General features: G+C 47.7%; 51 protein-coding genes and 1 other annotated feature (2 of these 52 cut by a window edge). Of the genes, 1 reads left to right on the forward strand and 50 read right to left on the reverse strand.

Translation table 11 applies throughout. From position 1 onward, the window contains the following. From FS628_RS15155 to lspA, 20 genes are all read right to left on the reverse strand, one after another. Positions 1–118: the start of an ABC transporter substrate-binding protein gene (locus FS628_RS15155; RefSeq protein ID WP_145323110.1), read on the reverse strand. It extends 1334 nt beyond the left edge of the window; 118 of the gene's 1452 nt are visible here — the first part of the coding sequence; the start codon lies at positions 116–118; the stop codon falls past the left edge of the window. Between the two features lie 21 nt (positions 119–139). Beyond that, positions 140–1003 (reverse strand): ABC transporter ATP-binding protein, encoded by an 864-nt coding sequence (locus FS628_RS15160; RefSeq protein WP_145323112.1) that lies wholly within the window; start codon positions 1001–1003, stop codon positions 140–142. Positions 1004–1005: 2 nt separating this feature from the next. Then, positions 1006–3927 carry an ABC transporter permease gene (locus FS628_RS15165; RefSeq protein ID WP_145323114.1) on the reverse strand — a complete coding sequence of 974 codons (2922 nt, stop codon included), beginning with the start codon at positions 3925–3927 and terminating at the stop codon, positions 1006–1008. Then, entirely contained in the window at positions 3927–5036 is a 1110-nt protein-coding gene (locus tag FS628_RS15170; RefSeq protein WP_145323115.1) for an efflux RND transporter periplasmic adaptor subunit, read from the reverse strand. Before FS628_RS15170 ends, FS628_RS15165 begins: the two co-directional genes overlap by 1 nt. Continuing rightward, on the reverse strand, positions 4999–5946 hold the full coding sequence (locus FS628_RS15175) for an ABC transporter ATP-binding protein (protein ID WP_145323131.1): 948 nt from the start codon (positions 5944–5946) through the stop codon (positions 4999–5001). The genes FS628_RS15170 and FS628_RS15175 overlap by 38 nt, the downstream gene beginning before the upstream one ends. A 271-nt stretch (positions 5947–6217) precedes the next feature. Then, positions 6218–6859 (reverse strand): orotate phosphoribosyltransferase, encoded by a 642-nt coding sequence (gene pyrE / locus FS628_RS15180; protein ID WP_145323133.1) that lies wholly within the window; start codon positions 6857–6859, stop codon positions 6218–6220. Next, a complete protein-coding gene (gene pyrF, locus FS628_RS15185) occupies positions 6856–7623 on the reverse strand; it encodes an orotidine-5'-phosphate decarboxylase (protein WP_440131280.1) in 768 nt (255 codons plus the stop codon). Before pyrF ends, pyrE begins: the two co-directional genes overlap by 4 nt. A 75-nt stretch (positions 7624–7698) precedes the next feature. Further along, on the reverse strand, positions 7699–10917 hold the full coding sequence (carB, locus tag FS628_RS15190; protein WP_145323137.1) for a carbamoyl-phosphate synthase large subunit: 3219 nt from the start codon (positions 10915–10917) through the stop codon (positions 7699–7701). Between the two features lies 1 nt (position 10918). Beyond that, positions 10919–12061, reverse strand: a complete 1143-nt coding sequence (gene carA / locus FS628_RS15195) for a glutamine-hydrolyzing carbamoyl-phosphate synthase small subunit (protein WP_047843735.1) — start codon at positions 12059–12061, stop codon at positions 10919–10921. 397 nt (positions 12062–12458) lie between these two features. Further along, positions 12459–13763: a dihydroorotase gene (locus tag FS628_RS15200; RefSeq protein WP_145323139.1), complete on the reverse strand. Its 1305-nt coding sequence runs from the start codon at positions 13761–13763 to the stop codon at positions 12459–12461. Positions 13764–13889: 126 nt separating this feature from the next. After that, positions 13890–14801: an aspartate carbamoyltransferase catalytic subunit gene (locus FS628_RS15205; RefSeq protein WP_145324174.1), complete on the reverse strand. Its 912-nt coding sequence runs from the start codon at positions 14799–14801 to the stop codon at positions 13890–13892. After that, complete coding sequence (pyrR, locus tag FS628_RS15210; RefSeq protein WP_145323141.1) at positions 14801–15364, reverse strand: bifunctional pyr operon transcriptional regulator/uracil phosphoribosyltransferase PyrR; 564 nt, start codon at positions 15362–15364, stop codon at positions 14801–14803. Before pyrR ends, FS628_RS15205 begins: the two co-directional genes overlap by 1 nt. Positions 15365–15888: 524 nt before the next feature. Continuing rightward, positions 15889–17214, reverse strand: coding sequence for a DUF6080 domain-containing protein (locus FS628_RS15215; protein WP_145323143.1), 1326 nt, complete (start codon positions 17212–17214; stop codon positions 15889–15891). Between the two features lie 31 nt (positions 17215–17245). Further along, positions 17246–17566 (reverse strand): EamA family transporter, encoded by a 321-nt coding sequence (locus tag FS628_RS15220; protein WP_260871045.1) that lies wholly within the window; start codon positions 17564–17566, stop codon positions 17246–17248. Next, positions 17553–17843, reverse strand: coding sequence for an EamA family transporter (locus FS628_RS15225; RefSeq protein ID WP_197997836.1), 291 nt, complete (start codon positions 17841–17843; stop codon positions 17553–17555). Before FS628_RS15225 ends, FS628_RS15220 begins: the two co-directional genes overlap by 14 nt. Before the next feature lie 26 nt (positions 17844–17869). Continuing rightward, positions 17870–18502: an HAD family hydrolase gene (locus FS628_RS15230; protein ID WP_145323145.1), complete on the reverse strand. Its 633-nt coding sequence runs from the start codon at positions 18500–18502 to the stop codon at positions 17870–17872. Between the two features lie 18 nt (positions 18503–18520). Then, entirely contained in the window at positions 18521–19411 is an 891-nt protein-coding gene (locus tag FS628_RS15235; protein WP_145324178.1) for a decaprenyl-phosphate phosphoribosyltransferase, read from the reverse strand. A gap of 203 nt (positions 19412–19614) precedes the next feature. After that, complete coding sequence (locus FS628_RS15240; protein WP_145323147.1) at positions 19615–20868, reverse strand: LL-diaminopimelate aminotransferase; 1254 nt, start codon at positions 20866–20868, stop codon at positions 19615–19617. Positions 20869–20978: 110 nt separating this feature from the next. Further along, the gene (locus tag FS628_RS15245; protein ID WP_440131281.1) at positions 20979–21941 is read right to left on the reverse strand and encodes an RluA family pseudouridine synthase; all 963 of its coding nucleotides are present in this window, start codon (positions 21939–21941) and stop codon (positions 20979–20981) included. Then, positions 21934–22428 carry a signal peptidase II gene (lspA, locus tag FS628_RS15250; RefSeq protein ID WP_062835441.1) on the reverse strand — a complete coding sequence of 165 codons (495 nt, stop codon included), beginning with the start codon at positions 22426–22428 and terminating at the stop codon, positions 21934–21936. Before lspA ends, FS628_RS15245 begins: the two co-directional genes overlap by 8 nt. Before the next feature lie 219 nt (positions 22429–22647). On the opposite strand from lspA, the gene FS628_RS15255 reads away from it, so the two are divergent. Next, positions 22648–23385: a TraR/DksA C4-type zinc finger protein gene (locus tag FS628_RS15255; protein WP_145323151.1), complete on the forward strand. Its 738-nt coding sequence runs from the start codon at positions 22648–22650 to the stop codon at positions 23383–23385. 29 nt (positions 23386–23414) lie between these two features. Here the strand turns inward: FS628_RS15255 and FS628_RS15260 are convergent, their stop codons facing one another. From FS628_RS15260 to bshC, 30 genes are all read right to left on the reverse strand, one after another. Continuing rightward, positions 23415–23774, reverse strand: coding sequence for a DUF5665 domain-containing protein (locus tag FS628_RS15260; protein ID WP_145323152.1), 360 nt, complete (start codon positions 23772–23774; stop codon positions 23415–23417). Positions 23775–23938: 164 nt separating this feature from the next. Continuing rightward, the gene (gene ileS, locus FS628_RS15265) at positions 23939–27037 is read right to left on the reverse strand and encodes an isoleucine--tRNA ligase (RefSeq protein WP_145323154.1); all 3099 of its coding nucleotides are present in this window, start codon (positions 27035–27037) and stop codon (positions 23939–23941) included. 601 nt (positions 27038–27638) lie between these two features. After that, positions 27639–27931: a binding site (T-box leader), on the reverse strand. Positions 27932–27988: 57 nt separating this feature from the next. Next, the gene (locus FS628_RS15270; RefSeq protein ID WP_145323156.1) at positions 27989–28498 is read right to left on the reverse strand and encodes a DivIVA domain-containing protein; all 510 of its coding nucleotides are present in this window, start codon (positions 28496–28498) and stop codon (positions 27989–27991) included. Positions 28499–28737: 239 nt separating this feature from the next. Next, positions 28738–29520 carry an RNA-binding protein gene (locus FS628_RS15275; protein WP_145323158.1) on the reverse strand — a complete coding sequence of 261 codons (783 nt, stop codon included), beginning with the start codon at positions 29518–29520 and terminating at the stop codon, positions 28738–28740. A 20-nt stretch (positions 29521–29540) separates the two neighbouring features. Continuing rightward, positions 29541–29807, reverse strand: a complete 267-nt coding sequence (locus FS628_RS15280; protein ID WP_440131282.1) for a YggT family protein — start codon at positions 29805–29807, stop codon at positions 29541–29543. Positions 29808–29814: 7 nt separating this feature from the next. Beyond that, on the reverse strand, positions 29815–30282 hold the full coding sequence (locus tag FS628_RS15285; RefSeq protein ID WP_062835447.1) for a cell division protein SepF: 468 nt from the start codon (positions 30280–30282) through the stop codon (positions 29815–29817). After that, positions 30273–30974 carry a YggS family pyridoxal phosphate-dependent enzyme gene (locus FS628_RS15290; protein WP_145323160.1) on the reverse strand — a complete coding sequence of 234 codons (702 nt, stop codon included), beginning with the start codon at positions 30972–30974 and terminating at the stop codon, positions 30273–30275. Before FS628_RS15290 ends, FS628_RS15285 begins: the two co-directional genes overlap by 10 nt. 6 nt (positions 30975–30980) lie before the next feature. Then, positions 30981–31880: a peptidoglycan editing factor PgeF gene (gene pgeF, locus FS628_RS15295; RefSeq protein ID WP_145323162.1), complete on the reverse strand. Its 900-nt coding sequence runs from the start codon at positions 31878–31880 to the stop codon at positions 30981–30983. A 51-nt stretch (positions 31881–31931) separates the two neighbouring features. Next, positions 31932–32324 (reverse strand): YlmC/YmxH family sporulation protein, encoded by a 393-nt coding sequence (locus FS628_RS15300; RefSeq protein ID WP_260871046.1) that lies wholly within the window; start codon positions 32322–32324, stop codon positions 31932–31934. A 174-nt stretch (positions 32325–32498) separates the two neighbouring features. Then, positions 32499–33281, reverse strand: a complete 783-nt coding sequence (gene sigG, locus FS628_RS15305; protein ID WP_017687309.1) for an RNA polymerase sporulation sigma factor SigG — start codon at positions 33279–33281, stop codon at positions 32499–32501. Between the two features lie 111 nt (positions 33282–33392). After that, positions 33393–34115 (reverse strand): RNA polymerase sporulation sigma factor SigE, encoded by a 723-nt coding sequence (sigE, locus tag FS628_RS15310; protein ID WP_017687308.1) that lies wholly within the window; start codon positions 34113–34115, stop codon positions 33393–33395. 11 nt (positions 34116–34126) lie between these two features. After that, positions 34127–35107, reverse strand: a complete 981-nt coding sequence (gene spoIIGA, locus FS628_RS15315; RefSeq protein ID WP_145324184.1) for a sigma-E processing peptidase SpoIIGA — start codon at positions 35105–35107, stop codon at positions 34127–34129. A 253-nt stretch (positions 35108–35360) separates the two neighbouring features. Then, positions 35361–36476 carry a cell division protein FtsZ gene (gene ftsZ / locus FS628_RS15320; RefSeq protein ID WP_145323164.1) on the reverse strand — a complete coding sequence of 372 codons (1116 nt, stop codon included), beginning with the start codon at positions 36474–36476 and terminating at the stop codon, positions 35361–35363. Between the two features lie 150 nt (positions 36477–36626). Then, on the reverse strand, positions 36627–37910 hold the full coding sequence (gene ftsA, locus FS628_RS15325) for a cell division protein FtsA (protein ID WP_145323166.1): 1284 nt from the start codon (positions 37908–37910) through the stop codon (positions 36627–36629). A 293-nt stretch (positions 37911–38203) separates the two neighbouring features. Then, positions 38204–38971 carry a cell division protein FtsQ/DivIB gene (locus FS628_RS15330; protein WP_145323168.1) on the reverse strand — a complete coding sequence of 256 codons (768 nt, stop codon included), beginning with the start codon at positions 38969–38971 and terminating at the stop codon, positions 38204–38206. A gap of 58 nt (positions 38972–39029) precedes the next feature. Continuing rightward, entirely contained in the window at positions 39030–40313 is a 1284-nt protein-coding gene (gene murA / locus FS628_RS15335) for a UDP-N-acetylglucosamine 1-carboxyvinyltransferase (protein ID WP_145323170.1), read from the reverse strand. Between the two features lie 17 nt (positions 40314–40330). Further along, the gene (gene murB / locus FS628_RS15340; RefSeq protein ID WP_145323172.1) at positions 40331–41236 is read right to left on the reverse strand and encodes a UDP-N-acetylmuramate dehydrogenase; all 906 of its coding nucleotides are present in this window, start codon (positions 41234–41236) and stop codon (positions 40331–40333) included. A 149-nt stretch (positions 41237–41385) separates the two neighbouring features. Beyond that, complete coding sequence (murG, locus tag FS628_RS15345; protein ID WP_145323174.1) at positions 41386–42495, reverse strand: undecaprenyldiphospho-muramoylpentapeptide beta-N-acetylglucosaminyltransferase; 1110 nt, start codon at positions 42493–42495, stop codon at positions 41386–41388. Positions 42496–42502: 7 nt separating this feature from the next. After that, positions 42503–43600 carry a stage V sporulation protein E gene (spoVE, locus tag FS628_RS15350; protein WP_062835457.1) on the reverse strand — a complete coding sequence of 366 codons (1098 nt, stop codon included), beginning with the start codon at positions 43598–43600 and terminating at the stop codon, positions 42503–42505. Between the two features lie 48 nt (positions 43601–43648). Next, a complete protein-coding gene (murD, locus tag FS628_RS15355; RefSeq protein WP_145323176.1) occupies positions 43649–45070 on the reverse strand; it encodes a UDP-N-acetylmuramoyl-L-alanine--D-glutamate ligase in 1422 nt (473 codons plus the stop codon). A gap of 3 nt (positions 45071–45073) precedes the next feature. Further along, positions 45074–46042, reverse strand: coding sequence for a phospho-N-acetylmuramoyl-pentapeptide-transferase (gene mraY / locus FS628_RS15360; protein WP_047843751.1), 969 nt, complete (start codon positions 46040–46042; stop codon positions 45074–45076). 12 nt (positions 46043–46054) lie between these two features. After that, positions 46055–47467, reverse strand: coding sequence for a UDP-N-acetylmuramoyl-tripeptide--D-alanyl-D-alanine ligase (locus tag FS628_RS15365; protein ID WP_145324185.1), 1413 nt, complete (start codon positions 47465–47467; stop codon positions 46055–46057). After that, positions 47467–48954, reverse strand: coding sequence for a UDP-N-acetylmuramoyl-L-alanyl-D-glutamate--2,6-diaminopimelate ligase (locus tag FS628_RS15370; protein ID WP_145323178.1), 1488 nt, complete (start codon positions 48952–48954; stop codon positions 47467–47469). The genes FS628_RS15365 and FS628_RS15370 overlap by 1 nt, the downstream gene beginning before the upstream one ends. 140 nt (positions 48955–49094) lie before the next feature. Then, positions 49095–50999 carry a stage V sporulation protein D gene (locus FS628_RS15375; protein WP_440131295.1) on the reverse strand — a complete coding sequence of 635 codons (1905 nt, stop codon included), beginning with the start codon at positions 50997–50999 and terminating at the stop codon, positions 49095–49097. 141 nt (positions 51000–51140) lie between these two features. After that, positions 51141–53474 carry a penicillin-binding transpeptidase domain-containing protein gene (locus FS628_RS15380; RefSeq protein WP_145323182.1) on the reverse strand — a complete coding sequence of 778 codons (2334 nt, stop codon included), beginning with the start codon at positions 53472–53474 and terminating at the stop codon, positions 51141–51143. 12 nt (positions 53475–53486) lie between these two features. Continuing rightward, positions 53487–53915: a hypothetical protein gene (locus FS628_RS15385; RefSeq protein ID WP_145323184.1), complete on the reverse strand. Its 429-nt coding sequence runs from the start codon at positions 53913–53915 to the stop codon at positions 53487–53489. 27 nt (positions 53916–53942) lie between these two features. Then, positions 53943–54893, reverse strand: a complete 951-nt coding sequence (gene rsmH / locus FS628_RS15390; protein ID WP_145323186.1) for a 16S rRNA (cytosine(1402)-N(4))-methyltransferase RsmH — start codon at positions 54891–54893, stop codon at positions 53943–53945. 18 nt (positions 54894–54911) lie between these two features. After that, the gene (gene mraZ, locus FS628_RS15395) at positions 54912–55349 is read right to left on the reverse strand and encodes a division/cell wall cluster transcriptional repressor MraZ (protein ID WP_017687291.1); all 438 of its coding nucleotides are present in this window, start codon (positions 55347–55349) and stop codon (positions 54912–54914) included. Positions 55350–55624: 275 nt separating this feature from the next. Further along, a complete protein-coding gene (locus tag FS628_RS15400) occupies positions 55625–56890 on the reverse strand; it encodes an adenosylhomocysteinase (RefSeq protein WP_145323188.1) in 1266 nt (421 codons plus the stop codon). 44 nt (positions 56891–56934) lie between these two features. After that, positions 56935–57671: the 3' portion of a bacillithiol biosynthesis cysteine-adding enzyme BshC gene (bshC, locus tag FS628_RS15405; RefSeq protein ID WP_145323190.1), read on the reverse strand. The gene runs 895 nt beyond the window's last position; 737 of the gene's 1632 nt are visible here — the last part of the coding sequence; the start codon falls outside the window, past its right edge; it ends in the stop codon at positions 56935–56937.

Consider the following 57671-nt stretch of genomic DNA (forward strand, 5'->3'; position numbering starts at 1 on the left):
ATACACGTTGCTCTGTATCCTTGGCCTCGCTTGCAGTACAACCAGCAATCAGCGGCAGTGCCAGTGTTGCTGTAGCCATGACAGCCAGCACACGTTTTCCCCACATACTGTTCTTCATCTCCCAGTTCCCCCTCTAATATTATCTTGGCGGTGTAATGACAATGCGTTCACCGTCAAATTCCAATGTAGCCCGGTTATCAATGGATAAGGCCTCCAGATACTCTTTCGGCACCTGAAGTCGTCCTGCACGGTCTATAATGACGAATGCTTCATGGATGTCTGGCATACCCGCCTCGGACAAGCTATGCTCATCATCCAGATTTGGGTTACGCTTCACAAACTCGGTACTCGTCAAGCCATCCCGAATCGCAACGATCCGGTCTACCTTACCAGCAAGCGTTAAGTCATGGGTAACGATGACAATCGTAACACCGAGCTCCTTGTTCATTCTTCGGAAAATGCCCATGATCGTGTCACACGTCTCGGAATCGACCGAACCTGTTGGTTCATCTGCAAGCAGAATTTTGGGACGATTGGATAATGAGATCGCAATCGCTACCCGTTGCTGTTCTCCTCCTGACAATTGATGCAATTTGTTATGCATCCGATCCTTAAGGCCTACCCATTCGAGCAATTGTTTTGCATAAGCACGATCACGTTTGCCGCCCAAAATCATGGGTGTCTCCACATTTTCCAGTGCCGTGAGATAAGGCAGCAGGTTACGACCGTTATTTTGCCAAATAAACCCTACCGTATGCCGTTTGTACTCGACCAATTGGGCATCCGTCATCTTGAGCAGATCCCAGTCTCCCACAACAGCCGTACCGGCAGTAGGACGATCAAGTCCACCCAGAATATTCAGCAGTGTGGATTTACCGCTACCACTGTTACCGATAATCGCCATCATTTCACCTTGATTGACAGTCAGGTTGAGGCCCTGAAGGGCAACGACTTCCACATCGCTGGATTTAAAAATTTTGACAAGTCCTTCGCATTGGATCACGTTTACCTCTCCTCTCCCATTTTGACCGCCTGGTGAACCCGCAGCCTGCGAATCTGCCAGAGCAACATCGTTGCACCGATGACCAACATCACCACGGTAACGCCATACAGTTGCAACATATCCTGCTGTTCAAAGACAATCCGGAACGGAGGTACCTGAGCAGATACATTATCCGTCGTTTGCAGGAATGGCAGGAATAAACGACTGGATACCTGACCAATCCCAATACCTAGCAGGATCGACAGTCCCGCTGTGAACACCTGTTCCAGCAGCAGCATGCCGCTCAGTTGTGCCCGGGATAAGCCCATGGCTCGTAATACACCAAACTGCACAACACGTCCGGACAGGTTGAAGAACCAGTACAGCACGTATCCAATCAATGAGATAATAACGGATACCAGGAAACCAAGGCTCAGAATCCCGAATACGCCGCCCCGTGACGGATGTTTGCCCTGAGATACCAATTCGGTGCGTACGTCACGCACAGACGATAACTCAATACCTTCTGCTGCGAGCTTCTCCATTAATGGAGCCACTTTGGCATCCGGTTCCATTTTCAGCCACACCTCATAAGGAATCAGAGGCACCTGATCATAGATATAATCCAGATTAGCCACGAAAAATGGCATCTGATCCGGATACTGGGCTGGCCAGTAAGGAATGATCCCGAACACGACGAATTCAATCGCCTGTCCCTGCACACCCATCGAGACGAGGTCTCCGGTTTTCAGCTTGAACTTGTCAGCAAATTTGGAAGAGATCAATACAGCCCCTTCATATTTACCAAGCAAGTCAAGGTACTTGTAGGGATGTGCCGGGAACAGATCGTTGCGGAACCACGCCACTTGAGCAAAGTCCACATTATCAATTCCGACCAGCATCCCCTGTCCGCCTGATTTACCAGAGACGATAATATTGCCTTTGGTCTGCAGCACTCGTGCTGCATGTTCAACCCCGTCTAATCTGCGGAACACCTCGAATGGAGGTTCAGAGTAGATGACTTTGGATGGCTGCGAAGAACCGCCGCCACCACCTGGAGCACCTCCACCGCCATTGCCTCCGCCGGAACCACCACCAGCAGAACCTCCGCCTCCATTGCCACCACCTTGTTGACCTCCACCCGTACCGCCATTCTGTCCGGAACCACCGGGTTTAACCTCAGGTGTTCCTTCCCACACAGTCTGCATAATCACATCAGAACCATAACGATACAGGGTACGCTCGGTAGAATTCAGATCAATGGTCCGAGCCGCAGCCGAGTTGTACACCCCAAGTCCCAGTGTCAATACAAGAAGGATCATCAACGGATAATAAGAAGAAGACGAACGTGATAACTGCGTTAATGTCAGATACAGCGGGACCGGGAGAAATTTGCGTCCGATCAGCTGGATGAGCTTTAAAATCCACGGGAACAAGCGCAGGAAGAATAGTCCGAGCGCAAAGATCGCGAGTGCGGGTACAAAGAACAGAAACGGCTGTACCTGCAGCTGATCGGTTGTCATTCCGGTCTGGAAGGTCAACATCTGACGTTCATAGAACAGATAGTATCCGTATCCAGCCAGACCCAGCAATACAACATCCAGGAACCAGCGCTGCCATACTGGAGCACGGTCTGTCCGTGCTTGCCGCCGCTTGGCCGATACAATGGTTGCTCGTGCGTAGGTTATCGCCGGAATCAGGGACGCAATGATGGCAACAAGTACTGCTGCCACGCCTAAAAGAATGGCTTCTTTGGATACGCCAATCGGAATCGACTTCCGATCAACGAAGGATAGAAATCCACTCGCTGAACCGATACTTTTAGCCATAAACCAACCGAGTAACGGTCCGATAATTAGCGCAATTACGCCCAGAAATATGCCTTCAAGCAGATAGAGAGAAAATATTTGCCGAGCTGAAGCTCCGCGGCTGCGCAATACCGCAATATCACTTTCTTGCTTCTGTAATGACTGTCTGGCATTCATCGCAATAAAATAAAAGACCATTGCAATCATCGGTGCTGCCAAGGTAAACAGCATGGTCTGCAGTTGCAGACTCTGACTGCGGAACTGCTTGAGCAGATCACCGAAGGTGATGTCCACTTTCGTATCTTTCAACCGCTGATACAGATCGATGTCCAGCCTTTCCAGCATGGAAGTCAGACCTGACAATTGGCTGGTTTGAATTTCTTTCAGATCAAAGGCATAATACCAACGTGAATTCTGAAGTGGAATTCCTTTTTCCTTCAGTAATACATCATTAAAGACCGATTCATCCACATAAAGTCCATTCATCATGCCGTCAAATCCCTGTACCCAGTAAGGACTGTTTGGATCATCTGCCTTGAAGGACCCCGTAATCTTCACACGTAAAGTGATATCAAGGCCGCTATACACCGGATATTCCAGAATATCGCCGATATGCAGATCGTTACGGTACATGCCTTCTTCCAACATGACTGCCTCGATGATATCGTCCTTAACCTGGTTGCCAGGTTTCACTCCGGCAGAATAATTCACCTGCGCATCCAGTCCACTCATCGTGCCCATACTCATACTGCGCACCCGGCTGGCGTCCACTTTGGTTGGATCTTCCGGGCTCACCTCTGTGCTGCGAATGGATCTGGAATTCACATACGTATGAAAAGGAAACCCGATATCCCGAGGAACATCCTCACGAATATAACGATCTACTTCATCCAGACCCCGTGTATCTGTCTTCACGCCACCGGGTGCCTGATAACTCATAAGCAACGAACCGGCTGGCAATCCTTCACTATTATCCTGCAGTGTCTGCGCGACGACCCGTTTCAGCGCACCATCGGCATACATTGGAATACTGACGGTGAACGCTACCGCCACAATCAATCCGATCAGTGTGCTGAAGGTCATCCAGCGTGTGTTCCACATTTTGCGGAACAGCAGCCGAAGCAATGGCAGCCCCATTAGCGTCCCACTACTTTCTGGCCTACGGTCAGACCTTTCAGAATCTCAACATCTGTCGACGTCTGCTGACCCACTTCAACGTCCACTTCACGCTTGCTGCCATCACTCTCCACCACTTGCACATACGTTCTTGAACCGATGGAGCGTAAAGCGGATACAGGAATCACAATCGCGTTCTCGGTACGCTGCGTTACGATGGAGACCGATAGTGGTGTCCCACGTTCCACACCTTTTGGCATTTTTGCAAGTGTAACGATAACATACTTATCCAGTGTTTCTTTCGTAGGAGGTGTACCGCCTTCACCAGTTCCTTCGCCACTACCGCTTCCCGATGCTTCCGCGATAGGCATGACTTTAATTTTGCCAGCAACTTTACCTGCTCCATTAATATCTACTTCTGCCTTCATACCAGCTGAGAACTTCTCCAGATCTTCTTTGGCAAAGGTAGCTGCCACAACCAGATTCGATGTATCCGCAATCGTAGCAATCGGATCATACGCTTTCACGGCTGCGCCTTTCTCTACCTGCACTGCAATAATGGTGCCACCAAACGGAGCAGTCAACGTGGCTTTGCCCAGTTGTTCCTCCAGATCAGCGAGTTCCTGGCGCAGTTCTTCAAACGCAATCGTTGCTTCTTCGAACTCCACCGGGTCCATCTCATCCTTCTTGCGAAGGGTTTCCTTCATTTGAACTTCGGATTTGCGAATCTGAAGTTTCTTGCCACGGATTTCCTTCTCTACACTCTCCACATCGAGTACAGCGAGAAGTTGACCCTTTTTCACTTTATCCCCCGGTTTAACATTTAACTCTTTGACATGCATGCCATCAAGCGTAAAGTACACCTTCTCTTCCCGCTGACTCATCATCTTGCCGCTACCACTTACTTTTTTCTCCAACGTTTCCGTCCGGACTTCATATTCCGGTTTCTTGGAGATGGTTGGCGGCGTAATTGGTGGCAGCACTTCTTCCTCTGTTTCTGACGGCAGCAATGAGCAGCCGGACATCGTTGCAACCATTATCGCACCAAGTACAATAATTGCTGCGCGTTTCCCCCTCTTCGGAGCGGCCCCTTTACTTGATAAATCTGCCGTCCGCCATTTCATAAACATGGTCCGCAACCTCCAAAATAGTAGGATCGTGTGTTGTCATACATATCGTTACTTGTTCTACTTCAATAATATTGCGGAATACCGCCATAACCTGTGCGCCCATCTTGGAATCCAGTTCCGCTGTAGGCTCATCCGCAAGCAACAATCTGGGTCTGTGGGCAATCGCCTTGGCTATAGCCACCCGCTGCTGCTCTCCCCCGGACATCTCAAAAGGACGGTGCTTCACCCGTTTGGATAGTCCAACCAGATCCAGACAATGACCAACCCTGTCCTTCCATTCCGCTCGTGGCACATCCGCCATTCGCAGCGACAACTCTACATTTTCCCAAGCAGACAATAAGGGCATTAGTGCATACGCCTGAAAAATAAAACCAATCTCCTTGCGCCGCAAAGCGGTTCGCCGCCGGTCTCCCCAATCCTGAAGAGGCTGACCGGAGAACAGAATGTCTCCACTTGAAGGCTGATCCAATCCACCGAGCATATTCAGCAACGTTGTTTTGCCTGAACCTGAACGCCCCTTCAGCATGACCAGTTGTTGCGGATTCACTTCCATATCAATGCCTTTGAGCACATGGATGATGCGACTGCCTGTCTGGAAACTGCGATGTACATTACGAACCTCCAGTACAGGTCCATCATATGGAGGCAGCATATCCTTCTTTGGTTTGATCTTCTTCTGGGGTTCATCAACGGTAGTGACAGCCGTTGCAGCCACTTCATCCGAACCAATTTCATTTTCAGATAAAGATGCTTCACTTGTCGGGTACGCAGGTTCACTTATGTATGTATTTTCCCCCGACTCCGTCGATGCCTCCAACGGTGTTTCCCCCTGTTGATGTTCATCGCCTGACTGGCTCTTGGCAGATCTCTTTCTGGAAAATAAATTCTTCATGCCAGCAATCACGCTCATCCTTTCTTAAAATCCCGTTCATTTCTTCAAAAAACCTAAAATTAGAAATCTGTTCCATCCTACACTGAATTATAAACGACCGATCCCAACTAAAAGTTACAAGCTTTTTACAACGGTAGCGGGAAAAAGTTAATATTTTGATGAACAAACGAAAAAAGCATCCCAAAGTGCGGGATGCCTCTTGATATTCGATGGTTTTGCCGTTATGACAGCAAGTATTACAATTTTGATACTGTTCAGTCATGAACATTTTTTTGAGCTATCAATGATATTATTTACCAAATGAAGAAGGATCTTCACGCCAGGATTTGAGCAATTCAAAGTCACTCTCCTGAATCGTTCCCTGAGCCAAAGCCACATCCATCAGAGCCGTGTAATTGGACAACGTCTGAAGTGGAATTCCTGCGCCTTCGAATGCTTTAACACCCTTATCCAGCTGGTAGCTGAAGATAGCAAGCACGGCGAGAGGTGTTGCACCTGCTACGCGTACGGCTTCTGCCGCTTTGATCGAACTGCCGCCTGTAGAGATCAGGTCTTCGATGACAACCACTTTCTGCCCTTCGGCAATCAGACCTTCAATCAAGTTCTCCTTACCGTGTCCTTTGGCTTTATCACGAATGTAGGCCATCGGCAGATTCAGCTTCTGGGCCACCCAGGCAGCATGCGGGATACCTGCGGTTGCCGTACCTGCAATAACTTCTGCATCCGGATATTGGTTACGAATGATCGTTGCAAAGGCTTCAGCAATATCGTTACGAATCTCGGGATAGGACATCGTTAACCGGTTATCGCAGTATATCGGTGATTTGATGCCGGATGTCCATGTAAATGGCTGCTGCGGACGCAATGCCACAGCTTTGATTTTCAACAGTTGGGAAGCAATATGATTTGGAATCTCATTTAGTTCGATCATGCGTTCAACATCTCCTTCAAAATGGTTTCTGCCGCTTCTCGCGGATTGGGAGCGCCTGTAATCGGTCTGCCTACGACAATGTAATGACTGCCTCTGGCGATGGCTTCACCCGGCGTCAAGACGCGTGTCTGATCCCCCAGACCACTACCCGCTGGACGAATTCCTGGTGTAACGGTGTGAAAAGAACTGCCACACGCTGCCCGTATTGCGGGCACTTCCAGTGGGGAAGCAACAACTCCATCCAGTCCGGCTTCTTGGGCCAGACCTGCATAACGAACCACAGCAGCTTCCACACTTCCCGGGATGCCGATCTCGTTATTCATCGTTTCCAGACTCGTACTGGTCAGTTGGGTGACTGCAATGATCTCAGGTCTTTGTAAAGATGGATCAGCAGCAATCGCCGCCTCAGCGCCTTCACGTGCAGCACGCATCATAATGGTTCCGCCCGCTGCATGCACATTGAACATGTCTACACCCAGACGTGTGATACTCTCAGCTCCGCCACGAACCGTGTTGGGAATGTCATGCATTTTCACATCCAGAAAAACGGAGTAGCCTTTCGATTTCAACTCCCGAATAAAATCAGGTCCTGCTGCGTAGAACAGCTGCATGCCCACCTTGAGATAACAGGGAATGCCCTCAAGAGCTTGTACCAATTCTTGAGCTTCTTCCGCTCCAGGATAATCGAGTGCCACCATCAGACGGCCAGCCATTTCATTAAAATTCGTGTGATTCATCACCAGCGCTCCCTTCCACTTGCTCATTTTTCCGTTTTTGCCCGATATAAAGGACATCCCGCCAGCCCACAGGCTGACTGATGTCCTTCATCAGAGACTTATTTATTTAACAAAGACAGGCATTGCTTCCGAAGAGAAGTTGATCGTTTGCAGCATGATCAGCAGCGCACGAATCGTATCCAATGAAGTCATACATACAATGCCGTTCTCTACCGCTTCACGACGGATACGGAATCCATCACGCTGCGGTGTTTTGCCTTTGGTCAGTGTGTTGAAGACAAAGTTCGCTTCGCCGCTACGAATCATATCCAGAATGTTCGGCGAACCTTCACTCAATTTGTTCACAGTCGTTACCGGAATGTTCGCTGCTTCAAGCGCAGCTGCTGTTCCGCCGGTAGCCATGATTTTGTAACCCAGTCTGTAGAAACCTTCGAGCAAAGGTACCGCTTCGTCCTTGTCTTTGTCTGCTACAGTCACGACAATCGCTCCGGTTGCCGGAATTTTCATTCCTGCTCCGATGAGACCTTTGAACAACGCTTTAGCGTAATTCGGGTCACGACCCATAACCTCACCTGTCGATTTCATCTCTGGTCCCAGGGTTGGTTCAACACGACGCAGCTTCGCGAAGGAGAAGACCGGAACTTTGACAGATACATGATCCGACTCAGGCCACAGCCCGTCGACATAACCAAGATCTTTCAGTTTCACACCCAGAATGGCTTGTGTTGCCAAGTTCGCCATCGGAATGTTGGTTACTTTGCTCAGGAATGGTACGGTACGGGATGAACGCGGGTTCACCTCGATAATGTACACTTGGCCACCATGGATAACAAACTGGATGTTGACCAAACCTACCGTTTTCAGTTCTTTCGCAATTTTGATTGTAATCTCTACAATTTTCTCTTTCATATCCTGGGACAGATGTTGAGGAGGATATACCGCGATGGAGTCACCAGAGTGAACCCCTGCACGCTCGATATGCTCCATGATTCCCGGAATCAATACCGTTTCACCATCGCAGATGGCATCAACCTCAACTTCTTTACCCATCATGTAACGGTCGATCAGGACCGGATGCTCCGGATTGATTTTAACCGCCTGTTCCATGTATGTCAGCAATTCAGCATCGGAGTATACAATCTCCATCGCACGACCGCCGAGTACATAGGAAGGACGAACCAGTACTGGGTAGCCCAGACTTTGAGCTGTTTCTACCGCATCATCAACGGAAATGACCGTTTTACCTTTTGGCTGTGCAATCTCCAGACGGGAGAGCAGACGCTCGAACTTCTTGCGGTCCTCCGCCTCATCGATGCTTTCCAGATCCGTTCCGAGAATGGTTACACCTGCATTACGCAGTGGTGCTGCCAGGTTGATGGCCGTTTGACCACCGAACTGCACGATAACCCCTACTGGTTTCTCCTGTTCAATCACGTTCATGACATCTTCGAAGAAGAGCGGTTCAAAGTACAGGCGATCGGATGTATTAAAGTCCGTAGACACCGTCTCCGGGTTGTTGTTGATAATGACTGCTTCATAGCCTGCTTTTTGCAATGCCCATACTGCGTGTACAGTAGAGTAGTCAAACTCAATCCCTTGACCGATCCGGATTGGTCCTGAACCCAGCACCACAACTTTTTTCTTGTCTGAAGGGATCACTTCATTTTCTGTCTCGTAAGTTGAGTAGTAATATGGCGTTGTGGCTTCGAACTCAGCCGCACATGTATCTACCATTTTGTACACTGGGCGCAGGTTCTCTGCTTCCCGACGAGTTCTAACTTCCGCTTCAGTTGTTAATGTGCCTCCTGGTTGACCTTGCGCACGCAGTTCAGCAATGGCACGGTCTGTGAATCCAAGGCGTTTCGCTTGATACAGAATGTCAGAAGACAATTCGGATTCTTCGCGAATGCGATCTTCGAATGCGATCAAACCTTCGATTTTGTCCAGGAACCACCAGTCAATCTTGGTCAGATCCTGTAGCTGTTGCAACGTATAACCTCTGCGGAATGCTTCGGCAATCAGGAAGATACGCTCATCATCTGCTTTGATCAGACGCTCGTTCAGCGTAGCTTCGTCCAGCGTTTCGGCATCCTTCAGGTAGAGGCGATGTACGCCAATTTCCAGGGAACGAACGGCTTTGTGAATCGACTCTTCGAATGTCCGGCCAATGGCCATCACTTCGCCTGTTGCTTTCATCTGCGTTCCCAGTTTACGGTTCGCCGAGATGAACTTGTCGAACGGCCAGCGAGGAATTTTGCTCACGATGTAATCCAGCGTAGGCTCGAAGCAAGCATACGTTTGGCCTGTTACCGGGTTCACGATTTCATCCAACGTGTAACCCATGGCAATTTTGGCAGCCATTTTCGCAATCGGATAACCCGTTGCTTTGGAAGCCAGAGCCGATGAACGGCTTACCCGTGGATTTACTTCGATAACATAGTATTGGAAGCTGTGTGGGTCCAGTGCAAACTGTACGTTACATCCACCCTCAATGTTCAGGGCACGGATGATTTTCAGGGAAGCTGAACGCAGCATTTGATATTCACGGTCCGACAGGGTTTGGCTTGGTGCCACGACGATACTGTCGCCTGTATGAACACCCACCGGGTCAAAGTTTTCCATGTTGCAGACAACGATACAGTTATCGTTTTTGTCTCGCATCACTTCATACTCGACTTCTTTCATGCCCGCAATACTCTTCTCAACTAAACACTGCCCAATCGGACTGTAACGAATTCCCGCTGCCACAGTCTCGCGCAGCTCTTCTTCGTTCGCACAGATTCCGCCGCCTGTTCCACCCAGCGTATAGGCTGGACGCACGATGATTGGATAACCAATCTCATTCGCAAATTCAAGTGATTCTTCAAGTGTCGTTACGATTACACTCTCTGGTACAGGTTGTTCCAATTCACGCATCAGGTCACGGAACAGATCGCGATCTTCCGCTTTCTCGATGGATGTCAGCTGTGTTCCGAGCAATTTTACATTTTCACGTTCCAGCACACCTGCACGTGCCAGTTCCACAGCCATGTTCAGACCTGTCTGACCACCCAATGTTGGCAACAAGCCGTCTGGACGCTCCTGACGAATGATTTGGGTTACAAAATCCAGGGTGATTGGCTCAATGTAGACTTTGTCAGCCATGTTCGTATCCGTCATAATGGTCGCCGGGTTGCTGTTGATAAGTACAACTTCCACGCCTTCTTCTTTCAGTGCCTGGCAAGCTTGTGTACCGGCATAGTCGAACTCGGCCGCTTGACCGATGACGATTGGACCGGAACCAATCACCAGGATTTTTTTGAGATCTTTGTTAATCGGCATGTTATTGTGCTCCTTTCACTGCGGCTGCCAATACGGCTTGACGCGGCTTTTGCGGGTTAGTGATTTTGTGCTCGCGAATCATCTCGATGAAGCGGTCGAACAGATAGCTGTTGTCGTAAGGACCCGGGGCTGCTTCAGGGTGATATTGAACCGAGAATGCCGGGAATGATTTATGTTTCAGACCTTCAATGGTTTTATCGTTATTGTTGATATGTGTAACTTCCAAGTCCGTACTCTTCACAGACTCTTCGTTTACGGTAAATCCATGGTTCTGGGATGTGATGAAGCACCGTCCACTCTCCAGTTCTTTCACCGGGTGGTTTCCTCCGCGATGTCCAAACTTGAGTTTTTCGGTATCTGCTCCTGCCGCAAGTGCGAACAATTGGTGACCCAGGCAGATGCCGAAGATCGGGTACTCGCCAAGCAGTTCACTGATCATGTTAACCGCGTGAGGTACGTCTTTCGGGTCCCCAGGGCCGTTGGACAGTTGAATCCCGTCCGGGTTCAGGCGACGAATCTCGTCTGCCGTTACATCGTGCGGAACAACGACAACATCACAGTTGCGTTTGCTAAGTTCACGCAAGATCCCTGTTTTGGCACCGTAATCTACGAGTACAATACGTTCAGCCGTTCCAGGGCTGTTGTATACATGCTCCGTAGAAGTCATTGGCACCTGGTTGCGCAGCTCGGCGATGGTAGTGTCTCCCATCATCTCCAGCAGTTCTTCCACAGGCTTCGATCCTGTTGTGAGAATTCCCTTCATTGTGCCGTGGTGACGAATCCGGCGAGTCAACATGCGTGTATCAATTTCGCTGATTCCTACGATACCGTATTCCTTGAGCAGATTGTCTACGCTATATTCCGCACGCCAGTTACTTGGCGTTGGCTCATGACGACGCACCACGAAACCGTGTACGTATGGACGAATCGACTCGAAGTCATCACGCGTAATGCCGTAGTTTCCGATCAGCGGATACGTCATGGTCACGATTTGACCGCAATAGGAAGGATCCGAAAGCACCTCTTGATAGCCTGTAATTCCCGTATTAAAAACGACCTCACCTGTAGTTTCACCTTCAGCACCGAATGCTTTCCCGGTGAACAGTGTGCCGTCTTCCAACAATAATCTTGCCTGTGCCTGCATCCCATTTCACTCCTCTGTGTTTATCAACGTTGAATGCATTGGGGTTGAACATGGGGGACGTTACGTTTGGTGCGGCTCCGTGGGCAGAAGACCCTTTGATCGCTGTTATCCCCGGATTACTTTTTATCATTGTTCAAATGATGTAATCCGGTGATAAAGGCGAGCACTTCGTTTCTTCGGGTTCTTTCTGCCCACTCCGCAGTAACGTTGGTGTCCAAGTTCAAAATCATGACATTCAACTTTGCTTTGTTTCGTATATTGGACTCTCGGCATGGTTTGCCTTGAGTTAATTTTAAGAGCTTACTGATGTAAAAATTGTAGATTAGAGTTATAAAGACTTGTTTTGAAAATTCAAGTTATAAGGTCTAATGATTTATTGAATTACTATGGTACTGTTTTATTGTTGTACAGTGTTGCTCCATACGCTTTTACCGTCCACCCATGTTTGTGTGGCCCAGCCTTTCAGCTTCCAGCCTGTGAATGGGGTGTTTCTTCCTTTGGTTGCGAACGTTGCAGGATCAACTGCTTTTTCTTCGTTCAGGTCAATCATCGTAATATCCGCTGGTGCTCCCTCTTCGAGCTTGCCTGTATCCAGTCGGAATACACGTGCCGGATCAGCAGTCATTCGTTTCACCAGGAAGTCCAAGCTCCACAATCCTGTTTCCACAAACTTTGTGTACAGAAGCGGGAAGGCTGTTTCGAATCCTACGATTCCGAAAGGTGCCAGCTCCATGCCTTTGGCTTTCTCTTCTTCACTGTGTGGCGCGTGGTCAGTTACGATCATGTCCAGCGTGCCATCCAGCAATCCTTCGATACAAGCCTGCACATCGCGTGGTGAGCGTAGCGGCGGGTTCATTTTCCAGTTAGCATCCATACCCGGGATATCTTCATCCGATAACACCAGATGGTGCGGACACACCTCAGCAGTTACTTTAATGCCGATGGACTTCGCCAGACGGATCAGGCGAACCGACTGTTCTGTACTTACGTGGCAGACGTGGTAATGAACTCCCGTTGCTTCTGCGAGCAGGATATCACGACCCACGTGGATGGCCTCGGATTCATTGGGAATCCCTTTGATGCCGTGACGCTTCGAAAACTCGCCTTCCGTCACATATCCACCAACAACCAGTGAGTCATCTTCACAGTGTGCAATAACCGGCATATCCATACTGGCCGCGAGGCTCATGGCATCCTTCATCATTTGGGCATTTTGTACGCCTACACCATCATCCGTGAATCCAATGGCACCAGCTTCTTTTAATGCAGCAAAATCGGTAAGTTCGCGACCCAATTCGTTTTTCGTAATCGCTGCATAAGGTAACACTTTCACCAGGTCGGCTTCTTTGGCTTTATCCAGTACCAGCTTCACAACTTCCGCTGTGTCTGTTACCGGTCTTGTGTTCGGCATGCAGGCGATCGTTGTAAATCCACCTTGTGCTGCTGAACGGGCACCTGTTTCGATCGTCTCTTTGTGTTCGAATCCAGGTTCACGCAGATGCACGTGCATATCGATCAATCCGGGAATGACCAGTTTGCCTGATGCGTCTGTCACATGATGCGCTGACTTTTCGGCATCCAGTACAACTTGGTCTTCCAGACCAGCGATCTTTTTAATTTTACCTTCATCTATAATGATGGTTTTCCGTTCAAGTTCCCCTTGTTGGTTCAAGATGTTCGCGTTCTTTATAATCTGTAGCATAATTGCCCTCCGCTTCGGTTCTGTCCGGCTTACCAGGCAAGCCGGATGATTTTCTTTATCGTGTACTCTCATATTGCTCTATAAGAACTTCCGTACCATCAGCCTATGACCCACAGCCAGACCCTGTTACAGTTTCATCGCACGTTCCATAACCGCCATGCGGATCGGAACGCCGTTTGCCATCTGCGGGAAGATCCGCGATGCTTCACTCTCCACAACCGCGTCATCTACCTCGACATTGCGATTCACAGGAGCAGGGTGCATGATAATCGTACTTGGTTTTAGGCGTGACGCACGTTCTTCCGTCAATCCGTAGTGTTCGCGATAATCCTCAGCTGAAGTAATCAAGCCATGTTGATGACGTTCCAATTGAACACGGAGCATCATGACTACATCTGCATCCAGCGCTTCTTCAAGACCGACATAAGGAGCATGCTCTGCGAGTTCCGATGCCTGCATCGTTGGTGGTGCACAGAATCGTACATCTGCACCAAACTTTTGCAGCGCCCAGAGGTTGGAGCGTGCTACCCGACTATGCAGAATGTCACCAATAATGGAGACACGCAAGCCCTTCAGTTCGCCGAATGCTTTCCGCATGGTGTAGAGATCCAGTAGTGCCTGCGTGGGATGCTCATTGTTACCATCTCCGGCGTTAACGAGTGGTACATTCACTTTCTGAGCCAATTGTTGCAGAACGCCTGCCGGTTTCAACCGGATCACGCCTGCATCAATGCCCATCGACTCAAGTGTGCGTACCGTATCGTAGATGGACTCTCCCTTTTCCACACTGGATGCCGCTGCCGTAAAGTTCAGCACTTGTGCGCCCAAGCGTTTCTCTGCCATTTCGAACGAGAAGCGGGTACGTGTGCTGTTTTCGAAGAACATATTGGCAACGAAGCGTGATTCCAGTACTGGAACCAGTTTCTCTTTCTGCGCTTCCCAGTGAGCTGCTCTGTTCAGAATCGACTCAATTTCTTCTCGGCTAAGTTCCTTCAGTCCAAGCAAGCTCCGGTCTCTCAATGCTGGTTGTGTAATCATCATGCTTGTTCCCCCCGGTTCTGAGTGATTTTGACTTCGTCCTGTCCGTCTGTTTCCATGAGTGCAACCTCGATCTCCTCTGATTTGGAAGTCGGCACATTCTTGCCGATAAAATCAGGTCGGATCGGAAGTTCCCGGTGTCCGCGGTCTGCGAGTACAGCCAGCTGAATGTTCTGCGGTCTTCCACAGTCCATCAGGGCATCCATCGCTGCGCGAATCGTCCGTCCGGTATAGAGCACATCATCGAACAAAATCACTTTTTTGTTGTGGATTGAAAGTGATTCAGGTGTCATAATCAACATTTCCTTGCGATTCGCTTTATTCTCGTCCAAGCGGTCATCGCGGTAAGGAGTCACATCCAGTTCTCCCCAGGGGACTTTGGCGCCTTCGATTTCTTCAATCTTGGCGGCAATCCGTTCAGCAAGGTAAACCCCGCGTGTACGAATACCGACCAACACACAATCGTCGATTCCTTTGTTTTTTTCCAATATCTCATGGGCAATCCGTGTTAATGCGCGGCGGATCGCCGTCTCATCCATAATGACATGTGTCTCTATGCTCATGCGTTCAGCCTCCTCAGGATTTCCCTTCAGCATCATGGCCCCGTGACGAGGAGAACAAAAAAGACTCCTTGCCGTGTTTATTGGCAAGGAGTCTCCGAACTTCAGACCGCTCTGAAGAAAGTTTACTCTCGGGGATGCATCGCTTCATTTGCCGCAGCAAAAAACGATGTATCGTTCACGTTACCTTGCCAGTCTCACGGGACTGATTTAAAGGTGCTATTCATGTCGTCCATATTGCAGGACCTCACAGGGTTCTGTACTCAATATGTCCGTTTGTCTTCATGAATTATGACAGAAAGACAACCCTCTGTCAACACCTCACCATCGCAGGTGAAAATCCTCTGCTACGTTCTTCTTAGAATCAGCAGTTAGGCCGAAAAACATCCATGCACATTACATCTCATTGGTTATTCATAATTATACAACAATTCTGCATATTTATCCATAGGCAAATGAGAAATTTGATATAGCCAAAATAACCCTCTACCTGCATCCACAGATGCGGTAAAGGGTTAATAATACTTTTAATGGACTGCGTCTGAATCTTGAAGGACCATACGATCCTGCTCCAGTTGTTCATAGGACTGCTTAATCGTGGATAAGGTCTCGATATGACGATATATATTATTACCGGCCGTAATAAGCACCGATAACATAAGCAGAACGATTAGTCCATTTTTGCCCAAGCCCGGACGAATACGGATGACGAAACCTCCACCCAACAGGAAAAACGCAAACAGATAATGTCCCGCATACAGATACATATCGTATTGAAAGACGGCCAGACCGAAGCCCACAACAACATGAAGCAAAAAAGCAAACAGAATATATGGCACAAGGGTCCACACTTCACGTTCACGAATGCCCTTAATGAAGCCCATGAGTGCCTGTAGTAAAATAAAGATACCTGTAATCTGCACGTAGAATGGATTGGAACGGGACAGATCCGTAACAAAGGCTGCCATGCCAGGGTCCAGCAAATGCATCTTCGGTGTCAGCATCGGATTAATGGTTAGCATGTTCAATGCTTTCCAATGAACAGCGAACTGGAATGGCGTTGCATAGCTGGTTCCGCCATTTTGTATGCCCAACAGCCAATTACTAACCCAGCTCTTACCTCCAAATGCAACATACTGAATCCCGGTAAACACGGCAATGATCAGAACTGCAAATGCCATGATACCAATATATTTCTTCCACCCCGCCTTATTGCGCCATGCATTCATATTGAAGAATGTGGCAGCAGCAAACGGTACGATGTTTGTCGAGGTTAGCCCGAAGTTAATCGATGCAAGCAATGCATTGGGTACATAACGTACGTCCTGACGCTCACGAGTATACTGCATGTAAACCACAGAGAGAAGGATAACGAACTGTACATACGGATACGAGTCCGGAATCAATGCGGTATACATCAAGTAGGAACTGAAACCAAACAACAAAGCGAACAGCAGCGGTGTGATCGTCGGTTTGTTTTCTTTTTGACTCAAGAACAGATACGCCAGCACCACCGAACCCGCATTGATCAACGACTGCAAGATTAGGAAGAACCAGTTGCCTCCCAGCAGCTTCGCTACAGCCGCAAGGGTAACTGCCAGAAAAGAAATGAGCGGATGGATAACAGAAGAACTGTTGTCCCCATAATACATCGAAGGATCAAAGTTGAATAAATTGATTGGAAACAGCGTCGTATTAAATGGGCTATACGCCCCCAGCATTTCTGCATTATTTTCAATATACAGAACATACGAGCCGTTCATTAAACCATAGAACACAGCGAACCCCGCAAACAGGAAAAAAGCTGTCCAGTTGTTTCTACGATTGTAAAATATGTAATCCAAAAATTTCATACTTTCATTTCACATCCAATTTAAATAAGTTCTAGAATACCAATAAACAAAGTCCGCCCATAATACATGCCACACCGATCCAGCGTAAAGGGCCCACCATCTCCTTAAATACCAACCGCGCTATGATGAGAGTCCAGACATATGTTAATGCGTTGGCAGGCAGTACGACGGTTAATGGAAGAAACTTCAACAACACAATATTCAGCAACGCACCCATCCCGTAGAATCCGAGTCCCATGAGCACATGCAGACGATTGCGACTAGTCGCATAAGCTTTCAATCCGGCCCCGCCCAGTGCACCACACAACGTCATGACAATTAATACGGCAACCATCCAGCTATCGATCAACACTGGTTAATGTCACCCCGATTCCAAGCAGCACAACAGCGGCCAGTTTCTGCACCGTAATTTCTTCACCGAGCAAGAAATATCCATAGATTAAAGCAAACACGTAGCTGGCACACATCAGAGGATAAGCAACAGAGAGTTTTTCCAGAGCAAAAGCTTTGATCATTAGAATCGCTCCAAGTCCATAACATAGAAAACCAACACCAAGGTAAATCCACTCGGTTAGTCCCCATTTCCAGAACAATTGACCCGTCGCTGTCAGAAAAGCGGAGACGAGCATTAACCATTTACCTGTATGACGTGATTTTATTTCCCCCACGTTAATGCCTCCATGTCCGGAACACGCTTGTTAATAAAGTATCGCTGACTCACAAGCTCCATGACCGGAAGGTCGGATAAGGAGTCCGAGTAGGAACATGACTGATCATAGTCAATTACCATGTTCTTCTCACTCAGATAAGCCTGAATGCGGCGCACCTTCTCTTCCCCTTTGCAATTACTGCCTTCAATTCTGCACGTGTAACCATTCGCATGACGGACGAGTTCAGTCCCAATTACATGATCCACCCAGGGAAAGTTTTTAAAATATTTCATATAGGCATGCGGAGACGCGGTGACCAGCAAGACATGATAGCCTGCTTCCTTGCGATGCTGCATCTCCACACTGGCCTCAGCAAAAATGGACGTACGCAAGCGAGTATCAAAGAAATGCTCCAGATCTTTCTCAGACATGCGCTCAATTTCTTGAAAATAGGAACGCTTGACTTCTTCAACCGTCATGAATCCCGCCTTGAATAACACGGTATGTAATGCAATGACAGGCAATCTCCATACCTGCCAAGGGTAACGCCGAACACCATAATGCACAAATTGAAACATGGAATCACTACGTATAATCGTTTTATCAATATCAAAGATCGCGACTTTCGTGCTTTTCACCCTGATCCCCCTCAGCCTTTATTCAAAGATAGTAAAGATTGTAACAACACTTATCACATACAAAATAACCGTAATTAATATGGGCTTGTCCTCAAACAGCACACGATCAGGCGAGCCCCCCTGGTTTTTCATATGGATTAGATACAAGTAACGGAACATGCCGTAAATGACCAGCGGAATTGTCCACATCAGATGAATGGTTCGATCTGAAGTGAATGTGAACAGGGAGTAGCTGATAATCGTAGCTGTCGTCACAATCGTATTAAATTGGTCCAACAAGGTAATGGAATAGTTATCCAAAACTTTACGATGTGATCCTGTGTTCCCTGCAAGCAAGGTAAGTTCATTTCTCCGTTTGCCAATGGCCAGAAATAACGACAGCAGCATTGTACAGATCAAAAACCATGGTGTGAAAGGTACATGAATCAGTACACCACCGGCAATAGCACGAAGTACAAAACCCGCTGCAATAGTCATCATATCCAAGATAACGAGATGCTTCAGCACAAAGGAGTATGACACATTCAACAGGAAATAGACGATACATAATACCCCAAATAGCGGGTTCATTACGAAGGCTGTTCCTACGGAAAGGATTAACAGGATAGTGCCGAACAATAACGCATGAGCCGGATTCACCTGACCCGAAGCAATGGGACGATACTTTTTCACTGGATGCTGCTGATCCCTGTCCCGATCCACAAAGTCATTCAAAATATAAACACAGCCTGCAACGAGGCTAAATAGAATAAAGCCAAGCAACGTCGCAAGAATGGTTTCCGTCCGAATCTCTTCAAAAGAGAAAAGTAACGCAGCAAATAACAGCAGATTTTTAGTCCACTGTTTGGGTCTTAACAATCTGATTAATCCTGAAATTGTACTTCCATTTTCTGTAGTCGGTGAAGACACGGTACTCGTTCGTGATGATAACAATTGTAATAACTCCCTTCAAAAACAACTTCTGTATATAACAAATAACGTAAAGATCTAATCATATGTTGCTTGTATAATTTTGTAAAGGGAGTAAATGAAAAAAATCTAATATGGACATAAAAAAGAGACCGTTTCCGGTCTCTTCGTTTTGTACGTAATGAAGCTATAGGGTGCTGCAATTAAAATTCGAATTGTACGTCGCTCAGACGACGCTTGATCTCAGCGATAACACGTTTCTCTTCCTCTTCACCTTTAGCTTCAAAGGTAACGGAGAAACGAACAAAGTTACCCGCATCATCCCAAGGTACGGACGAGATCAGTTTCTCACGGATCAGGAATTGGGAGAAATCTTCGCCCGATTCGAAGCGACGTCCGCCAACCACACCTTTTGGTGCTTCAACATACAGGAAGAAGGAACCTTTAGGTTTTTCAGCCTGGAAGCCCAGTTCATTCAGTGCGGCAACGAGCATGTCGTGACGACGGGAATATTTCTCTGCAATTTTTTCCGTGATCTCAGGGTGATTCAAACCATATGCAGCAGCTTTCTGAATCGCGATGAACTGACCGGAGTCGTTGTTGTCCTTCACGTCGCTGAATGCTTTGACTACAAGCGGATTACCCGCTACGAAGCCAATTCTCCAACCCGTCATATTGTAGGACTTGGACAGAGAGTGCAGCTCAACGCCAACATCCTTCGCACCAGGTACCGACAGGAAGCTGAATGGTTTTTTGCCATCGTACGTCAATGCTGCATACGGAGCATCATGGACAACGACTACGTTGTATTTCTTCGCCCACTCCACTACTTCAGTGAAGAACTCTACTGTCGCACTTGCGCCAGTTGGATTGTTCGGATAGTTCAAGTAGAGCAACTTCGCACGTTTTGCGATGTCTTCCGGAATAGCCTTCAAATCAGGCAAGAAGTTGTTCTCCTTCGTCAATTGAATGTTGAACACTTCTCCGCCCAGATACTTTGTATGTGTGCCCATAACGGGGTAACCTGGAACGGTCATGATCGTCACATCACCTGGATTGATGAAGCATGAAGGCATCATCGCCAAAGCCGGTTTGGAACCAATGGAGTGCACGATTTCAGTATCTGCATCGATACCTTCTACGTTGAATACGTTTTTCAGGTAAGAAGCAGCAGCAGCTTTGAATTCAGGAATACCATTATCGGCATAACCACGGTTCTCAGGTCTGGAAGCTTCTTCTGCAAGTGCAGCGACAATGCCTGCATCAGCCATCTCGTCTGGTTCACCTACACCAAGGTCAATCAGTTCCACATCGGGAAAATCTTTTTTGGCCGAAGCTTTGGCGCGTTTGATTTTCTCGAATTTATAAATGTTCGTGTCTTTACCATAGTTGGAGCCACCGATACGGTCGGCAAAATTAGTCTGAATGTAAGTTTCTTGATATTTATCGATACTCATAACGTTGTTCATCTCCTCATTTGACGCAAATTTCTACACTTAAATATGAAGGATTTGCGTATTCAAAGCCATGGACAAAGTATCTGAACATTTGTACTTTCTTGGAGCTGTTAACGACTGCGCAGTGAAGCAAGTACGTCTTCCATATCCTGTGGAAGCGGAGCTGTAAATTCAAGATATTCTCCCGTGGTCGGATGCACGAATCCAAGAATGGCAGCATGAAGAGCCTGTCCTTGCATTTTAATTCCTTTATTCCGTCCATACGTGGGATCTCCGACAAGCGGATGACCAATAAACTTCATGTGAACCCGAATCTGGTGGGTACGCCCTGTCTCCAGTTTCAATTCCAGCAAGGTGTAATCATTGATCCGCTCCGTAACGGTAAAATGCGTAACCGCATGTTTACTGTTGCGTTCGGTGACCGTATACATTTTGCGGTCATTGGTATCTCGTCCAATCGGAGCATCAATGGTTCCTTGGTCATGATTAAGATGACCATGAACGAGCGCGATATAACGTCTGTTCACCGTATGGTCCTTCAACTGAGCAGCCAGCGAGGCATGCGCACGGTCGTTCTTGGCAGCCATAATAAGACCCGACGTATCCTTATCAATGCGATGTACAATACCTGGGCGCAATTCCCCATTGATACCTGAAAGGTCTTTGCAGTGGTACATGAGCGCATTGACGAGCGTCCCAGACGTATGCCCTGGTGCTGGATGCACCACAAGACCACGCTGTTTATTGATCACGATCAAGTCGCTGTCTTCATATACCACTTCCAGCGGAATATCTTCGGCAATGATCTCAACGGAAGTTGGTTCAGGAATCTGTAGTTCAATCAGATCACCTTCGGATAACTTGGCATTGGCTTTGACTACAGCACCATTTACCGTAACGAACCCGTCTCCAATCCACAATTGAACTTGGGAACGAGATACGTTGTCCACAGCTTCCGTAATATATTTATCAATTCGTTCCTTCTTATGTTCAGCGGCAACGGTCCATTCCATACGCTCATTGCCATTCATTAGTTCTTCGTCGTTGATTTGTTCCTCATTCGGATTACTCATGATGTTCATTCCCTTCAATCTTCGCGGCTGCTTTTTCGCGCCGTCCTTCAAGCAGCGTCTCCACAATGATCAACGCTACACCAATACAGATTGCCGAGTCGGCGATGTTGAAAATGGGAAACGTGTAACTTCCAAAGTTAAGCTGTACAAAATCCACAACTTCTCCGGTCAAAGCCCGGTCAAGGAAGTTGCCGATCGCTCCCCCCAGCACTAAACTAAGCGCCACAGGCAGCAATTTGTGCGGGGTATCTTTTACCTTTTGCAAATACCAAATCAAGGCAACGACTACAATCACCGTAACCACAATAAAGAACCAACGCTGGTCTTGCAGAATGCCAAAAGCTGCACCTGAATTACGATGTGATGTGATGACAAAGAAATTGCCGATGACCGGAATTTCTTCTCTGAGTTCCATCCGGGTTGCAATCAGGAACTTGGTTCCCTGATCCAATAAAAATACGATAAAAGCGAGGATATAATACACCACGTTTGTTTGTCACTCCGTTCTTGTCTTTTCCAAACGATACCAGGCTTACGCCAGACTTGTTTATTGTAGCACAGCTGTTTGGAAATCGTCCACGACGCCCTGTGTTGCGATGCTCTTGGCAAAAACGATAACATTTCCCTTCTGTAATCCTGTCCTTAATGGTACATCCTACAATAGAGTCAAAAACCGGATTCCACACGGAATAGAAAGGGGAAAACCATGTCGCATTTTACTACTGAACAGCTGCAATCTTTACGATCCCAATTGATGACCGATAAGCGCGATATTGAACATAGACTGTCGGAAAATGAACATTATGGCCTCGGAGACTCACTCAAGCTACAGACGGGTGAACTGTCACCGATTGATAACCATCCTGGTGACATCGCTACGGAGGTCTATGAACGTGAGAAAGATATTTCCCTGCTGGAACACGATGAGTTCCAATTGGAGCGTATCGACTCGGCACTGCACTCCATCGAAGAAGGGCATTATGGTACGTGCGCAGTATGCCAGCAACCCATTCCATATGAACGTATGGAGGCTGTGCCCTACACCAAATATTGCAAAAAACATCAACCCGAAACGGTTGTCTCCGAAAACCGTCCTGTAGAGGAAGAGTTCCTCGCCCCGGCATTTGGTCGTACAAGTCTGGACGAACGTGATGACCAAAACGGTTTCGATGGCGAGGATGCCTGGCAGATCGTTGAGAGCTGGGGCACATCGAACTCACCAGCCATGGCTGAAGGACGTGATATTGACAGCTATGATGTTATGGCCATTGAAGCCACAGATGAAGTGGAAGGCTGCGTTGAAGCGTACGAAAGCTTTGTGGCAACAGACATCTATGGTCATGACGTATCCATCGTGCGCAATCGGCAATATCGCCAGTATCTGGAGAACCGTGAAGGCGAGGGCCTGTTAGAACCGGATATGGAGACGGATGACTTGTATTAATTGCACCTTAATATCAATCCCTACATGTCTTAGTAGGTATTCATATCGAGCTGGCGTTGGACAATGCGCACAATATCAGCGATGTAATCCCCAACAATAGGAAGATTGAGCGCCCCAAGCAGCTGTAAAACATAAATGATCGTTGCTGCGAAAAAGGTGAACCCAATTGCGATCCCCACACCTCGTGCGGCTCCAGACAACAAGTTCAGTCCAATCAGCTTCCAGGGTCTGTTTAGCAATTCCGTGTATTGCGCAATTCGGGAACGCTCCAGTTCATTAGCCAGTCGGTTAGTCAAGGTATGTAACTCTTCAATTTTGTCATGTGAAGTCAGATCATCTGATGTCGATTGTGAAATGGATGCAGATTGCTTGTCATCATGTTCGCTCATGTTTGCTCAGTTCCTTTGATCAATATAGATTGACTGTACAATAGAATCATTTCCTTTTTGCCTAAAAACCAAACGAGCCCAGATACAGGGAATATGTCCCTGCCTCTGCGGCTCGTTAGTTTATGCTCTATATTTTGTCACTGTTGAATGGGACATGCTCCGAATTACGCTTCGATGTAAATACCGATCGATTTGCCTCCGGCTTCAACACGTTCCATGCCCTCATTCGTGCCAAATGTCACTTCGGTTACGAGAACATTTTCACGCAAGACGTCATCAAACGCCTGAATAGCTTCCTGAAGGGATGCATCCACATCCAGTGTCAAACGTACTCTTTTCTCAATCGGCAGGTCCAGTCGTTTCCGCGTATCTTGCACGGCACGAACCACTTCACGGACCCAGCCCTCCTGTTCCAATGCTGTCGTGATTTCGGTATTGAGCGCAACCGTCAGACCGTAACCAGATGCTGAGGCAAAGCCTGATTTGGCCTGTTTATCAACCAACAATTCTTCGCTCGTCACTTGCAGCTCTTCGCCTTCCGGAGAAACGATGTTCAGCACACCTTCCGAAACGACTTTACGTGTCTCATCTGCGGACATCCCCTTGAAGAAGTTTTGCAGGAAACCTACGTTTTTGCCATATTTTTTACCTGCGACCTTCAGGTTCAGCTTCAATGTAAAGTCAACGAATTCCGCATCATTATGCTCTGTACGAATTCCTTTCACATTGATCTCTTCCTTGATGATCTCTTCATAACTTGCGAGGTCAAAGCCTTTATCCAGGGAAACGATCAATTCGGACAGCGGCTGACGTGTCTTGATACCTGTTTCGTTACGAACGTTACGAGCAAGTTCAACCACACGGCGAGCTGTCTCCATATCCTGTTCCAGTCCTGCATCAATCAGCGCTTCATTCGCTACTGGATAGTCTTCCATGTGCACACTCTCACCTGTTGCAAGGTTCAGGTAGATATCCTCTGCAAGCATCGGTGTGAACGGAGCTACCAGCTTCGCAGTAGTCACCAGCACCTCAGTCAATGTACGGTAAGCGTCCAATTTATCCTCTGTCAGGCCACTTCCCCAGAACCGGTCACGGGAACGACGGATATACCAGTTACTCAACTCATCAACAAACGCTTCAATCGCTTTGGAAGAGTTCAGATAGTCGTTAACCAACAACGCTTTTTCTACAACCAGGATCAGGCTGTTCAGTCTCGACAGAATCCAGCGATCCAGCTTGTGAGCGGACAGTTGGAACGGATGCTCCTGTGGATCAAATCCGTCAATGGTCGCGTAAAGCGTCAGGAATGCATGGGTGTTGACCAGCGTATCCACCATTTTGGATTTTGCTTCGCCTACGATGCCTTTGGAGAAACGTTTGCTGTTCCACGGTGCACTGTCAGACAGCAATGCCCAACGGAATGCATCTGTACCGTATTCTTCAATCACTTCCCAAGGATCGATAACGTTACCTTTGGATTTGGACATCTTCTGTCCGTTCTCGTCGAGGACGTGACCTGTAGCCATAACCGCTTTGTAAGGCGCTTTGCCTGTCAAAAGAGTAGACACTGCCAGCAAGCTGTAGAACCAGCCGCGTGTCTGGTCGATCCCCTCACAGATCATATCTGCAGGATACTGCTGTTCGAATACTTCTTTATTTTCAAATGGATAGTGCTGCTGGGCAAACGGCATAGAACCGCTGTCGAACCAGACATCAATCACTTCCGGTGTACGTTTCATTTCATATTTGCCACAAGAGCTCATGACTTTAACGTCATCCACGTATGGTTTGTGCAATTCAAGATTCTCAGGCACGTCGCCCACCGCACGAGCACGCAATTCAGCAATGCTGTGTGGAGCAAATTGCTCGCCAGTCTCCTCACATACCCAGATGTTCAGCGGTGTTCCCCAATAACGGTCACGGCTGATGTTCCAATCCACCAGATCTTCAAGGAACTTCCCGAAACGACCTTCACGAACATGACCCGGGTACCAGTCCACTTCACTGTTGTTGGCAATCAGTTGGTCCTTGATGGCTGTCGTTTGGATAAACCAGCTGTCCATCGCATAGTACAGAAGCGGTGTATCACAACGCCAGCAGAATGGATAGCTGTGCTCATATTTTTCTTTGCTGAACAAACGTCCCTTCTCGGACAGATATCTCACGATATCAATATCACAATCCTTCACGAAACGTCCGGCAAAGTCAGTAACCTCTGCGACAAATTTGCCTTCCAGGTCCACCATATTGACAAAGCTGATGCCATTCTCACGGCATACCCGGTAGTCATCTTCACCATGGGCAGGAGCCATGTGTACGATACCCGTACCACTTGCATCCGTTACAAACCCTGCGCCCAGAATGATGTTGGCTTTCTCAGCCTGTACGTAGTTGAACGGAGGATCATACGTTTTGCCAACGAGGTCGGCACCTTTCAGTGCACCAATGATTTCATAATCACCTTTGGTATCTTTCATCACTTTCTCAACCAGATTGGTTGCCATGATGTACACTTCGTTATCTTGACGAACACGGGAGTAGTCCATATCCGGATTCACGGCAAGTGCGACGTGTGAAGGCAATGTCCAAGGCGTCGTCGTCCAAGCAAGTACGAATTCTCCACTGTCATTTAGCTTGAATTTGGCTGTAGCGCTCAGGTCTTTGACGTCTTTGTACCCTTGCGCAACTTCATGGGAACTCAGTGTCGTCTGACAAGATGGACAATACGGGCTCACACGGTGACCACGATACAGCAGTCCTTTCTCGTGGATCGTCGCCAGAATGTTCCATACACTCTCGATGTAGTTATTATCCAGGGTGATATACGGGTTATCCATATCTGTCCAATAACCGATACCTTCCGTCAGATCACGCCATTGTTGCTCATACTCGAATACGCTCGCTTTACATTCGTTAATGAATTTCTCCACGCCGTAATCTTCGATTTCCCACTTATGGGAGATGCCAAGCTTCTTCTGTACACCCAGTTCTACAGGCAGACCATGTGTATCCCAGCCCGCTTTACGAACGACGCGGTAACCCTTCATCGTATTATACCGTCCAACGAAATCCTTGATTACGCGTCCCAGTACGTGACCGATATGCGGTTTACCGTTTGCTGTAGGCGGCCCTTCATAAAATACGAAGTTTGGCTTACCCTCCCGGTTTTCGATGGATCTTTTGAATGTATTCTCCGTTTTCCATTTATCTAACACGCGTAATTCTCTGGCACGTGCCTTTTCTTTGACGTCAACTCGTTGCATGATGATCAACTTTCCTTTCTTTAGTTAGATTGTGGACCGTCCACAAAAAGCGTTTCAATCCCCCTAAATCCCCCTTGCCAAGGGGGACCCCATAGGCGCTCCGCCCTCTGGACACCCGGGATAGGTTGTCGTTGGGGGAACGGTGGCGCTTATGGGCGAGGGTTTATGTGCGTGGTGGTGGCCATTCTGCGGCTGTTCCCTGCGTGAACGCCGCATGGCCTTACCGCGAGACGGGTATTGCCGGGTGCTTCGCTCCCCCGGCGGGGGCTCTCTCCTTGAGGTCCCTGCGGGCCTCATGGACGTTCGCCTTGGCGAAACCCGTGTTGCCGGGTGCTTCGCTCCCCCGGCGGGGGCTCTCTCCTTGAGATCCCTTCGGGCCTCATGGACGTTCGCCTTGCGAAACCCGTGTTGCCGGGCGCTTCGCTCCCCCGGCAGATTGGCTCTCTCCTTGAGGTCCCTTCGGGCCTCATGGACGTTCGCCTTGGCGAAACCCGTGTTGCCGGGCGCTTCGCTCCCCCGGCAGATTGGCTCTCTCCTTGAGGTCCCTGCGGGCCTCATGGATGTTCGCCCTTTTTTGAACACAAAAAAAGCCCCATCCCTGGAAAGGGACGAGACTATACTCGCGTTACCACCCTAATTCTGTTCATCACAAACCACATCCAAGCAAGCCTGGGTATGCTCTGTCATCAACAGCGCTTATGCCCCGCTGTACTACCGCAGGGTGCCGTTATAACGTACGGCTTACGGTTCGGCTTACACACGGCACTCAAGTACACCGCTTCAGCGTCACTTCTCCGGGGAGATATTCGGCTATAACTCATCCATTGGTTTGCACCAACCACCAACTCTCTGAGGGATGAGATCATAACGTACTGAACCCGTCATGGAATCACTATTCATTATGAATATAGTTATAGCCTCTTTGCAGACAAAAGTCAACCAGGCGACAGACTAATAAATTTCTTTCATCTCCCGCTCACGGTCACGCACTTCCTGCTCCCGGCTCTCCAGCACTTCCCAACCATCCTGAGTCAACAGTTCAAGCTGCGCTTCAACAAGCGTGCGGAAACGTGCACGATAAATCGATGCCTGCTTTTTCAGTTCTTCCACTTCCAAAGCAATTTTACGCGATTTACCCAGCGATTCGTTCACGATCCGGTCTGCATTTTTCTCTGCTTCCTTCACGATCAACTGTGCTTCTTTCTTAGCATTGCTCTTCACATCATCAGCAGCTTCCTGCGCAATGATGATCGTTTTGCTAAGTGTCTCTTCAATCGTGGCAAAATGATCCAGCTTTTCCTGAACGGACAGCAACTGATTGCTCAGCTCTTTGTTCTCGCGAATGACGCCTTCGTAATCTTTGATGACTTGATCCAGGAATTCATTGACTTCATCCTCGTCATACCCGCGCAAACGTCGGGAAAATTCCTTGTTGTGTATGTCCAGCGGCGTTAATGGCATGCTGTCCACCTCCTGTAAAAGTTCCTTCCCGTTTAGAGAAGGTTGCAGCATATGGGTTCCACCCAAGGGGCCGTAGCGTTGATGCCTAACTCTGGCAACTTATACGGAATGCAGGATCCGAATTGCATCCTCAGACGTTCATTCATACCTTTGACTTAATGTATATCGGAAACACCGCGTATTTTTTACACCTTTACGTTAAACATTTCGACAAGAAAGCCAATTTTCCTGCAACAGTCTCAGGCAAATTTGCCGATTTTCACTCGGCAGCGTCCTTTTTTTGTCATCCCGTCCTGTTCAATAACCTTGAATCGGCCAAATCCCTGAATGGATACGACATCTCCTGCTTTTAACGATTTGGAGGGGTCTTCCTCAACCTTCCAGTTCACACGACAGCGACCGGCTTTGATTGGCACCAGCACCTTACTGCGACTAAGCCGATACACATCTGCACAGATTCCATCCAAACGAAGAGAAGCGACCGTAATATCCATCGTCTCCAGTTTGTTCTCTGACCATCGCATCTGATCCAAAGGAAGTAACTCTGTGAACACATGTAACCGATGCACCTGATTCAGTTGAAGCGATAAAAAAGCGCCGGTTTCCGCCGCCACCACTGTATGGCAACCGTCCTCCAGCACTTGGATATCTCCGATCTTTCCACGTTTCATCCCAAGCCCGAGCAGGGAACCCATATAGTCCCCATGCTCCAGCTCCGAGATTTTCTGATCATCAGACGTGATACTGAGCACCTGCATACCCATATCCTCATCATCCAGATACATGTAATCCGGTGCTACCAGCGCACGCTTGCGCTCAGCTGCCTCGTAACCACCATCCAGACGAATCTGAACGTCATTGCGACGATTGGCAAGAGTTTGTAAAATAAAAACCTGTCTTGGGTCAAGAAAGTCAGTTAGCTTCATGTCATGATACTTGCCTGCCCGCTCAACCCAGTCCGAAGCTTTATCTACGAAATCCCGCTCATCATGGCTAAAATGTTCGTAAATTTCACCGCTCATCTATGTCACCCTACCCAACATTATATAAAGTATCGGAGAATGGAGATCAACCCGTTAAGCGCGAGTTGGAGAACGATTAACGCCACAATCGGGGAAATATCCAGCACACCGAACAAAGGTGGTATAAATCGACGGAAAGGTCTTAGATATGGCTCTACTAATTTGCCCAACCATTCACCGATGAAGCTTTCCCGCGCATTGGGAAGCCAAGACATCAATATGTAGACAATGACCATGTAAAAGTAAATCTGGTATAACGTGTACAACACGCTTTCAATCTGATACAAAAGTGGCTCACCTCATTCTGTTATAATCTTGCTCGCTGTCAGCCAGTATTTCCGTAATTGAGCCCTGAATTTCAACCGTATCTGGCGTACAGAGAAAAATGTTTCCGCCGATTTTGGAAATACCGCCACCCAATGCATATACCGTGCCGCTCAAAAAATCAATAACGCGCAGCGCTTGGTCCTGGCGAATACGTTGCAAGTTCACCACAACGGTACGATGCGAACGCAGATGGTCGGCAATTTCCTGAGCCTCGTCATAAGAACGCGGTTCATACAGGACAACTTTAACATTTTTCTGGGAATGAATGCTCACCACATTATTCCCCCTTTGGTTTCTACGTTTATCGAGACTGGAGGTTTCAGCTTCCTGCTGTTCAGGTTCATTTTCCTCCTGCGCAGCCATCCGTTCACGTTCCACAATCTCTTCCTCTTCCTGAAGTCCGAGGAAATTCATAAATTTATTCATTACGCCCATCGTGAACCCTCCTCTTTTCCTACGAGAATCGATCCTAGCCGTACCCAGGTTGCCCCTTCTTCAATGGCCACTTCAAAATCATTGGACATCCCCATCGACAGCTCGGTCAATGGCTCTGCTGTGAGGGCTTGTCCATTCAATTGATCTCTCAGCTCACGTAATCCACGAAATACGGGACGCGTCAGCTCCGGATTTTCCTCATGAGGTGCCATGGTCATCAGGCCGACAACCTTGAGATTGTTGAACGAACGAATATCACGCAAGAATGAACTTGCCTGTTCCGGCTGTAAGCCATACTTGCTCTCTTCACCCGAAATATTCACCTGCAAAAACGTTTCCACTTGAATGCCAAGTGAAGCTGCTTTCTTATCCAACTCCTTCGCCAACGACAAACGATCCAGTGAATGTATGTAACGAAACTTGCCAATTACGTCTTTCACCTTGTTCGTCTGCAAATGACCGATAAAGTGCCAAGTGCCCTGTTGACCAAAAGCTTCCCATTTGGCCTGCGCATCCTGCCACCGATTTTCTCCAATATGCTCAAGACCATGATCCAGCACCGATCCCGTTGTTTCAAGTGAGACGTACTTCGTGACCGCAATCACATTCACATCATCACGTTGACGGTTACTGCGCCGACATGCATCTTCGATCTTCTGATTTACCTGTTGTATACGCTCCTCCAATGACACAGAGGGTCACCTCTCTTCCAGCCCAATCCAGCTCGCCATCCGCCCTGTAACACCATTTTCCTTCCGGTAGGAGAAAAATAGTTCGGGATGACAACTTGTACACCATGTTGTACATTCGATATGATCCGGCATTATTCCTGCTTTCATCATAATGTGTCGATTGCATTCTTTCAAGTTTAACATCGTTTTACCGTTATTCACGGGTCGATATACTTGTTTAGAAGCAGAATCCTCGTATTTATCATTAACCGGGGAATCCTCAAACCAAACCCGCACATGCTGCATGACCGCCTCATCCACTTCATAACAGCAATCCCCAATGGACGGACCGATGGCAGCCCGAATATCCTGTCTGCGGCTTCCATACTCCCGTTCCATCGTCTCCACCATGGATACGGCGATACCCGCGACTGTACCTTTCCAGCCAGCATGAGCAAGACCTACAGCCTGCTGCACCGGGTCATAGAAATAAAGCGGAACACAATCGGCATAGAAAGAAGTCAGTAACACGCCAGGCACATTCGTGACCAATCCATCTGTATCCTGAAACGCAGATTGACGATCAAGTAAGCCTCTGCTCCGATCTTCAGCTTTAACTACAGCCACATGTTTGCCGTGCACCTGCTCTCCACAGGTCCAGGCTTCCGCTGCAAAGCCAAGCTTCTCGGTTACGAGCCTGCGGTTGTTAAGGACAACTTCTGGATCATCCCCCACATGATAAGCACAATTGAGCGTAGCATAGGGAACATTTCCGACTCCACCATGTCTTGTCGTAAACCCAACCGTTAACTTTTCAAACTGATCTCTCCAAGGCGCAACATATAATAATAACGGGTCAGAACCGAAATCTGAATTTGGGCTCACTGTCCGTTCAAGTAATTCCTTATTCAATACAAATGGTTCCATTCTCTCACCTCACCACTTCCAGTGTACCAAATGAGCCACATTCTGTCTCATTTATATCGTTCGACGCTGATTACGATCCGATCGTTCAATGCGTTCCACACGTTCTGTACGGTTATGCTGCTGTTCATCATACAGACGAGCTTCCCGATCACGCTCGTCATACGTGTTTTCCTTAACCTCATCCATCTTCACGAGAATCACATCTGAACCAATCTTAACAATATTTCTCCAAGGAATCACAAGATCTGTTCCCCCTCCAAAGAGCCCCATAAAGCGACTATACCCTGGCACAACAATCGCTTCAATTCGTCCCTGCTTCAGATCCAGCTCCAAGTCACTGATCTGCCCCAGACGTTTGCCATCTGTAATGTTAATGACATCCTTTGTCTGAAAGTCCGAGATTTTCATGCCTCTTGCCGCTAATTCGCTCGTATTCACTTTCATTCATTTCCGCCCCCTGTTATTCCTCTTCTGTCCGTTCATTACACTTCTATACATTATATGTTTCAGGGGCGAAAAATGTCCTGTTTTTCATCGAATGTGGAAACCGTCAATAACAAAAAGACGATCACCGGTATACACTGCCCCGATTGATCGTCCTCCTGTCCTTGCTTCGTATTACGACTTTACATGTTTTTGCATCTGCTGTATTGCTGACTTCTCCAGACGTGAGACCTGGGCCTGGGAAATGCCAATTTCATCAGCCACTTCCATCTGGGTTTTTCCTTCGAAAAACCGCATCGACAGAATCATTTTTTCTCGCTGACCAAGACGATGCATGGCTTCACGGAGCGCAATTTCCTCGATCCATGACACATCCTTGTTTCTGTCATCACTGATCTGATCCATGACATAGATCGGATCTCCACCATCATGATAGATCGGTTCAAAGAGCGAGACCGGGTCCTGAATGGCGTCCAATGCAAAAACAACATCTTCCTTCGGCACATTCAGTACTTCCGCAATTTCGAATATCGTCGGTTCCCGGGAATTTTTATTCGTCAGGCTGTCACGGACCTGAAGTGCTTTGTAAGCAATGTCCCTCAAGGAGCGAGATACCCGAATCGGGTTATTATCACGCAGGTATCGACGGATTTCACCGATAATCATCGGCACCGCGTAGGTTGAAAATTTGACATTCTGGGATAAATCAAAATTATCAATGGCTTTCATCAGGCCGATGCAACCAACCTGGAACAGATCATCGACAAACTCCCCCCGATTGTTAAAACGCTGAATGACACTGAGTACCAGACGCAGGTTGCCATTCACTAATTTCTCTCTTGCTGAGCGATCATGGTGTTGCTGAAGGGAATGAAACAATTCCCGCATTTCAGTGTTGGTGAGGACAGGCAATTTTGCGGTGTCCACGCCACAAATCTCGACTTTGTTTCGGGTCATCGTGATTTACCTCCCAAGGAGAAACATTAATGTACATTATCTCCGGGGCAGGCTTTTTTATTCGTACTTGGCACCCTTGCCAGTAATACCCATTCTGATCAACGATGTATTTCAGACCATTTTATTGAACTCCTTGCGGAGTCTTTTAATGATTCTTTTTTCGAGACGAGAGATGTAGGATTGGGAGATTCCAAGTAGATCCGCTACATCTTTTTGGGTCTTTTCTTCCCCATCCGTCAAGCCAAAACGAAGCTCCATAATCATTCGCTCACGCTCTGTTAATTTTTCCAGTGCCTTGTGCAACAGTTTTCGGTCTACCTGCTCTTCAATATTCCGATAGATTGTATCGTTTTCTGTACCCAATACATCGGATAATAATAGCTCATTCCCATCCCAATCAATGTTGAGCGGTTCATCAAAAGAAACTTCAGTTCGGATCTTACTATTGCGTCGCAGGTACATCAAAATTTCATTTTCGATACAACGTGAAGCATAGGTTGCCAGTTTGATTTTCTTTTCCGGGTCGAATGTATTGACTGCCTTAATCAATCCGATTGCTCCAATGGAAACCAGATCCTCGATATTGATACCTGTATTCTCAAATTTACGTGCGATGTATACCACCAGACGCAGGTTACGCTCAATCAGCATCGCGCGAATAGCCGAGTCTCCCGAGGATAATTTTTGCAGCAAAAATTCTTCTTCTTCCCGTGTCAATGGCGGGGGAAGTGCCTCACTTCCCCCAATATAATAAATCTCTTCACTTTTGAGTCCTAGCAGAAATAACAGACGGTAATATTGCAGCTGCGCCACCAGTTTCCATTTCACAAGCATGTACGTTCCTCCTATACCACATTCAGCGGCTTTTCTGTTGCTCCCGTAGAGAGAGCCGTAGACTGCGCAGAAGCAGCGTCTTGCACAAGTTCAGGATGAATCACGGCCTGGTATTTCCCATCCGACGACAAAACACCTCCATCCAGCCCAATTAATACCCGTGTCGTCTCATAACATGTTTCCTCCATCGTTACCTTCACCCGGTCCGGCTTCATCGCCAGCATAAACGCAGTCCCTTTGTTAATGCCCCGATAGGGCACAAGCCGCAGTCGATCCTGCCACTGAAAACTCTCTTGATCAAGCTCCATAATAAGGTTGTCCGGCGCCTCGTCCTTGAGCCTGCCCTTCCATGAAGCAGGTAGCATGTCTTGCCATAACGAAACCTCCATCACCATGACCGGCATACGTGTTAAGGGATCGGTGAGCTGATTGCCCGTATCCAGAAGGCCTGTACAAGAAATAACGACCTCATCGATGCAGACCTCGACTTTACCCAAATAGGTCGTCATGCGATCCGTTTTCTGTTTTGAGCTCTGCACAGCTTTGAATAAAAACAGGACAGCAAAAAATACAATAAACGTGAACCAGAAGGCAATCTTCAGATCAAATGACATTCCACCCGAAGCCGTAAACCAAATACCGTTAAACAGCTCTCCGGAACTCTGAAGCATGTAATGCACACCCAGAATACCTCCTGCAGCGACAAAATTAATCACATAGAAGGTACCAAGCGTTCTCGCAAAAGCCTGCAGCCCCTTAAATCCAAAAGCAATACTGAGCATAGCCAGAGAGAATCCAAACTTGATCAAAAAGGTGAACATAAAGTCAAACTCCGGCACAAACATCATGACTACATATAATGCGCCCACAATGGCTGATAGCAACCATCTCCACCAAACCAGCTTCGTTTTGCGCATCCAGGCGGTCAGTCCGATGAGAGCACCGTCAATACACAGATTTGTCAAAAAAATAAGATCCACATAAACAACCAAACTCTTCACCTACCTGCATCCAACATATCGAAATAGTGATATTCCGATATTCATGAGCATATTCACAAGTATACGGAGCCCCCTGTTCAAAGTCTGTCTAATCATGGGGGTGTGTTTCCAACTTTTTTTGTCGGAATTGCGCAGACCTGTTGTTCAGAATTTGTTCATTGCTGTATGCTAAGATATCTAAGAACGGAAAAAAACCCGGTCACTCCATCAGGAGCACCGGGTTTTCGATAAATCGATATGAGTATTAATCGTTGTTATTATTGCGTGAACGATTGCGTAAAAATGTCGGAATGTCCAGCTGATCATTGCTCGGCTGATTTCCGAACGGACGCAGGTTCGGTGAACGCGTATCCGTTGTCTCCGTTGTTGCTGGAGCTGGTTTACGTCCTGGTGGTGGTGAAGCAGGTTTGTCTTCAAAACCGGTCGCGATAACCGTAACCTTAATCTCTTCTTTGAGATCTTCATCAATGATGGCACCAAAGATCATATTCACTTCAGGATCAGAAGCAGAAGTAACAATCTCTGCAGCTTCATTAACTTCATAGAGAGACAGGTTCATGCCACCCGTAATGTTCATGATGACACCACGTGCACCTTCAATTGAAGTTTCCAGCAAAGGACTCATGATGGCTTTACGAGCCGCTTCAGCTGCACGGTTCTCACCCGTTGCCTCACCAATACCCATCAGCGCAGATCCTCGCTCGGTCATGATTGTTTTTACGTCTGCAAAGTCAAGGTTGATTAGACCCGGTACTGCGATCAAATCAGAGATACCTTGTACTGCTTGACGAAGTACATTATCCGCTTGACGGAATGCTTCAAGCATAGGTGTCTTTTTGTCTACGATTTCGAGCAAACGATCATTAGGAATCACGATCAGTGTGTCGACTTTTTCTTTGAGGGCTTCAATACCTTGCTCTGCATGGCTGGAACGCTTGCGTCCTTCGAATGTAAATGGACGAGTTACGACACCAACGGTAAGTGCACCACACTCTTTAGCGATTTCGGCAATAACCGGAGCCGCACCTGTACCTGTACCGCCACCCATACCGGCTGTAACAAATACCATGTCTGCACCTTTCAACGTGTTCATAATCAGATCGCGGGACTCTTCCGCCGCTTTTTTACCTACATCCGGGTTGGCGCCAGCGCCAAGACCACGAGTCAATTTATCACCGATTTGCAATTTATGCTCGGATTTTGCCAGGTGTAACGCCTGGGCATCCGTATTCACCGTAATAAATTCAACACCTTGTACACCATTTTCAATCATACGGTTGACTGCATTGCTTCCGCCGCCGCCTACACCGATGACTTTAATTTGAGCCAAGCTCTCCATCTCGAAATCAAATTCCAACATATTATTCCATCTCCCCCTCAATGTGCATGGATGGCCCGTCCAATTTTTGATTTGAACCGAATCAATTTCATATATCGACGAACGAAAGCGTTTATTTTAGTACCAGCGCATTCAGACGGCTTCAAGAATGTATGAAATGGATTCAACCTGTTATATAAATTCACTGAACATATTCTTCAGCCGTTCGAACAGACCAGGTTTTTGCTCCGATTCCTGTGCCGCATTCGGCTTCGGACGGTTGGTCGGTTTCTTGTTGTTGTTATTATTATTGTTATTTCCACCGCCGTTGTTGATCGAGGGACGAATACGCAAACTGCGAATTACACTGTGCAATATGCCGACTCCGCTTGTATAACCAGGGTCACGCACACCAATATAATCCGGAACTGCAACTCGTACCGAAGCAGCAAGCTCATGCTGAGCGACCTGCAGAACCCCCGGCATAGAGACCGTACCTCCCGTTAGTATATAACCTCCAGGAAGCTCGTTGTAACCAAGGCGCTTCACTTCTTGAGATATCATCTGGAATATTTCCTGAACCCTAGGTTCAATAATAGCCGCCAGATCCTCCTGTGAGAATTCCTTGTCTACATTACTGCCGATTCGAGTTACCTTGAACATCACATCGGCAGCAGCATCATCCAACCAGGCACAGCCGTATTTCAGTTTAACCTTCTCCGCCTGATCCGTTAACGTGCGTAAGCCGTAGGCGATATCATTCGTTACAAACTCCCCGCCAATTGGCAACGTTGATGTTGCGACAAGACTGTCTTCTTCAAAAATGGCGATAGTTGTTGCACCTGCTCCAATATCCACAAGTACTGAACCCATCGTTTTTTCATCTTTGGACAAAGCCAGTTGACCCGCTCCAAGCGACATGAGAACCAGATCGCTTACTTTCAGACCCGCTTTTTCCACGCAGCGCAAAAGATTATGTATCGCGGTTTTTGCACCCGTAATGATTGTCGCTTCAACTTCCAGACGAACACCAATCATACCACGGGGGTCCTGTATGCCCTCCAAGCCATCTACAACATATTGCTTGGCGACAACATCAATAATTTCCCGTTCCGGCGGAACTGCAATCACTTCGGCTGCTTTCAACACCCGCTCCATGTCTTCTTCTCCGATTTCACGATCCTCGTTAGACACAGCCACGACGCCGTGACTGCTCATCAGTCCGATATGATTTCCCGAGATTCCAACATACACTTCGGATATTTGAATACCTACCATACGTTCTGCATGATCCACTGCGTTGCGAATCGACTGCACCGTCTGATCGATATCTACGATTACACCTTTGCGAATTCCCTCCGAGTCGGCAGATCCAACTCCTATAATATTAAAGGTTCCATTATTCATTTCCCCAATAATAGCGCGAATTTTGGATGTACCGATGTCCAAACTAACAATGATGTCATTGTTGCTCAAGTCTGTGGCACCTCCTGACTCCAATAGTAAAATACGTTCGGATTTAAACACTCTTAAAACATATTCAACACACTTCAGGCTTTCCCTCTTTTTTCTACAATGTTTTTGGGTGTCAAAATCTGGTTGCGAGACATAAAACCTTGAAGAAAAAAGAAGGAGGCAACTCATGTGCCATAAGTTCAAGTGTATCATTTTTTCTTCATCTCAGAAAGAACAAGTTTCATTACTCTGACCGGGCCAAACCCCGACCTGCCTAGGCTTTCATAATCAATTCGGCCTCATGATGGCAAAGATCAGGGGGTTGCTCCCAGTTCAGCATCATCTTCCGGGTCATCCGGGATGAAAGGCACATAGGTATCTGCCTCAAGCATAGTGATTTTTCCAGGCCGTTCGGTCTCGATCACCTGATTCAGATACTCCACTTTATCGGATAAAAGAGAGACGGTTGTAATCACTTCAAACTGTGATTTGGTATACATCCGAATCTGGTCCGGAAATGAAGGCGTAGGATTCGGGATAATCTCCGAAATATCCGTCGTCAATTCATTCGGAATTTTAGCCAGCGTCTCACTCAGTTTGGCCTTGAGCGGATCATCAGCCTTCCATTGGGTCAATATTGGCTTCTCTACCGCAACACCGATCGTGGCCGGGACCGTCAAGCTTGTCCCACTGGCCAATATCGCTTTTAGCGTACCATCCGTACCAAGTTCATACGCCACCGTGGCATATTCCTGAACTTTAATATGAATAATGCCCGGAAATTGCTTGTCCACGGTAACGGTCGAAATCGCCTTGATTGTCTTAAGACGCTCAATAACCTCGGCAGAAGTTGTCCCAAAAAATTGATCGCCTTCTCTCAGACCGCTTTTTTCCAGCAGCTCTGGAGTCGCTGTATATACATTACCCGTAATTTCAATTGCCGAAATCCGACTCATGGAAGAACGAAAGAATAATACAGCGAGCAATACAATAAAAAGTAATAACAGAATAATTACAATTTTGCGGCTTGTGTTTCCTTTTGGCCGGTTCTTCTTCAAAACCGGAATTTGACTTTTAGGCATAAGTAGCGCTCCACAAAGCCTCAGGTCCCCTCCCTTCAAGAAGGGGACGCCAAGGACGTTAATTGGCAAAATCCAACTGTTTCGAAACGGGCGACTGCCGCTCAACCGATGCTCCAAGACTCTGGAATAACTTCTCGATCTGATCGTACCCCCGGTCAATATGATGCACTTGCTCCACAACCGTTTTGCCTTGAGCTGCCAGGCCTGCAATAACGAGAGCTGCACCTGCGCGAAGGTCGGTTGCTTCTACTGTAGCCCCGTAGAGACGGGGAACACCACGGATAAATGCTGCGTTCAGATCGACTGAAATATCAGCCCCCATCACATTCAGCTCATCCACATGTTTGAACCGGCCCTCGAAAACCGTTTCCTTCATCACACTGAATCCGTCTGCCAGACTGAGCAGCACCATGATTTGCGATTGCAGATCTGTCGGAAACGAAGGATACGGAGAAGTCACAATACGGTCCACTGATTTTGGACGGCTCATACAGCTCACCGTCATTATATCATTGCAGACTGTGATTTGAACACCAGTGCGCTTCAACACATGTATAAGTGAAGTAAGATGAGCAGGATTGCAGTGTGTAAGCGTAACATTGCCTCGCGTTGCCGCAGCTGCAATCATCACGGTTCCAGCAACGATTCGATCCGGTATAATCTCATACGAACAAGGCTTCAGTTTCTCAACGCCATTAATCGTGATCGTATCCGTTCCCGCACCAATGATACTTGCACCCATAGCGTTAAGGAAATGCTGCAGATCCTGTATTTCAGGTTCTCTTGCCGCGTTGCAAATGGTTGTTGTTCCTTTAGCCATAACGGCTGCCATCATGATATTCTCGGTCGCTCCCACACTCGGGAAATCCAAATGAATATCTGTACCCACCAGATTCTTTCCATGACAGATAATCTGTTGGTCCTGCTCTTCAATCAAAGCTCCGAGCGCTTCCAGGCCCCGGAGGTGAAGATCAATTTTGCGTTCTCCAATGGCACAGCCCCCTGGCTGGTACACTGACACTTGCCCAAACTTAGCCAGCAATGGTCCCATTAAAAAAATGGAAGAGCGCATCTGCTTCATTAGATCTTCTGGCACATCATATGACCGGATAGACGAGGTATTAATCGTCACTGTTCCCTGTTCATGCCGACACGTGCATCCAAGCCGTTCCAGGATATACAGCATCACTTCAATGTCCAGCAAGTGTGGAACGTTATGCAGCGTAACTTCTCCATCTGCCAACAAACTTGCGGCCATAATCGGTAAAGCAGCATTTTTTGCTCCATGGATGCGTATGGATCCTGAGAGGGGTTTCCCGCCTTCAATCACCAATTTGTCCAATGTATCACCTCCGGGGTTTACCGCTCACCCACTACGAAGACTTCCGGTACCAGGTTAATACCGTTTTGAGATGATATAGTGCTCTGAATCTGCTGCATTAGGGTGATAACGTCCTCTGCTGTTGCTTGGCCTGTATTGACAATGAAATTGGCATGCATGGAGGATACCTGTGCGCCTCCCTGAGTCAATCCTTTCAGCCCTGCTGCTTCAATCAAGCGGGCTGCATGATCACCCGGGGGATTACGGAACACACTGCCTGCACATGCCATCTGCAGTGGCTGTGTGCGGCGTCGGCGATCTTTGTAAGCCGCCATGGCTTCCGAAATGACTTTGCGCTCTCCCTGCTGAAGTTCAAATGTAGCTTCCAGCACGATGCCTCTCCGGTCATGCAGAACAGAGTGGCGGTAGGCAAAATCCATGTCCTCCTTGCTGTAACGTACCAATTCCCCTGTCTCCAGTACAATCTCAGCGAATTTAAATATCCGTGACACATCCGATCCATGGGCACCTGCATTCATGTACACGGCTCCACCGACAGTGCCGGGGATACCGCTGCCGAATTCCAGACCGGTCCATTCCTTTTTGGCAGCAACCACACTGAGTTTAACAAAAGAATGCGCCGCTCCGGCGGTTACGCCGCCCTCGTGAAATTCGGCATAATCAAAGCCTGCGCCCGGTTTCACAACAACACCGCGTATTCCTTTGTCTGATACCAGCATGTTTGAACCCCGTCCCAGTTGCATCCACGGAATCTGAACCTTGTGAAGCCATTGAACGAGATTCACCATCTGCTCTTTATTCTCCGGAATGACCAGTGCATCCGCAGGACCGCCGATCTTCCATGTGGTGTATTTGGCTAGCGATTCGTTTTCAAGAACTCTGCCAACATTATTCTGGGATAGTAACGATATCCACTGGTGCATGTTTGCTTCCTCCTTTGCTTCAAAACCGATGAACACGATATGTTCTGTTGCTACAGACCGTGTTCTGGCGCCATGGAACGATGATCACGATTTATACGGTATCTTATGTCAGCCCCGTCTTGTGTGTGACAATCGCCCACAAACGCACTTCACCGGCGTGCAGCAAGTCGCTGAATTTCACTTACAAGCACTTCAGCTGCATCGGGTTTCCCCAGTTTACGGGAGGCTTCAGCCATTCGTTTGCGACCCAACTCATCATTCATAATGCCCGCGATGGCTTCGTACAGTACTTTGCCTGTAAGATCCTTCTCCAGCATCGTGAGTGACGCGCCTCCACCTTCAAGCGTGCGTGCATTGGCCTCCTGATGATTGTTGGTCACGTTGGGTGAAGGAATCAGGATAGAAGGAATACCCAGTGATGTAATCTCCGCAAGGAATGATGCCCCTGCGCGGTTTACAATCAAGGATGTGCAGGCAAGTACCTCAGGCATGTTATGTACATAAGGCAAAACATGCAGATGGTTTGGCATTGTCCCGAGTGAACTGCGAATGGCTTCACGCGTTTCATCAAAATAGGTATCCCCTGTCACGTAAACGACATGTACATCATCCAGTTGTTCCAGCATTGGAGCCATGTCCACCATGGCCTGATTGATTGCTTTTGCTCCGCGACTGCCACCAACGACAAGAACAACACGACTGTTCATCGGTACTCCTAGCGTGGCAAAACCACGATCACGACTAGCCTGAGCTACCGTAGTGGCTCGTGGATTACCGGTGTAGATCACCTTTTTTGCACCGGAAAATGATTTTTCAGAACCTTCAAAGCTAACTGCAACGGTATCCACATAACGCATCAAAAATTTGTTAGTGAGACCAGGAATAGCGTTCTGTTCATGAATTATACTCGGAATCCCCAGTTTTGTTGCTGCATAGACCACAGGCCCGCACACATATCCACCCGTACCAATCACAACATCCGGTTTGAATTCCTTCAGCATTTTTTTAGATTTGCGCACACCCTGAATGAAACGCATGACCGTTTTCAGGTTGTCGATGGACAATTTACGCCTAAAACCAGTAATATCAATGGATTTAAAAGGAATATTTTCCTGGGGAACCAGTTTACTTTCCAGCCCTCTGGTTCCTCCAATATATAGAAATGTCGAGTCCGGGTTCTCCGCCTCGCATTGTCTTGCTATGGCCACAGCCGGATAGATATGTCCACCCGTACCGCCGCCGCTAAGAACGACTCGCATCGCATATTCACCTCGCATAACGGGATAAGTTCACTAAAATGCCCAGTGCTGTGAGCATGAGGGTTAATGATGATCCGCCGTAGCTGATCAGGGGTAAAGTAATGCCCGTCACAGGCATCATTCCAATAACAACACCAATGTTAATGATGACCTGTACGGCGACCATACCTACGATACCAACACCAAGCAGACTGCCAAAGGCATCCGGGACGGTCATTGCTACACGCATTCCTCTCCACACGAGCACCAGAAACAACAATAATACAATCATTCCACCTATAAAGCCGAGTTCTTCGGCCAAGATACTAAAAATAAAATCCGTCTGCGGTTCGGGTACATAACTGTATTTCTGTCGGCTCATTCCTAGTCCAAGTCCCGCAAGTCCACCCGGACCAATCGCATATAACGATTGAATAATCTGATAACCGGCACCCAGTGGATCAGACCAAGGGTCCAAAAACGCTGTGATACGCTGCAATCGATAGGGAGCTGCGGCGATTAAGGCTGCAAACCCGGCTACGCCACCGAGAGCAAGTAAGGATAGATGTTTCATTCGTGCTCCGGCTGTGAAAATAATAAGCATGGATGCACCCATCATCACGGTGCCTGTCCCCAAATCAGGCTGCAGCATAATAATACCAAAAGCCAACCCGATCAATCCAAGCGGTGGCAGAAGTCCCGTTGTGAAGGTCTTGATTTTGCCAGGTTCCTTGCTCAACCAGTGAGCGAGAAAGAGAATCATGCCCAGCTTCATGAATTCTGAGGGCTGGATACCGAACGAACCTATGCCCAGCCAACTGCGTGCGCCGCCACGAACTACACCGATTCCAGGAATTAGAACCGCAATAAGCATAATAAAACAGGCAATCAATATTGGCTTCGCATACTTCCTCCAGACCCGGTAATCTACATTAGCGGTCACGAACATGGCCACAAGCCCAAGCACTGCAAACAAAGCCTGTCTTTTTACAAAATAAAATGAATCGCCATAGTCATGAAAGGCAAGCACCGAGCCCGCACTATATACCATAATAATGCCGATGGCAAGCAATGCCAAAATACAAATCAGCAACCAAATATCTGGTGCCGGTCGCGTCTGTTTCATCAGGAGGCCACCCCTTGCATGGAAGTAGGGGCTTTTCCACCCCCCTACTTACAAGTTATGCGCCGCCTCTTTAAAAATGCGTCCCCGCTCCTCATAGGAAGCAAACATGTCCCAACTTGCACACGCCGGGGATAACAAAACGACATCACCGGCAGTGGCAAGCTTCGATGCTTCCTGCACAGCTACGGTTAACGTCCGGGCAGCGTCCTCCTCATTATCGACGACCTTAATTTGCTTTAATCCGGCAAGTTCCGCGACCTTGGCAATTTTTGTCCGTGTCTCTCCAATTGCAACGACAGCTTTTACCCGTTCCTGGAACAAGGGTAACAACTCCATCATGTCTGATCCACGATCCAGCCCTCCGGCAATCAATACGACCGGTTCCTTGAACGAATTCAGGGCCATGACCGTAGCTTTCGAATTGGTTGCTTTGGAGTTGTTGTAGTACGCAGAGCCATTATGCTCCAGAACATATTCAAGTCGATGTTCAACCGCCTTGAAGTCTGCAAGCGGAGCAGCCAGCACTGCTGGATCAGCTCCTGCAGCTACGGCAATGGCCACAGCAGCCATTGCATTTTCCACATTAAATCGGCCAGCAATGCCAATGTTCTCGATGTCGATAATGATGTGGTGATTTCCGTTTTCATCCGCGTAGATAATCTGACGCTTCACATCATCCTCTTCTCCATCCACATATGGAGGATCTGCATACACACCTGTATCCAATTTCTCGGTCATGGAGAAAGGGAGCAATCTGCTCTTGATGTAAGGAACCAGACCACGACATACCGCATCATCCCAATTTAGGATAGCTACGTCGTCAGGCCGCTGATTGGCGAACAATTTGGCTTTGGAAGCCACATAATCATCCATGTCCCCATGATAGTCCAAATGCGTCTCTGCAACGTTAAGCAGGCTCGCAATTCGCGGACGGAAGTCAGCCGTTCCTTTGAGCTGGAAACTGCTAAGCTCGACAACCATCCAGTTATCCGGAGAAGCCTGCTCTGCCGCTTCACAGAGAGGTGTTCCGATATTACCGGCAACGATCGGCTTGAGACCGGCATGTTCCAACATTTGCCCCACCCAAGTCGTCGTTGTTGTCTTGCCATTGGAACCTGTAATACCGATCATGGGTGCAGCACATAGATGATACGCGACCTCCACCTCTGTCACCACTTCAATGCCCAATGCAAGAGCTTGCTGCACTGGAGCAGCATGATACGGGATACCCGGGTTTTTGACAACCAGCTTCACATCACTGTGAATCAGATCATCCGGATGTCCACCGCATACAACAGAAATTCCCAAAGCCTCCAATTCGGAAGCTTCGGGACACTGATCTCTCTCTTTTTTATCATTCACTGTAACCTTCGCTCCGGCACGATCCAGCACTTTGGCGACTTGTACGCCGCTTTTGGCCAATCCCAGAACGACTACTTGTTGTCCGCGATATGATTCAGGATGGTTCATGATTTACAACCCCTTGTTGAGATAAAGTCCAAGAGCGGCCAAAATTGCACCTACCGCCCAGAAGGTAATGACAACACGCCATTCAGACCAACCACTTAATTCAAAGTGATGATGAATGGGGCTCATTTTGAATACACGTTTGCCACGAGTCTTGAAGGATACCACTTGAATAATAACCGACAGGATTTCGATGACAAAAATACCGCCAATGATGACAAATAGAAGCTCTGTTTTCGTTACGATGGCCACTGCACCAATCGCACCGCCAATCCCCAGAGAACCTGTGTCTCCCATAAACACTTTGGCCGGATGTGCGTTATATACCAGAAAACCAAGCACGGCTCCGATCATTGCTGCTGCACACACGGCTGCCGGCATCGACGTGGCTTGCATCGCCACAATGGCAAACGCACCAAAGGCAATCGCACTTACCCCGGACAGCAAACCATCCAGACCATCCGTAAAGTTAACCGCATTGGTAATGGCAAGCATCATGAATACGACAAACGGATAATAGAACCATCCGGTCCAGTCAAACGAGAATGACGTACCCGGAATAGAGATTGCTGTGCTGTGTCCATTCTGAATCAGCAAGAAACACATCACTGCACTGAAGAACAACTGCCCCAGCATTTTTTGTCTGGCCGTCAGTCCAAGCGAACGTTTGAACACAATTTTGATGTAGTCATCAAGGAAGCCTATAAGCCCGAATCCCAGCGTAGCCACAAGCAAGACATAAAAGTCTGTATTCTTGACTGCCGAAAATTTCAAAAAGGCCAATGTGAACGCAACTAAAATGACGACGCCACCCATTGTAGGTGTTCCGCTTTTTTTCAAATGGCTCTGAGGCCCATCTTCCCGAACCTGCTGTCCGAATTTCATTCGTCGTAACAGCGGAATCAGGAGCGGTGCGGCAATCACCGCCAGAATAAATGAAACGCCGATTGTTAACAGTAATACCTGAAAATCCATGGGTTCACCCCTCTAGTCTACTCGATTCTGTAATGGTGCTATTTGTAGTGCTTCGACCACGTCCTCCAGCTTCATGCCCCTTGAGGCTTTGAACAAGACAACGTCTCTTGGATGAAGTTTCTCCAGTAGATAACGGGTCATTTCTTGTTTATCTATAAAAGCATGCACAGCCTCTGCCGGCATATGCTTTCTTGCTCCTTCAGCAATCTTTGCTGATAGCGGACCATATACCAGCACCATGTCCATTTTGGCAGATGTAATATACTCTCCGATTCCGAGATGCAGATCCTGCTCCTGAGGACCGAGTTCAAGCATATCACCAAGTACAGCCACTTTCATGCGGTATCCTTTCAGACCCTCTAATACATCAATGGCGGCCTTCATGGAAGTTGGACTTGCATTGTATGCGTCATTCAGCATAGTCAGACCACTTACGCCTTGAGTAACCTCAATGCGCATGCCTGTCAGTTTCAAACGAGACAAACCCGCAGCAATCTGTTCTGTCGTCACTCCAAAATGACGGGCTACAGCGAGGGCAGCCAAGCAGTTAACGACATTATGGGTTCCTAACAGTGGAAGCGTAATTGCAAGGTCTCCAAACTGTTTGGTGGTGAAAACGACCCCATTCTGCGCATTCATGAGTCCGGTAGGATAATCATCATTGTCGGTTTGCAGACCGAATGTAAACCGCTGCAATCCCTCCGGTTGGATCGTTTCCGGCTCTTCAAGGACTTGAGCAATTAAAGGCTCGTCTCCGTTGTAGATCAGTAACCCGCCTGGCTTCAATCCCGCTGCAATTTCAGCTTTTGCTCTGGCAATCTCTAATCTGGAGCCCAGCTGAAGCAGATGAGATTCACCAATATTCGTAATGATCGCTACATCAGGCTGAGCAATAACCGATAACTCGTTAATTTCTCCGCGGCCACTCATGCCCATCTCCAAAATAATAATTTCTGTATCCGGGTCCATGCTTAGTACAGTCAGTGGCAACCCAATATGATTGTTGAAGTTGCCTTGCGTCTTGTGCACTTTAAACGTAGTCGAGAGAATGGCATCCACGATGTCTTTCGTTGTTGTCTTGCCGTTGCTGCCTGTAATACCAACAACGGCAGCCTTATTCTCCGTTAGATAAGCAGATGCGAGTGCTTGCAGTGCGACAAGTGTGTCGTCAACAACAATGACAGCTCCTTGTGGCGGAATCCCATGATCCTTTTGCCAGATCGCCCCTGCGGCACCCTTCTCTAGACAGGCTTGCACAAATTCGTGTCCGTCAAACCTTTCACCCACTAGCGGGATAAACAAACTGCCTTCCAGGGGTTTACGCGAATCGGTAAACACCCCTTGGACCATTACATTGCCATGAGCAGCAACGTCACTTAATGTTCCTCCACACATCTCGGCCAATTGTGCCAATGTTCTTTTTATCAATTGGATTTGCCCCTTATCGCTTCTTTGGCTATGATCCGGTCATCAAAATCGGTTTTGGTTGTGCCGATAATCTGATAGGTCTCGTGACCCTTGCCCGCAATCAATACTACATCGGTCGGGCTTGCCATTTCAATAGCTTCATGAATCGCCTGGCGCCGATCCACAATCATCGTATAACGTTCAGCAGGAACAGATTCCTCAATCAGGCCCTGTTCAATGTCTTTGAGAATGAGATCCGGATCTTCTGTCCGTGGATTATCGGAAGTGACCAGTACAAAATCACTATACTTTGCAGCAATTTTCCCCATAAGAGGTCGTTTCGTACGGTCTCTGTCACCACCACAGCCAAACACGCAGATCACACGTCCTTCGGCAAATTCCTTCACCGTCCGCAGCACATTCTCCAGTCCATCCGGTGTATGGGCATAATCGACAATCACAGCAAATGGCTGTCCTTCGTCCACTCCTTCAACACGTCCATCCACGCCCGGAACCGTCTCCAGACTACGCTTGATCTCTTCCAGCGGAATACCTTCCACCAGTGCTGCAGAGATCGCTGCCATTGCGTTATACACATTGAATTTACCTACCATGCGCAAGCGAATATCCGTACTGCCTGCAAATGTATCCACGTGGAAAGAAGTTCCTTGTGAGGTGATCGAGATTTGGGATGCGCGTACATCCGCCCCTTCACCCATGCCATATGTAATCACTTCAGCCGCAGTCACAGAGATGAAATAAGCCGCAGCTGGATCATCTGCATTGATGACGGCGAATTTACGCTGTGAAGCGTCTTCCGTATATCCGTTACCCAATCGTGCAAAGAACAATCCTTTGGCTCCGCGATATTCTTCCATGGAGTGGTGATAGTCCAGATGATCCTGCGTCAGGTTAGTGAATACCGCAGTACGGAAATTCGTTCCCTTCACACGGCCTTGTTCCAATGCGTGAGAAGAAACTTCCATAACACAGCAATCAGTCCCCTTCTGAACCATATCATGCAGACTGCGCTGGAGATCAAGTGCCTCTGGTGTTGTTCCTGACATCGGATAGGTACGACCGTCATAACGCATCTGAATGGTACCGATCAACCCTGTCTTACGTCCATAATCGCTCATGATTTTTTCAATCAGATACGTGGTCGTCGTTTTTCCGTTCGTTCCCGTTACACCAATCATATTCATCTTCTGGCTTGGCGAGTCAAAAAAGAAATCTGCCAGAACAGCCATCGCAAATCGGCTGTCCTTCACCAGCAATTGTGGTACAGGCAGATCCAGCTGCCGTTCAACAACCAATGCAACTGCACCAGCATTTACGGCTTTTTCTGCATAATCATGACCATCTACCGTATGTCCCGGAAGACAGATAAACAGATCACCCGGTTTTACCTGCCGGGAATCTGTCTGAAGGTTGTGACATTCTGTATTCGATTCGCCCACAATACGGGCGGTGGTCAGCATCGATGCGAATTGTTTTAAAAGCACATGAATAACCTCACTTTTCCAATTATACTTCTGTTTTAGCTTGTGTCTGTATTGATTAATATCGTCAATACAGACACATAATGAAACGCGCCTAGATGAATTTTGTTGCGCCAGAAGTTGAAACGGCTCCAAAGCTTCCGTTATTCATCCTTCGTGTGATCATGCGCATCATTCAGTACATCCCCCATGTAAATGCGGATGGTCGAACCCTGATCTACCCTTGCCCCAGGCTTAGGCGCCTGATTAATCACATATTTACCACTGCCGGACTTCGCCAACATAAAATTCATGTTCAGGTCTTCGTATAGATCTTCAACAGTAGCACCTGTCAGATCCGGAACTGTCACGATTTTGGTCTCGCCGTACTTGTATTCTTTGGCGACCTGATCCTTCCGGACAGGGACGTTCATGTAATGCAGTGCATCCTCAAGGATGTTCTGTACAATCGGGGCGGCAACCACACCTCCGAATTGAATACCTTTGGGATTGTCCACTGCGGTATAGACCACAATCTGTGGGTCATCTGCAGGAGCAAAACCGATAAAGGATACAATATGCTCCGTCGAGGAATAACGTCCGTTGATAACCTTCTGGGCTGTACCTGTTTTACCACCGACCCGGTATCCATCAATAAACGCCGGACGCCCGGTACCTTTGGCGACAACACTCTCGAGTGCTTCACGTACTTGCTTGGAGGTATTCTCCGAAATCACTTGGCGAACGAGTTCCGGCTTGGCTTCTTCCATCACTTCTCCCGTTACCGGATGGACCCAGGCTTTCGTAACATAGGGCTTGTAAAGTTTACCCCCATTGATGGCCGCTGACACTGCCGCTACTTGCTGAATAGGCGTTACAGATACCCCTTGACCGAAAGCAGTCGTTGCAAGCTCGACCGGTCCTACTCTGGACAGTTTGAACAGAATTCCACTGGCTTCTCCGCTGAGGTCAATCCCTGTTTTGGTGCCGAAGCCAAAGTCTTTAATATAGGAGAAGAGTGATTCTTTTCCGAGTCTCTGCCCCAGAGCCACAAATCCCGGGTTACATGAGTTCTCCACAACTTGCAGGAAGGTCTGACTTCCGTGACCGCCCTTTTTCCAGCAACGCAGACGAGCTCCCCCCACCTCAACATATCCTGGATCAAAAAACTGATCTTGCTGCAGATTAACCTTTTTCTCTTCAAGCGCCGCTGCCAGAGTAATGATTTTAAACGTGGAACCCGGCTCGTATGTCATCCAGATCGGTAGATTCCGGTTGTATATCTCTGCGGGATATTGTTGATAATCGGCAGGTTCGTATCCCGGCCTGCTGGACATCCCCAAAATTTCACCTGTTTTGGGGTTCATGGCTATGGCGAGTGCTGAGTTCGCCTGAAATTTCACCATGGCCTGATCCAGTTCTCTCTCCATGATGGACTGAATGGATTTATCAATGGTCAGCTTGAGGTTAAGGCCGTCCTTTGGTTCCACATACTTCTCGGATGAGCCCGGCATTAGCCTTCCGGCCGCATCGGACAAGTAGGACACACTGCCATTTAAACCATTCAGCTTGTCATCATATTTCTTCTCGACGCCCGTTAAGCCCTGATTATCGATGCCCGTAAAACCAAGTATATGAGCAGCCAGATCATCATAAGGATAAAAACGTTTATTGTCCTCAGCAACAACGATACCCGGAAGCTTCAAATCACGGATGCGCTGAGCTTTCTCCATCGTAATTTTGCGGCCACCGGGTTGTAGTCGTACAATCAATTCTCGTTTCTTAATGGTTGCCAGCACTTTCTCTTCTGTCATCCCGAGCAATGGAGCCAGCGCTCTGGCTGTCGTTTCAGCTTCCTTGACTTGTGCCGGAATGGCCATAATGGTCGGTGTTGTGACATTATAGGCCAGAGAGGTTCCATTACGATCCAGAATCTCCCCTCGCTTAGCAGAGTAAGGAATATTACGCCGCCAGGATTCTTCTGCTTTTGCTGACAATTCAGGGCCTTTCCCGAGTTGTACATAAGCAAGCCTGATCACCAGGGCCGAAAATAACAGAACTAAAATCATTAAACTCCATAGCAGCCTGCGCCGCAGATTTACGCTTGTTCCCTTCACGAAAAGATCCCCCCACTCGTCCCAAAATCATGACATTCGTTCCATTCATGAATATTCAGGACAACCGGGGGTTAGAACAAGCTGTCAGAGCTCCTATGGAAGAGAAGCCCCGTTTGTTGCTGGATCGCTAGAAGATTCGGAGTCAGTAGTAGAAGCATTGTTGTTATCTGTTTCTTCTGTTACATCGCTTTTACCTTCTCCGCCCGACGCCTCTTGTTCCTTCACTTCGGCTTCTGACGACGGATCAGAAGAAACTGGAGCCTCATCCGCTATGCCAGTGACTGCGGCTTTAGCAGTCTGCAAATTCAGCTGAACGGTTCTCTGCTCACCTGCGACTTGCTCCGTTTGCTTCACGACATAGCCCTCACCCTTGACGGTAACTCCTACTTTCATGAGAGAAAGTACTTCAAGAGCATCGCGGAGAGATTCACCTGTCAGGTCAGGAATCTTCATTTTGCTACTTTCTTCCGTAAGCAAGTAGATTCGTTGGCCTGGATTCATCGATGCGCCAGCCATCGGATACTGCCGAATTACATTATCACCTTGGCCAAGAGTCACATAAGCAATACCTGCACTTAGAAGTTGGCTTCTGGCCTGTTTGGCTGTCTTGCCACTCAGGTCCGGTGCCTTAGCTTGCACGACAGGGACTTCTTTTGACTTTTTATCAGCATTTTTGGCCGTATCCTTGGGAACTCCCATATATTGAAGAGTTTGGCTAACGATTTTTTTGAATACAGGGGCAGCTGCAGTTCCTCCCCCAATATTGGTACCGTCAGGTTGGTCAATGACAACTAGTATCGCAATCTTCGGATTATTCACGGGTGCAAATCCAATAAAGGATACAACGTCTTTTGACTTACTGTATGCCCCGTTAACTACCTTTCTTGCCGTACCTGTCTTACCAGCTACACGGTAACCCTCGATATAAGCGTTGCGACCTGTACCTATCGTTTGGTCTGCAACCACTTGTTCCAGATAACCGCTCACCAGTTTGGAAGATTCCTTGGAAATCACCTGACGAACGACTTTAGGTTTGATCACTTCCGTTGTCCCATCATTCGGATTCTTGATCTCCTTCACCAGATGTGGCTCAAGCAACTTGCCGCCATTGGCAATCGCCGAAATCGCTGCGACCTGTTGAATTGGTGTTACCTGTACGAGACCATGACCATAGGCAGCAGTAGCAATCTCGGATTTGTACACTAGTGGCTTGATCGGTGAAGCTGCCTCACTCGGCAGATCAATACCTGTCTTTTTGCCAAAGCCGAATTCGTCTATGTAATGACGCAGACGTTCACCACCAAGCATGTTGTAACCCAGGTTAACAAAGGCAATGTTACTTGATCTTTTGACACCTTCGAGATAAGATATCCAACCGTAAGCATGACCATTATCACTAATTGGGAAACCACCGATATACATACGCTTCGATTCAAAACTTGCATTGGGATCGAAGAGTTTTTCTTCCACAGCTCCTGCGAGCGTTACAATTTTGAATGTAGAACCCGGCTCATAGATCGATTGCGTCGCATGATTAATAAAGTTCTTTTGATCAGGCGTGCTCGCATACGTATTCGGGTTAAAGGTTGGCCAGTTCGCCATCCCCAGAATCTCCATTGTGTTCGGATCAGCAGCAATAACCGTCATGCTCAGTGGATTATACTTGGCGACGGCTTCCTTCATGGCGTCCTCAATGTAAAACTGAATCGTATCATCAACGGTCAACGTAAGGTTTTTCCCGTTCTGGGGTGGCAGATAGTTATCCTGTGAATCCGGAAGTTTAATGCCTTTAGCATCCTTCTGATAATTCAGATATCCATCTGTGCCTGTCAGTGCTTCATCATATGAGACTTCAAGTCCATTGACAGCTTTCCCATCACGGCTCATATACCCCAAGAGGTGAGAAGCAAGTGTTTCTTCAGGGTAAAAACGCTTCGACTCTTGAGCCATCACAATTGCATTACGGGCCTTGTATTCATCTTGCAACTCTTCACGCAGCTCATTGACTTGTGCCGCAAGCTCAGGACTGATCTTATATCCTTCACTGCGCACTTCACGTTGCTGATAAAATTCCCCATCTTTGTTTTTTGCTGTAACCAGAGCACGCATCTCACTCTCATTTTTACCTAGAAGATTAGAGAGCTTCTCCGTGACAACATCCTGTATCCCGAGTTCATCGATCAAGAGGGGATTAACAGAAACTGTGTATGCAGGCGAATCTGTTGCCAGGACGTTACCATTTCGATCCGTGATCGTCCCACGTGCAGCCTTAATTGTCTGTTCGCGCTCTACCAAACCTGCTGCCCGTTCCTGCCATACACCGCCATTCACAACTTGGATGAAGAAGATTCGGGTTACGAGTACAAGAAAAAAGAGGGTAATACATCCCCCTATAAGCAACGTGCGCATCTTTATTCTTTTTATCATCGGAACACCTCTTTACTTACTGCTTGCTGTATTGGAGGACGATTCAGTACCTGTTGATTTCGTACTTGTGGAGCGAGGTACATAAATGACATCCTTATCGGAAGCTTCAACGTAACCCAGTTGTTTTGCATTTTCAATAACCTGGTTGTTCAATGTTTCTTTTTCCACTTGCAGGTCTGCAATCGTCTTCTCGTACCCCTTGACTTCCGAAATCGTGGCTTGTGCCTGCTTGTTCAGATCATAGATATGAGCATAACGAGACATCAAGGCTCCTCCAACAAGGATCACTGCAACCAGGGTAATCAGATACAAAATCTTCTCGCGTGCCGGAAGACCCGTACGACGGGTCACCACTTTGGTGGTTTCTTTGTATCGTTGCTGGGTCACACGTTCCTGGGACGCTTTTTCTTTTACAGCGAGATTACCACGTGTATATGCCATACTCCGATTCTCCCCTCCACTCTTGATCTACAATTTCTCGGCTACGCGCAGTTTGGCTGAACGAGCACGTGAATTTTCGGCCAATTCCGTTTCCGTTGGAATCAGCGGTTTTCTGTTAACTAAACGCAGGGTACCCTTACCGCCGCATACACACAACGGAAAATCGGGTGGGCATGTACATTTCTCCAGATAACTGCTGAAAATCTGTTTACATATCCGATCCTCAAGGGAGTGGAAGGTAATAACAGATACACGTCCTCCTGGTGCTAGACAACGAACAGCCTGATGCAGGCCTTCCTCAAACGCGCCCAACTCATCGTTGACAGCAATCCGCAATGCCTGGAAGCTGCGTTTAGCAGGATGTCCACCGGTACGGCGAGCTGCCGCCGGAATGCCTTCCTTGATCAGTTCTACGAGTTCACCAGTGGTTTCAATGGTAGACTGAGCTCGTTTTGCAACGATTACACGGGCAATTCTTCTCGAAAACTTCTCTTCGCCATAGCGATAGAAAATCCGAGCTATCTCTTCTTCTGACCATTCGTTTACAATCTCTTTGGCTGTGAGCATTGCATCCTGGTCCATTCGCATATCAAGCGGAGCATCATGATTGTAGCTGAATCCACGTTCTCCTTCATCGAATTGCGGAGATGACACACCCAAGTCGTACAAAATACCGTCGACCTGTGGTACACCATCCTTCATCGGTACATCCAGATCCTTGAGTACCTGTTCCAGATCTCGAAAATTGGTTTTCACCAATGTTACACGTTCTCCATAGGCAGCGAGCTTCTCGCGAGCATTATCCAAAGCCCAATCATCCTGATCAAGTGCGATCAGACGTCCTCCTGAACCGAGCTTGGAAGCAATCACGGAGCTATGTCCGCCACCGCCTAAAGTGCAGTCCACGTATATACCGTCCTGCTTGATGTTTAATCCCTCTGTTGCCTCTTCTTTGAGTACGGTTATGTGGTGAAACAACCTGCACCCCTCCTGACTTTATAAATCAAAATTAAAATCGACCAGCTTTTCGGCAATGTCGTTGAATGCTTCTTCGGATTGATTGAAATAACTCTCCCATATGCCTTTGCTCCAAATCTCCACCCGGTTTGACACACCAAGAACAACACAATCTTTGTCCAGCTTGGCATACTCTCTTAAATTGCCCGGCAGATTTACCCTGCCCTGTTTGTCCAGTTCACATTCGGTTGCACCCGAGAAAAAAAACCGGGTAAACGCACGTGCATCAGATTTCATCAATGGCAGTGCTTTGAGCTTCTGTTCCATGACCCCCCACTCCTCCATGGGGTACACGAAAAGACACTGGTCCAAACCCCGTGTGACAACGAAAGACGGTCCCAGAGATTCGCGGAATTTAGCCGGAATGATAACCCGACCCTTATCATCAATGCTATGTTGGAACTCCCCCATAAACATTGGCCCACTCACTCCTCACCCGATTCTCCCACTTTGCCCCACTTTCCACCACCTAAGCATAATAGATTCGCACAAAAAAATCAAAACCCTTCTTGCATTGCTTGATTTTTTTAATTTATAAGCATAAAAAAAACGTCTTTGATCCTGTCACTCAGGATCAAAAACGTTTACCGTAAACGGACAACCGTATGTCTACCCGCACATGAGCCATATCATCAATAAACCATTCTATACCCTTTGAATCAGTTCATCAGCTTGTAAATATTGGATTGAGCTTAAAACTTCCAGCTATCCAAGTATTTTTCCTGCTCAGCTGACAAGGAATCAATGCCAATATTCAGGCTTTCAAGCTTATAGCTGGCAACCTGTTGGTCGATATCGTAAGGTACATTAACCACGTTCTTACCCAGTTCAGCATAATTTTCACTCACATAACGCAGACCAAGCGCCTGCAGAGCAAACGTCGTATCCATAATTTCGGCAGGGTGACCATCTGCTGCACCGAGGTTCACCAGACGACCCTCTGCAAGAAGGTACATTTTACGACCATCTTTGAAACGATATTCCTCAATGTTGCGGCGAACTGTGCGAATCGATTCCGAACGTTTAGCCAGTTCAGGTTTATTCACTTCAACATCAAAGTGACCGGCATTGCTCAAGATTGCTCCGTCCTTCATCACATCGTAGTGCTCACCTGTGATAACATCCTTATTGCCTGTTACTGCGATAAAGAAATCGCCCAATTTAGCCGCCTCAACCATCGTCATGACGCGGAATCCGTCCATATGTGCTTCTACCGCTTTGATTGGATCTATCTCGGTTACGATCACATTCGCTCCAAGACCTTTGGCGCGCATCGCTACACCTTTACCACACCAGCCATATCCGGCAACCACTACATTTTTTCCTGCTATCACCAGATTGGTTGTACGAATAATACCGTCAAATGCGGACTGTCCTGTGCCATAACGGTTATCAAACAGATATTTGCAGTAAGCGTCATTAACTGCTACCATCGGAAACTTCAATTGGCCCTCTTTCGCCAATGCTTTCAGACGAATAATGCCCGTTGTCGTTTCTTCTGCTCCACCGCGAATGGTCGCTGCGAGGTCAGGACGCTCAGATGCAATAATGGTCGCGAAATCTCCGCCATCATCAATAATGAGATCAGGTTTCACCTCAAGCGCACGAAGTTGCAGTGATTTGAATTCTGCAGGTTCCGGGTTGTACTTCGCATATACAGTTACGCCGTCCTCTACCAATGCTGCACAGACATCATCTTGTGTGGACAATGGGTTACTGTGCGTAATCGTCACTTCTGCTCCACCGGCTTGGATCACTTTTGCCAGGTAAGCTGTTTTTGCCTCCAGATGAAGACATATAGCAACCTTCAAACCTTTAAAAGGTAGATCCTGTTCAAACTGGCGACGAATACGGTTCAATACCGGCATATGTGCTTCTACCCAGTCAATTTTCAGATGACCCTCTGAAGCGAGTCCCATATCTTTAACAATACTGTTTTGCAATGCAGGTGTAGTCATTCCATGTCCTCCTCGTGTATGTGTTTCTTCTATTATAAAGGTCTCTACAGTGCAATAACCTTGTGCTCTCCACGGAATTCGCTTGAGGTCTTAATCAGTTCATCGATCCACTCGGTGCCATAACGATTCAGGTAAAAGAGTGCATTATGTACTCGTTCCTGCGGTTTGCCCGTTGGGAATAAGGAGTTTTGAATGCCGTTCCAGTGCCTTAGACTCACATTATGTTTATCTTCGATGGCTTTGTGAGTCTGCTGCTTCAGATAATGCATTTGCTCGGTGATTTTACTCAAATTGGTATCCCCAATTCGTTCCAACCCCGGATGAATCTCCGAGATCTCATCCAACAATGGACCATACAGATCAAGAAAGGCTTCCTGAACCTTAGCAAATTGTTCCTCCACCTGGAATGTCTCCTGCAGCGCAAGCCACTGCTCCTTCTTGTCTTCCATATGATACTGAACATCCTGAAAGGAAAGTCCATATTGTTTCATATGTTTGTGATGAACATCTTCCATAATGGTGAAGGACAACCGCGGCAACAAAATAGGCATTTGCAGCCCAAACTGACGGAATGCTTCGCGAGTCAAACCCCAATATGCAATTTCACCTTGCCCCAGAATAACAGCAGTTACAGGCAAAACGGAATCCTGCATCAATGGCCGGGTTAATACGTTGTTACTAAAGCGCTCAGGATGTTCCTCTAGCTCCTGGAGCAGACGCTCTTCTGTGAAAGAAACCAGACCTTTACGGTCCGTATACAAGCCATCCTTCAACGTCAAAA

It is taken from the genome of Paenibacillus xylanexedens (assembly GCF_007676705.1).
Taxonomy (GTDB): domain Bacteria; phylum Bacillota; class Bacilli; order Paenibacillales; family Paenibacillaceae; genus Paenibacillus; species Paenibacillus xylanexedens_C.

Coding starts and splice junctions, on each gene's coding strand:
- carB (WP_145323137.1), bottom strand. CDS start 10,917: ATGCCGATTAACAAAGATCTCAAAAAAATCCTGGTGATTGGTTCCGGT.
- FS628_RS15270 (WP_145323156.1), bottom strand. CDS start 28,498: ATGCCATTAACGCCGCTGGACATACACAACAAGGAATTTTCCCGACGT.
- FS628_RS15285 (WP_062835447.1), bottom strand. CDS start 30,282: ATGGGCGTAATGAATAAATTTATGAATTTCCTCGGACTTCAGGAAGAG.
- ftsZ (WP_145323164.1), bottom strand. CDS start 36,476: ATGTTGGAATTTGATTTCGAGATGGAGAGCTTGGCTCAAATTAAAGTC.
- FS628_RS15400 (WP_145323188.1), bottom strand. CDS start 56,890: ATGACTACACCTGCATTGCAAAACAGTATTGTTAAAGATATGGGACTC.
- FS628_RS15245 (WP_440131281.1), bottom strand. CDS start 21,941: ATGAGTAATCCGAATGAGGAACAAATCAACGACGAAGAACTAATGAAT.
- murB (WP_145323172.1), bottom strand. CDS start 41,236: ATGCACCAGTGGATATCGTTACTATCCCAGAATAATGTTGGCAGAGTT.
- mraZ (WP_017687291.1), bottom strand. CDS start 55,349: ATGTTTATGGGGGAGTTCCAACATAGCATTGATGATAAGGGTCGGGTT.
- FS628_RS15205 (WP_145324174.1), bottom strand. CDS start 14,801: ATGATTACACAACCAGCATTGAGAGACCGGAGCTTGCTTGGACTGAAG.
- sigG (WP_017687309.1), bottom strand. CDS start 33,281: ATGACCCGAAACAAAGTCGAGATTTGTGGCGTGGACACCGCAAAATTG.
- spoVE (WP_062835457.1), bottom strand. CDS start 43,600: ATGAAACAGACGCGACCGGCACCAGATATTTGGTTGCTGATTTGTATT.
- FS628_RS15170 (WP_145323115.1), bottom strand. CDS start 5,036: ATGTTTATGAAATGGCGGACGGCAGATTTATCAAGTAAAGGGGCCGCT.
- FS628_RS15375 (WP_440131295.1), bottom strand. CDS start 50,999: ATGATTTTAGTTCTGTTATTTTCGGCCCTGGTGATCAGGCTTGCTTAT.
- FS628_RS15330 (WP_145323168.1), bottom strand. CDS start 38,971: ATGCCTAAAAGTCAAATTCCGGTTTTGAAGAAGAACCGGCCAAAAGGA.
- FS628_RS15275 (WP_145323158.1), bottom strand. CDS start 29,520: ATGAGCGGTGAAATTTACGAACATTTTAGCCATGATGAGCGGGATTTC.
- FS628_RS15260 (WP_145323152.1), bottom strand. CDS start 23,774: ATGAGCGAACATGATGACAAGCAATCTGCATCCATTTCACAATCGACA.
- pyrE (WP_145323133.1), bottom strand. CDS start 6,859: ATGATCGAACTAAATGAGATTCCAAATCATATTGCTTCCCAACTGTTG.
- murD (WP_145323176.1), bottom strand. CDS start 45,070: ATGAACCATCCTGAATCATATCGCGGACAACAAGTAGTCGTTCTGGGA.
- FS628_RS15380 (WP_145323182.1), bottom strand. CDS start 53,474: ATGATAAAAAGAATAAAGATGCGCACGTTGCTTATAGGGGGATGTATT.
- FS628_RS15225 (WP_197997836.1), bottom strand. CDS start 17,843: ATGCTCGTCTCCGCTTTTCTGACAGCGACGGGTCAATTGTTCTGGAAA.
- murG (WP_145323174.1), bottom strand. CDS start 42,495: ATGCGAGTCGTTCTTAGCGGCGGCGGTACGGGTGGACATATCTATCCG.
- FS628_RS15175 (WP_145323131.1), bottom strand. CDS start 5,946: ATGAGCGTGATTGCTGGCATGAAGAATTTATTTTCCAGAAAGAGATCT.
- sigE (WP_017687308.1), bottom strand. CDS start 34,115: ATGCTTGTGAAATGGAAACTGGTGGCGCAGCTGCAATATTACCGTCTG.
- FS628_RS15300 (WP_260871046.1), bottom strand. CDS start 32,324: ATGAAAGTGAATACGAGCGAATTAGCGGCAAGAGGCATGAAAATCTCG.
- pyrR (WP_145323141.1), bottom strand. CDS start 15,364: ATGAGCATAGAGACACATGTCATTATGGATGAGACGGCGATCCGCCGC.
- ileS (WP_145323154.1), bottom strand. CDS start 27,037: ATGCAACGAGTTGACGTCAAAGAAAAGGCACGTGCCAGAGAATTACGC.
- FS628_RS15385 (WP_145323184.1), bottom strand. CDS start 53,915: ATGGCATATACACGTGGTAATCTCGCTGTAAAAGAAAAAGCGTCCCAG.
- FS628_RS15240 (WP_145323147.1), bottom strand. CDS start 20,868: ATGAGTATCGATAAATATCAAGAAACTTACATTCAGACTAATTTTGCC.
- FS628_RS15215 (WP_145323143.1), bottom strand. CDS start 17,214: ATGAAATTTTTGGATTACATATTTTACAATCGTAGAAACAACTGGACA.
- FS628_RS15200 (WP_145323139.1), bottom strand. CDS start 13,763: ATGCTACAGATTATAAAGAACGCGAACATCTTGAACCAACAAGGGGAA.
- pyrF (WP_440131280.1), bottom strand. CDS start 7,623: ATGAGCAAGTGGAAGGGAGCGCTGGTGATGAATCACACGAATTTTAAT.
- mraY (WP_047843751.1), bottom strand. CDS start 46,042: ATGGATTTTCAGGTATTACTGTTAACAATCGGCGTTTCATTTATTCTG.
- FS628_RS15255 (WP_145323151.1), top strand. CDS start 22,648: ATGTCGCATTTTACTACTGAACAGCTGCAATCTTTACGATCCCAATTG.
- FS628_RS15165 (WP_145323114.1), bottom strand. CDS start 3,927: ATGGGGCTGCCATTGCTTCGGCTGCTGTTCCGCAAAATGTGGAACACA.
- pgeF (WP_145323162.1), bottom strand. CDS start 31,880: ATGGAACCATTTGTATTGAATAAGGAATTACTTGAACGGACAGTGAGC.
- carA (WP_047843735.1), bottom strand. CDS start 12,061: ATGCAGGCACAGGCAAGATTATTGTTGGAAGACGGCACACTGTTCACC.